At 68.7% G+C, this 57,671-nt stretch carries 42 protein-coding genes (1 of these 42 cut by a window edge); 26 read left to right on the top strand and 16 right to left on the bottom strand.

The genetic code is table 11. The features are described 5' to 3' along the window. The 6 genes from ASF28_RS15535 to ASF28_RS15510 form a co-directional block, all read left to right on the top strand. Window positions 1–778, top strand: partial view of an AAA family ATPase gene (locus tag ASF28_RS15535; protein ID WP_056094481.1) — the 3' portion only. It extends 74 nt beyond the left edge of the window; the window shows 778 of its 852 coding nt (coding positions 75–852); its start codon lies beyond the left edge, outside the window; the stop codon is at window positions 776–778. Between the two features lie 80 nt (window positions 779–858). Continuing rightward, window positions 859–1,839 (top strand): aldo/keto reductase, encoded by a 981-nt coding sequence (locus ASF28_RS15530; protein WP_056094478.1) that lies wholly within the window; start codon window positions 859–861, stop codon window positions 1,837–1,839. An 11-nt stretch (window positions 1,840–1,850) separates the two neighbouring features. After that, the gene (locus tag ASF28_RS15525) at window positions 1,851–2,375 is read left to right on the top strand and encodes a SixA phosphatase family protein (protein WP_056094476.1); all 525 of its coding nucleotides are present in this window, start codon (window positions 1,851–1,853) and stop codon (window positions 2,373–2,375) included. Between the two features lie 85 nt (window positions 2,376–2,460). Beyond that, complete coding sequence (locus ASF28_RS15520; RefSeq protein ID WP_056094473.1) at window positions 2,461–3,648, top strand: hypothetical protein; 1,188 nt, start codon at window positions 2,461–2,463, stop codon at window positions 3,646–3,648. Window positions 3,649–3,751: 103 nt separating this feature from the next. Continuing rightward, entirely contained in the window at window positions 3,752–5,191 is a 1,440-nt protein-coding gene (locus ASF28_RS15515) for a YcjX family protein (protein ID WP_056094470.1), read from the top strand. Window positions 5,192–5,198: 7 nt separating this feature from the next. Continuing rightward, window positions 5,199–6,257, top strand: a complete 1,059-nt coding sequence (locus ASF28_RS15510) for a YcjF family protein (RefSeq protein WP_056094467.1) — start codon at window positions 5,199–5,201, stop codon at window positions 6,255–6,257. Here ASF28_RS15510 and ASF28_RS15505 read toward each other — a convergent pair. The 5 genes from ASF28_RS15505 to ASF28_RS15485 all read right to left on the bottom strand — a co-directional run bounded on the left by ASF28_RS15505 (window position 6,241) and on the right by ASF28_RS15485 (window position 9,022). Then, the gene (locus ASF28_RS15505; RefSeq protein ID WP_056094464.1) at window positions 6,241–6,792 is read right to left on the bottom strand and encodes an RBBP9/YdeN family alpha/beta hydrolase; all 552 of its coding nucleotides are present in this window, start codon (window positions 6,790–6,792) and stop codon (window positions 6,241–6,243) included. The genes ASF28_RS15510 and ASF28_RS15505 overlap by 17 nt on opposite strands. Window positions 6,793–6,934: 142 nt before the next feature. Next, window positions 6,935–7,612, bottom strand: coding sequence for a DUF883 family protein (locus tag ASF28_RS15500; RefSeq protein WP_056094461.1), 678 nt, complete (start codon window positions 7,610–7,612; stop codon window positions 6,935–6,937). A 74-nt stretch (window positions 7,613–7,686) separates the two neighbouring features. Continuing rightward, the gene (locus tag ASF28_RS15495; protein ID WP_056094458.1) at window positions 7,687–8,082 is read right to left on the bottom strand and encodes a DUF3618 domain-containing protein; all 396 of its coding nucleotides are present in this window, start codon (window positions 8,080–8,082) and stop codon (window positions 7,687–7,689) included. After that, the gene (locus ASF28_RS15490; RefSeq protein ID WP_056094455.1) at window positions 8,079–8,474 is read right to left on the bottom strand and encodes a phage holin family protein; all 396 of its coding nucleotides are present in this window, start codon (window positions 8,472–8,474) and stop codon (window positions 8,079–8,081) included. Before ASF28_RS15490 ends, ASF28_RS15495 begins: the two co-directional genes overlap by 4 nt. Window positions 8,475–8,485: 11 nt before the next feature. Continuing rightward, on the bottom strand, window positions 8,486–9,022 hold the full coding sequence (locus ASF28_RS15485; protein ID WP_244475047.1) for an apolipoprotein A1/A4/E family protein: 537 nt from the start codon (window positions 9,020–9,022) through the stop codon (window positions 8,486–8,488). A 405-nt stretch (window positions 9,023–9,427) separates the two neighbouring features. Here ASF28_RS15485 and ASF28_RS15480 point away from each other — a divergent pair, with 405 nt between their 5' ends. The 7 genes from ASF28_RS15480 (at window position 9,428) to glgB (ending at window position 29,228) form a co-directional block, all read left to right on the top strand. Next, window positions 9,428–10,849, top strand: a complete 1,422-nt coding sequence (locus tag ASF28_RS15480) for an alpha,alpha-trehalose-phosphate synthase (UDP-forming) (RefSeq protein WP_056094453.1) — start codon at window positions 9,428–9,430, stop codon at window positions 10,847–10,849. A gap of 103 nt (window positions 10,850–10,952) precedes the next feature. Continuing rightward, window positions 10,953–13,052 carry a glycogen debranching protein GlgX gene (gene glgX / locus ASF28_RS15475; RefSeq protein WP_056094450.1) on the top strand — a complete coding sequence of 700 codons (2,100 nt, stop codon included), beginning with the start codon at window positions 10,953–10,955 and terminating at the stop codon, window positions 13,050–13,052. 183 nt (window positions 13,053–13,235) lie between these two features. After that, window positions 13,236–15,047, top strand: a complete 1,812-nt coding sequence (gene treZ, locus ASF28_RS15470; RefSeq protein WP_056094448.1) for a malto-oligosyltrehalose trehalohydrolase — start codon at window positions 13,236–13,238, stop codon at window positions 15,045–15,047. Next, window positions 15,047–19,954, top strand: coding sequence for a malto-oligosyltrehalose synthase (locus ASF28_RS15465; RefSeq protein WP_056094447.1), 4,908 nt, complete (start codon window positions 15,047–15,049; stop codon window positions 19,952–19,954). The genes treZ and ASF28_RS15465 overlap by 1 nt, the downstream gene beginning before the upstream one ends. 168 nt (window positions 19,955–20,122) lie before the next feature. After that, complete coding sequence (locus tag ASF28_RS15460; RefSeq protein ID WP_056094444.1) at window positions 20,123–23,506, top strand: maltotransferase domain-containing protein; 3,384 nt, start codon at window positions 20,123–20,125, stop codon at window positions 23,504–23,506. A gap of 169 nt (window positions 23,507–23,675) precedes the next feature. Further along, window positions 23,676–26,933, top strand: coding sequence for a maltose alpha-D-glucosyltransferase (treS, locus tag ASF28_RS15455; RefSeq protein WP_056094443.1), 3,258 nt, complete (start codon window positions 23,676–23,678; stop codon window positions 26,931–26,933). Further along, window positions 26,934–29,228 (top strand): 1,4-alpha-glucan branching protein GlgB, encoded by a 2,295-nt coding sequence (gene glgB, locus ASF28_RS15450; RefSeq protein ID WP_056094441.1) that lies wholly within the window; start codon window positions 26,934–26,936, stop codon window positions 29,226–29,228. It abuts the gene before it with no gap. A gap of 78 nt (window positions 29,229–29,306) precedes the next feature. Here glgB and ASF28_RS15445 read toward each other — a convergent pair whose 3' ends face one another. The 4 genes from ASF28_RS15445 to ASF28_RS15430 all read right to left on the bottom strand — a co-directional run bounded on the left by ASF28_RS15445 (window position 29,307) and on the right by ASF28_RS15430 (window position 33,540). After that, window positions 29,307–29,882 (bottom strand): hypothetical protein, encoded by a 576-nt coding sequence (locus tag ASF28_RS15445; RefSeq protein ID WP_157085614.1) that lies wholly within the window; start codon window positions 29,880–29,882, stop codon window positions 29,307–29,309. A gap of 113 nt (window positions 29,883–29,995) precedes the next feature. After that, window positions 29,996–31,030 (bottom strand): hypothetical protein, encoded by a 1,035-nt coding sequence (locus ASF28_RS15440; protein ID WP_157085613.1) that lies wholly within the window; start codon window positions 31,028–31,030, stop codon window positions 29,996–29,998. A 188-nt stretch (window positions 31,031–31,218) separates the two neighbouring features. Beyond that, window positions 31,219–32,250 (bottom strand): aspartate-semialdehyde dehydrogenase, encoded by a 1,032-nt coding sequence (locus ASF28_RS15435; protein ID WP_056094434.1) that lies wholly within the window; start codon window positions 32,248–32,250, stop codon window positions 31,219–31,221. 279 nt (window positions 32,251–32,529) lie between these two features. Then, window positions 32,530–33,540 carry an LLM class flavin-dependent oxidoreductase gene (locus tag ASF28_RS15430; protein ID WP_056095108.1) on the bottom strand — a complete coding sequence of 337 codons (1,011 nt, stop codon included), beginning with the start codon at window positions 33,538–33,540 and terminating at the stop codon, window positions 32,530–32,532. Window positions 33,541–33,786: 246 nt separating this feature from the next. Between ASF28_RS15430 and ASF28_RS15425 the strand changes: the two genes are divergently transcribed. The 4 genes from ASF28_RS15425 to ASF28_RS15410 all read left to right on the top strand — a co-directional run bounded on the left by ASF28_RS15425 (window position 33,787) and on the right by ASF28_RS15410 (window position 38,007). After that, window positions 33,787–34,638 (top strand): hypothetical protein, encoded by an 852-nt coding sequence (locus ASF28_RS15425; RefSeq protein WP_082476597.1) that lies wholly within the window; start codon window positions 33,787–33,789, stop codon window positions 34,636–34,638. Window positions 34,639–34,744: 106 nt separating this feature from the next. Beyond that, window positions 34,745–35,146 (top strand): hypothetical protein, encoded by a 402-nt coding sequence (locus ASF28_RS15420; protein WP_056094431.1) that lies wholly within the window; start codon window positions 34,745–34,747, stop codon window positions 35,144–35,146. Window positions 35,147–35,280: 134 nt separating this feature from the next. Further along, window positions 35,281–36,165 (top strand): TVP38/TMEM64 family protein, encoded by an 885-nt coding sequence (locus ASF28_RS15415; RefSeq protein WP_082476596.1) that lies wholly within the window; start codon window positions 35,281–35,283, stop codon window positions 36,163–36,165. A 387-nt stretch (window positions 36,166–36,552) separates the two neighbouring features. Next, entirely contained in the window at window positions 36,553–38,007 is a 1,455-nt protein-coding gene (locus ASF28_RS15410) for a sensor histidine kinase (RefSeq protein WP_157085612.1), read from the top strand. Between the two features lie 3 nt (window positions 38,008–38,010). Here the strand turns inward: ASF28_RS15410 and bioB are convergent, their stop codons facing one another. Together bioB and ASF28_RS15400 are read right to left on the bottom strand one after the other, a co-directional pair. After that, window positions 38,011–39,021: a biotin synthase BioB gene (gene bioB, locus ASF28_RS15405; RefSeq protein ID WP_157085611.1), complete on the bottom strand. Its 1,011-nt coding sequence runs from the start codon at window positions 39,019–39,021 to the stop codon at window positions 38,011–38,013. A gap of 61 nt (window positions 39,022–39,082) precedes the next feature. After that, window positions 39,083–39,967, bottom strand: coding sequence for a fumarylacetoacetate hydrolase family protein (locus ASF28_RS15400; protein WP_056094422.1), 885 nt, complete (start codon window positions 39,965–39,967; stop codon window positions 39,083–39,085). A gap of 379 nt (window positions 39,968–40,346) precedes the next feature. On the opposite strand from ASF28_RS15400, the gene ASF28_RS15395 reads away from it, so the two are divergent. Both ASF28_RS15395 and ASF28_RS15390 read left to right on the top strand, forming a co-directional pair. Continuing rightward, the gene (locus tag ASF28_RS15395; protein ID WP_056094420.1) at window positions 40,347–41,666 is read left to right on the top strand and encodes an OmpP1/FadL family transporter; all 1,320 of its coding nucleotides are present in this window, start codon (window positions 40,347–40,349) and stop codon (window positions 41,664–41,666) included. Between the two features lie 454 nt (window positions 41,667–42,120). Continuing rightward, a complete protein-coding gene (locus ASF28_RS15390) occupies window positions 42,121–43,350 on the top strand; it encodes a GGDEF domain-containing protein (RefSeq protein ID WP_056094417.1) in 1,230 nt (409 codons plus the stop codon). A 157-nt stretch (window positions 43,351–43,507) separates the two neighbouring features. On the opposite strand, the gene ASF28_RS15385 is transcribed toward ASF28_RS15390, so the two are convergent. After that, window positions 43,508–45,310, bottom strand: a complete 1,803-nt coding sequence (locus tag ASF28_RS15385) for a PHA/PHB synthase family protein (protein WP_056094414.1) — start codon at window positions 45,308–45,310, stop codon at window positions 43,508–43,510. Between the two features lie 283 nt (window positions 45,311–45,593). Between ASF28_RS15385 and ASF28_RS23735 the strand changes: the two genes are divergently transcribed. The 4 genes from ASF28_RS23735 to ASF28_RS15365 all read left to right on the top strand — a co-directional run bounded on the left by ASF28_RS23735 (window position 45,594) and on the right by ASF28_RS15365 (window position 48,000). Further along, window positions 45,594–45,794 (top strand): hypothetical protein, encoded by a 201-nt coding sequence (locus ASF28_RS23735; RefSeq protein ID WP_443189742.1) that lies wholly within the window; start codon window positions 45,594–45,596, stop codon window positions 45,792–45,794. Window positions 45,795–45,967: 173 nt separating this feature from the next. Further along, on the top strand, window positions 45,968–47,215 hold the full coding sequence (locus ASF28_RS15375) for an LL-diaminopimelate aminotransferase (protein WP_056095099.1): 1,248 nt from the start codon (window positions 45,968–45,970) through the stop codon (window positions 47,213–47,215). 139 nt (window positions 47,216–47,354) lie between these two features. Beyond that, window positions 47,355–47,567 (top strand): hypothetical protein, encoded by a 213-nt coding sequence (locus tag ASF28_RS15370; RefSeq protein ID WP_056094411.1) that lies wholly within the window; start codon window positions 47,355–47,357, stop codon window positions 47,565–47,567. Between the two features lie 115 nt (window positions 47,568–47,682). Beyond that, the gene (locus ASF28_RS15365) at window positions 47,683–48,000 is read left to right on the top strand and encodes a hypothetical protein (RefSeq protein WP_082476595.1); all 318 of its coding nucleotides are present in this window, start codon (window positions 47,683–47,685) and stop codon (window positions 47,998–48,000) included. On the opposite strand, the gene ASF28_RS21930 is transcribed toward ASF28_RS15365, so the two are convergent. Continuing rightward, the gene (locus ASF28_RS21930) at window positions 47,882–48,421 is read right to left on the bottom strand and encodes a ribosomal maturation YjgA family protein (protein ID WP_157085609.1); all 540 of its coding nucleotides are present in this window, start codon (window positions 48,419–48,421) and stop codon (window positions 47,882–47,884) included. The genes ASF28_RS15365 and ASF28_RS21930 overlap by 119 nt on opposite strands. A gap of 97 nt (window positions 48,422–48,518) precedes the next feature. On the opposite strand from ASF28_RS21930, the gene prfB reads away from it, so the two are divergent. Beyond that, window positions 48,519–49,647 (top strand): peptide chain release factor 2 gene (prfB, locus tag ASF28_RS15360; protein ID WP_157085608.1). Its coding sequence is split into 2 segments (ribosomal slippage): window positions 48,519–48,587 and window positions 48,589–49,647, totalling 1,128 coding nucleotides; the frame shifts between segments, so codons are not numbered across the junction. 12 nt (window positions 49,648–49,659) lie between these two features. On the opposite strand, the gene ASF28_RS15355 is transcribed toward prfB, so the two are convergent. Together ASF28_RS15355 and ASF28_RS15350 are read right to left on the bottom strand one after the other, a co-directional pair. Next, window positions 49,660–50,862: a M23 family metallopeptidase gene (locus ASF28_RS15355; RefSeq protein ID WP_056094404.1), complete on the bottom strand. Its 1,203-nt coding sequence runs from the start codon at window positions 50,860–50,862 to the stop codon at window positions 49,660–49,662. 100 nt (window positions 50,863–50,962) lie between these two features. Next, a complete protein-coding gene (locus ASF28_RS15350) occupies window positions 50,963–51,430 on the bottom strand; it encodes a peroxiredoxin (RefSeq protein ID WP_056094402.1) in 468 nt (155 codons plus the stop codon). Window positions 51,431–51,592: 162 nt separating this feature from the next. Here ASF28_RS15350 and ASF28_RS15345 point away from each other — a divergent pair, with 162 nt between their 5' ends. Continuing rightward, entirely contained in the window at window positions 51,593–55,021 is a 3,429-nt protein-coding gene (locus tag ASF28_RS15345) for a YhdP family protein (RefSeq protein WP_244475046.1), read from the top strand. 39 nt (window positions 55,022–55,060) lie between these two features. Here ASF28_RS15345 and tyrS read toward each other — a convergent pair whose 3' ends face one another. Further along, window positions 55,061–56,338, bottom strand: a complete 1,278-nt coding sequence (tyrS, locus tag ASF28_RS15340; RefSeq protein WP_056094397.1) for a tyrosine--tRNA ligase — start codon at window positions 56,336–56,338, stop codon at window positions 55,061–55,063. Between the two features lie 113 nt (window positions 56,339–56,451). Here tyrS and ASF28_RS15335 point away from each other — a divergent pair, with 113 nt between their 5' ends. After that, window positions 56,452–57,591, top strand: a complete 1,140-nt coding sequence (locus ASF28_RS15335) for an anhydro-N-acetylmuramic acid kinase (protein WP_200912683.1) — start codon at window positions 56,452–56,454, stop codon at window positions 57,589–57,591. Window positions 57,592–57,671 lie beyond the last annotated feature (80 nt).

The raw sequence follows: 57,671 nt of genomic DNA, 5'->3' as shown, positions 1-57,671 counted from the left end.
GGAGCGGCCGCTGCTGGTGAAGGGCGAACCCGGCACCGGCAAGACGGTGCTGGCGGAAGAGATCGCCAAGGGCCTCGGCGCGCCGCTGCTCACCTGGAACGTCAAATCGACCACCAAGGCGCAGCAGGGGCTCTACGAGTACGATGCCGTCTCGCGCCTGCGCGACAGCCAGCTCGGCGACCCGCGCGTGTCCGACATCGGCAACTACATCCGCCGCGGCAAGCTGTGGGAGGCGTTCACCCATGCGGAGCGGCCGGTGCTGCTCATCGACGAGATCGACAAGGCCGATATCGAGTTCCCCAACGACCTCCTGACCGAACTCGACCGCATGGAATTCCACGTCTACGAGACGGGGCAGACGATCCGGGCCGAGCGCCGGCCCATCGTCATCATCACCTCGAACAACGAGAAGGAGCTGCCCGACGCGTTCCTGCGCCGGTGCTTCTTCCACTACATCCAGTTCCCCGACGCCGAGACCCTGAAGGCCATCGTCGAGGTCCACTACCCCGGTATCAAGCACCGTCTGGTGGAAGAGGCCCTGCGGGTCTTCCTCGAGACCCGCGCCGTACCGGGCCTGAAGAAGAAGCCCTCCACCTCGGAACTGCTCGACTGGCTGAAGCTCCTGGTCTCGGAGGACGTGACCCCCGAGACCCTGCGCGAGCGCGACGGCCGCAAGCTGATCCCGCCGCTGCACGGAGCGCTTCTGAAGAACGAGCAGGACGTGAGCCTGTTCGAGAAACTCGCCTTCATGATGCGGCGCGAGGGGCGCGGCGGCTGAACAGCGCCCCTGGCGAAGCCGGCCGGCCGGACCAGATAGAGCCCATCGCCGCGTCCCATCCTCAGCAGCGGACCGTTCCCATGAAGATGAAGAAACTCGGCCGCACCGGCCTCGACGTCTCGCCGCTCTGCCTCGGCTGCATGACCTACGGCATCCCCGAGCGCGGTCCCCATCCCTGGACCATGACCGAAGAGGCGAGCCGGCCGCTCCTGCGCAAGGCCGTCGAGATGGGCATCAATTTCTTCGACACGGCGAACTACTATTCCGACGGCACCAGCGAGGAGATCGTCGGCCGGGCCCTGAAGGAGTTCGCACGGCGCGACGACCTCGTCATCGCCACGAAGTGCTATTACGGCTTGAGCGACCGCCCCAATGCCGGCGGCCTCTCGCGAAAGGCGATCTTTTCCGCCGTCGATGCCAGCCTGACGCGGCTCGGCACCGACTACGTCGATCTCCTCCAGATCCACCGCTGGGATTACGACACGCCCATCGAGGTCACCCTGGAGGCGCTCCACGACGTGGTGAAGGCCGGCAAGGCCCGCTACATCGGCGCGTCCTCGATGTACGCGTGGCAGTTCGCCAAGGCGTTGTTCCTCGCCGACCGCAACGGCTGGACCCGGTTCGCGACCATGCAGAACCACTACAACCTGCTCCACCGCGAGGAAGAGCGCGAGATGCTGCCGCTCTGCGCCGATCAGGACATTGCCGTGCTGCCGTGGAGTCCCCTGGCGCGCGGGCGCCTGACCCGGGACTGGGACGCGTCGAGTGCACGCCAGGAAACGGACCTCGTCGGCAAGCGTCTCTACGACGCCACGGAAGCCGCCGACCGGGCCGTGGTCGAGGCGGTTGCGTCCATCGCCGCGGCCCGCGGCGTGCCCCGCGCCCAGGTCGCCCTGGCCTGGGTCGCCCAGAAGTCGCCCGTGACGGTGCCCATCGTCGGCGCCTCGAAGCCCGGTCACCTCGACGACGCCGCGGCGGCCCTCGACCTTGCCTTGACGGCGGAGGAAATGGCGGCCCTCGAGCGGCCGTACGTTCCGCACGCCGTCGTCGGCTTCAACTGAAAGGTCACCGAATGCTCCGTGTCCTGCTCCTGCGCCACGCCAAATCCGATCGTCCGGCCGGGATCGCCGATCTCGACCGGCCCCTCAACCCGCGCGGCCGGCGGAACGCGCCGCTCATGGCCGCCTACCTCGCCACGGAAAATCTGCGGCCCGATCACGTCGCCGTCTCGCCGGCCAAACGGACGCGGGAAACCTGGGAGCCGATCCACGCTGCCCTGAGCGGGCCGGAAGCGACGTTCGTTCCCGAGATCTACGAGGCGCCCGACGCCGCCCTCCTGGAGGTGATCCGCGCAACGCCCGGTGCGGCGCGGTGCCTCCTCATGGTCGGCCACAATCCCGGCTTTCAGGACGTGGCGCTCCGCCTCGTCGAGTCCGGACCGCGCGCGGCGCGCGGCCGCCTCGCCGAGGGATTTCCAACGGGCGCACTCGCGGTGCTGGATTTCGACGTCGAGACCTGGGACGAGATCCGCGCGGGCTCCGGGCGCTTGGAGCGCTTCGTGGCGCCCCGCGACCTCGACGCCGAAGAGGCTGCCTGAGCGCAGGCGGACCACGTCCGACGGGAATTGAACCGTTGCCGGGCGCGGCCGTTTCCCTGTTCCCCGGTCAAGCTCTCCGAGTGTCGTGCTCCTCGCATCCCTACTGGTCCTGACGGCGCTGGTGCCGTCCCTCGCGGGCGGCGTCGAGACCGTGCGCCGCGCCGTGTCGGAACCCGCCCGGGACTGGTCCGCCCTCGGCACGCCTCTGGAGGCGCCCCACTTCCTGGCGGAAAGTCGTGCGGTCTCGAACTGGCGAACGGAGGCGGGGACGTCTCTGCGTCCGGCATCCCTCGCCCTGGCGGCGCGTTGGTCCACGACAGAGCCGGCCTTCGTCGCCCGCTGCGTCAAGCTCAACAATTACTGGTGCATCAAGAAGGCGCGCTGGTCCGGCGAGATCGGTGCCGATGCCGAGGGTCATACGGGCTTCGCCACGGCGGCCGACGGCGCTGACGCGGCCGCGGGGCTGCTCCGGCGCTACTATCGCGACTTCAACCGGCGCACGGCCCTCGCCATCGTCAGGCGCTGGGCGCCAGCCGAGTGCCGGGGAACCCCGCCGACCGCTACGCGGGTGCCGACCGCCCTCGCGCCGCGCGGCCTCGGCGGGACCCTGCGGGCGCGTTTTCTCGCCCGCAACACGCGGGCCGGGATGCCGCGCCGGGCGCTCGCGGCGAAGGGCGGTCCCCTGCGGGTCCAGCCGTGGTCGCCCCTGGCGCGGATGGGCAAGCGGGTGCCTCCGGGATCGGCTCCGAAGACCCTCGCCTCCGTCTCGGCCAAACCACCGGCGACGCCCCGCCACGGGCTCCTGGTGCGGCCCTCCGAACTCCTGGTGAAGCCCTCCGTGATCACGGCCAGACCCTCCGTGCTCCTCGTCGAGCCGAGCGTGGTGCTGGGCAACGCGACCCGGGCCGTCGAGACGGCGACGGCCGGGTTGCAGAAGCGGTTCGTGGCCGAGTCCGCCGCCCTGCCGCCCCTCGTCGCCGGCCTGCACCCCCTCGATCTCAGCGTACCGACGCCGTTCTGCGGCACCGACGAGACCCGCATCCGCAACTACGCCGCGCGCATCGCCAACAGTGTCGGCCTGAAGGTCGAGGACGACCTCAACCTGTTCGGGCCGGACGGACGTCCGTTGCCGGCCCTGCGCGCGGTGATGCTCGCCATGTCGAGCGTCGAACTCGGCGCCCTCCGTGCCGGCCCCGCCCTGGTCGACGCGGCCATCGGCCGCCTCGACGCCGGTACCCTGGCGGCGGTGGGGCCGCCGGCCCCGATCCCTTGAGCCGTGACCTTGCGGGCCGGCCGCACCGGCGCCACCTCAGCCGGGCCGCCGCACCTCGTCTCCCGTACTCCCCAAGTCTCCCCGTATCTTCGATGAGTCGTTCATGAACAGCTTTGCCGCGCGTGCGGGTTCCGCGGTCAAGGCTTTCGCCGAGGCATCGAGCGACCTCCTGATCCAGCCGACCCTGCGGCTGGGCGTCACCGGCCTCGCCCGCTCGGGCAAGACCGTGTTCACGACGGCCCTGATCCACCATCTCGTCGAGGCGCACGCCCTCCCGGCCTTCGCGCCGGCCCACGAGGGTCGTCTGCGCCGCGCCCGCCTCGTGCCCCAGCCCGACGACGACCTGCCGCGTTTCCCCTTCGAGGAACACGTCGCGGCCCTGACTCAGGAGCGCCTTTGGCCGCGCTCCACCGACCGGATCAGCCAGTTTCGCCTCGCCATCGAGTACGAGCGCAAGGGCGGCTGGCGCTCGGGGCCGGGCACCCTGATGCTCGACGTGGTCGATTATCCCGGCGAATGGCTCCTCGATCTCGCCCTCATCGACCAGAGCTACACGGCGTGGTCCCGGGCCACGATATCCGGCACGCGCCGCAGCGGCCGGGCCGCCATGGCGGCGCCCTGGCTCGCCACCCTGAAGAGTCTCGATCCGAAGGCGCCCCTGGACGAGATGGTGGCCGAACGCGCCAGCACCGCCTTCAAGGCCTACCTCTCGGCGCTGCGCGCCGGCCCGGAATCCGTGGCGACGACGCCGCCCGGCCGGTTCCTCATGCCGGGCGATCTCGCCGGCTCGCCGGCCCTGACCTTCGCGCCGCTGGACAATCTCACCGACCCCCTCGACCCCGGCAGCCTAGCCGGCCTGATGGAGCGGCGCTTCGAGGCCTACAAGGCCAAGGTGGTCGAGCCGTTCTTCCGCAACCACTTCCAGCGGGTCGATCGGCAGATCGTCCTGGTGGATGTCCTCGCCGCCGTCGATGCCGGCCCGGCAGCCCTGGCCGAACTGGAGGAAGCACTCGATTCCGTGCTGCTCAGCTTCCGCATCGGCCGCAACACCATCCTGTCGCGCCTGTTCGCGCCCCGTGCCGAGCGCATTCTGTTCGCCGCAACCAAGGCCGATCACCTCCACCAAACCAGCCACGACCGCCTCGACGCCCTCCTGCGCCTCCTGGTGTCGCGGGCCATGCGCCGCACGGAAGCCGCGGGGGCCCGGGTCGGCACCGTGGCGCTGGCCTCCGTGCGCGCCACCCGCGAGACCACGATCCACGACGGCGCGGAAATCCTGCGCGCCGTCTCGGGCACGCCGGAGGCCGGCGAGTCCGTGGGCGACGAGACCTTCGACGGCTCGAGCGAGGCGGCGATCTTCCCCGGCGAGCTCCCCGAACGGCCGGAAGCGGTGCTGGAAGGCGCGGTGCCGCCCGGTTCCCTGCGCTTCCCGCGCTTCCGCCCCCCTCTCGTCAAGCCCGACGCCCTCGGACGGCCCGGCCACCTGCCGCAGATCCGCCTCGACCGGGCGATGCAGTTCCTCCTTGGCGACAAGCTCAGTTGAGTCCCGCATGACCTCCACGCCCCCGCCGAACCGCCCCCGGGCCTTCCGCATCCCCGCCACCGAACCGGCCGGGGTGACCGAGGGCGTCGTGCCGCCGCCGATGTCTCCGAGTCAGGTCCGCATCGTCGAAGAACCCTTTGAAATCGTCGAGGCGGCCGACGGCACGCCGGTGCCGGTGGCGCCGAAATCTCGCGCGCCGTGGCTGTCGATGCTGCTCGTGGCCCTCGGCGGGCTCGTGTCCCTCGGCGTCGGCCTCTCCATTGAGCGGCTCATCGCGGATCTCTTCAGCGCCGCCCCGTGGCTCGGCGCCGTCGCCCTGGTGCTTCTGGGCGTCGCGGCCCTGGGCCTCCTCGGACTTGTCGTGCGCGAACTCTCCGGCATCTGGCGCGAGCGCCAGATCGAACGCCTGCGGGCCAGGGCCGTGGAGGCGCTGGGGAGCCGCGACCACAGCGCGGCCCAGACGGTGGTGAGGGATCTCAGCGCCCTCTATGCAGGGCGCGCTGCCCTGGCCGCCGGCCGGACCCGCCTCGACACCCTCGGCGACGCCATCCTCGATGTCGACGACCGCCTCGGCCTCGCCGAACACGAGCTCCTCGCCCCCCTCGACCGCCAGGCGCGCCAAGCCGTCGCGACGGCGGCGAAGCAAGTGTCGGGAGTCACGGCGCTCAGCCCCCGCGCCATCGTCGACGTGGCGTTCGTGATCTTCGCCGCCGTGCGGCTGCTCCGCCAGATCGCCACCATCTACGGCGGGCGCCCGGGCTTCCTCGGCTTCCTGCGCCTCGCCCGCTCGGCCCTCGCCCACCTCACGGTGACGGGCGGCATGGCGGTGGGCGAGAGCATGATCCAGCAGGCCCTGGGGCTCGGCCTCGCCGCGAAGGTGTCGGCCAAGCTCGGGGAGGGCGTCCTCAACGGTCTGATGACGGCGCGGTTCGGCCTCGCCGCCATGGCGGTGTGCCGCCCGCTGCCGTTCGTGCGCGAGGAGGCGCCGCGCCTGTCGGATGTGGCCGGTGCGCTGTTCCGATCCGCCGGGGATGCGGACGGAGCCGGAATTAAAGGTTCTTCATGAACCCCGCGAGGCGCATCAGACCCTCCGGCCACGGCCCGTGGCCCGAGGCGACGTTGATGTGGCCGGATTCCCCGGCATCGACCACCACGGCGCCCCAGGAAAACGCAAAATCCTCGGCCCGCTCGTAGGCGCAGTACGGATCGTTGCGGCTCGCCACCACAAGCGACGGGAACGGCAGGGGATCGCGCGGCACCGGCGCGAAGGCGGTGACGCTGGCCGGAAGGTTCGGCGTGGTCTCGACATCGGGAAATGCCACCAGGATCGCGCCGCGCACGACGCCCGGCGGGAAATCCGGGGCCGCCTGCATGGCGGCCACCACACCGAGGCTGTGCGCGATGAGGAGAACGGGACGCTCCGCTTCCGACACCGCCGCAACGATGCGGGCGCGCCAAGCAGGGGCGTCGGGATGGTGCCAGTCGTCCTGCTCGACGATGCGGCCCGTGGACAGGCGCTCGGCCCAGCGGGCCTGCCAATGGCCGTCTTCGGAGCCGGCATAGCCCGGCAGGATGAGGATGTCGCAATCGCCGATCTTCATGGGCGATGCGATAGCGCCTCGATCCTGACCGGTCGAGCCCATCCCGTCGCGCCCGGCGGCGATCGATCCATCCCTCGACGAAAGAAGGGGCGGCGCCCTTTCGGACACCGCCCCTCACCATCGACCAGATCGCGCCGTCGCGTCAGTGCGGACGGGTACCCGGCGTCTCGGCGTAGCCGGTACCGCCCTGGGGCGCCGTCGCGCGCTGGGCGGCGGCCTGGAGGTTTTCCGGGTCGAGGGCGCTCGCGACGAACTCGCGTCCGCGATGGGTCACGTCGCGGGCGTAGCGGAGCCCCTGGTCGCGAACCTCGTCGGCCCACGGACCCACGGTCTCGTCTTCCTGCCGGGTGCGGGGCAGGAGGGCGCCGATGAGAAGGCCAGCGGCGAGGCCGACGACGCCGACGAGGAGGGGGTTCTCGGTAACGAAATCCTCGACGGCCGAGCGGCCATCGCGAAGACGCTCCGACCCGCGCTCGCCGAGATCCTCGATCCGGCGCCGGCCGGTGTCGCGAACATCGTAGGCCCGCTCGCGCAGATCCTGGGCCGTACCGGCCAAGCGGTCACGCACGGTCTGGGCCGTCTCGGACACCCGGTCCCGGACGTCTCCGGCGATGCCGGCGGCGCGGTTCGTCAGGTCGTCGGCGGTCTCGAGGGCCATGTCGCGCAGGTTGGTCGCGCCGGACCGCACGTCATCGGCCGTCGATCCGACACGCGCGTCGAGGGTGCGATCGTCCTGGTGGCCGCGCGGCATGCCCGCCGCGAGGGCGATGTCGTCGGGCAGGGAACGGGATTCGTCACCGGGCTTCGGGGAGTGGGACATGGGTGGCTCCTGCAGAGAATAGGCCCTTGGCACGGGCCGAAGTGGGATCGGACTCGGACTGAATCAGAGCCGGGTCAGAGTTGAGTCTCTTGGCCGAGATCCTTGACGGGATGGCGCGTCGGCAGATCCGGGTCGTAGACGCGGTCGGCTCCCGTCTGCACCACCGGCAGGCTGTCCTTCGCCTGGCGAACCCGGCGCTCCGTGGCGACGGCGGCGGCCGCGTCGGACGACATCCGGTGCAGGAGCCAGCCGACCCCGGCGGCGATGATCATCACCGGCACCGGGTTGCGGCGGACGGCGGCCAACGCCCCATCGTAGACTCCGATCAGCGGTGTCCGGCGGGCGTTGCCGAGCATCTCGTCGACGATGCTCGACACCGAGAGCCGTTCCTGGATCTGGTCGATGGTCTGGTCGAGGCGGGCGCGGCTCGCCTCGATGTCCTTCTCGAGTTCGTTCAACGATCCGCTCATCCGGAGACCCTTTCAGACAGTGCGCGGGCATCCTGGCGAACCTGACGCGAAGTCCGCACGGGAGCGAGGGTCGACAGCGACATGGCGTTGCGGCCGACCAGCGCCAGAATCACCGCGACGACGAGGAGCACGCCGCCGACGATGAGAGCGGCGAGCGCTTCCGAGTGGACCACCGTGGCGAGCCATTTCACCAAGGCGTCCACGAGGACGAACAGGGCGACGACGCCGAACACGGCGGCGCCCACGAGGAGCCCGAGACCGACGAAGAGCGAGCGGACGTTGCTCGTCATCTCGTTGCGGAAGAGGGCGATCTCCTTGCGGGCGAGTTCGTTGGTCTCCCGCAGGGCATCGCCGATGAGGCCCTGGATGCTGGGATTGGGTCCGTTCGACATGGGCGCCGGCCTCAGACGCCGTGATCGCGGCGGAGACCGGGTGCCGGCACGTCGCGCAGGGAACCGCCCCGGACCGGAACCTCACGGGCGTCGAAGTCACGCACGGCCGAAACGCTCGACGACTTGATGAAACGGGCCACGACGAACCCGGTCACGAAGGTGGCGACAGCCACGGCGACAGGGGCCCGGCGGGCGAGGGCCTCGGCATCCTCGTAGAACTCGGAGAAGCTCTTGTTCTCGATCTGCGTCCCGAGGTGCTCGAGGCCTTCCGCCGCGCTGTCGAAGAAGGCACGGATGTTGGGCCGGTCCTCGAAGGTCTTGCTCGAGTCCCGAACCGTGCGCGCGAGGTCGTTGACCGACTGGGCGGCGTCGCCCTTGCGGCGGTCGACATACTCCTCGGCGTGCCCCCGGGCCGCGGATACGAAGCCCCGGCCGCGCTCCACCGCCTCGTCGGCGATGCCCTCGACGTCGCCGCGCAGGGCTTTCCAGTCGGCCGTCTCGCGATTCGCCGCAGCCTCCGCCCCCGGCGCTCCTGTGGGTTGATTCACGTTCACGGTGATACTCCTCGGCGCTGATCGGTTGCGCTGTTGCCGCAGTTCAACAGCGCCCGTGGAGACAGGGTTCCGCACGGGCGAAACGGTGCGCGTCAGTCTCTGTTCAGGTCACGGCCCCTAGGAGACAAAAGCTTGGCCGAGGAGCCTCGCCGTGACGACCGGTTGGGACGATGAACGTTGTCGCTCTTTGCTTCGGCGGGTGTCCGGATCACGGGTGTGGCGGACCCTGGGCGTGCGTATTTTGCCGTGAGGCGGGCACGGGCGCCCCTTGACCGGGATAGTCTTAACGCGCTTGGCTGCAACCAACGGATCGCGCTCGGCTTCCGCGCGTTCACCCACTGTATCAGTCTGAGCGCGCGCGATTCCCGCGCCGCGCCCTGAGGACCGGAGCCGGCTTACGTGGCACGTCTCGTCATCGTATCGAACCGCGTCGCAATCCCCGAGGATGGTGGCAAAGCCGTTGCGGCCGGCGGTCTCGCCGTCGCGGTCAAGGAGGCCTTCACGGCCTATGAGGGGTTGTGGTTCGGCTGGAGCGGCAACGTCGTGGAGAATCCCTCCACGGAGCCGACCCTCATCGATCGGGGCCGGGTCCAGTACGCCGTCGTCGATCTCTCGCCCCAGGACCACCGGGAATATTACAGCGGCTTCGCCAACCGTGCCCTGTGGCCGATCATGCATTACCGGCTCGGGCTCGGCGCCTTCTCGCGCTCGGATTACGCCGGCTATCAGCGCGTCAACCGGATCTTCGCCCGGGCCCTCGCCGACCTGATCCAGCCCGACGACATCATCTGGGTGCACGATTATCACCTGCTGCCGCTGGCCTCCGAGCTGCGCGGCCTCGGCATCGCCAACCCCATCGGCTATTTCCACCACATTCCGTGGCCGGCGGCGGACGTGTTCAACACCCTGCCGGCGAGCAACGACCTCCTGCGCGGCATCGCTGACTACGACCTCATCGGCCTCCAGACCGATCCGGACGTTCACAACCTCACCCGCAATCTCATCGACGAGCTGCGCGCCATTCCGCTGGGCGGCGGCTCCCTGATGGTGGACGGGCGCCGTACCCGCATCCGCAGCTTCCCCATCGGCATCGACGTGGCGGGCTTCAAGGAAGCGGCGGAGAATGCCGGTGCCAACCGGACCGTGCGCGAGACCATGGCGGGCCTGCGCACCCGCAAGCTCCTCATCGGCGTCGATCGCCTCGACTATTCCAAGGGCGTGCCCGAGCGCATGGAGGCGGTGGAGCGTTTCTTCGCCTCGAACCCGGACCAGCGCGGCAACGTCGTCTACATCCAGATCACGCCGAAATCCCGGACGGAGGTTCCCGAGTACGAGGAGCTCAGCCGCGAGGTGAACGAGACCGTGGGCGAGATCAACGGCAGCTTGGGCGAGCCGAACTGGACCCCGATCCAGTACGTCACCAAGGCCTATCCCCGGCCCGTCCTAGCTGGGCTCTACCGTGCCGCCCGCGTCGGCCTCGTGACGCCCATGCGCGACGGCATGAACCTTGTCGCAAAGGAATACGTCGTCGCCCAGTCCGACGAGGACCCCGGCGTCCTCGTCCTGTCGAAGTTCGCCGGCGCGGCGCGGCAGTTGCCGGAGGCGCTCCTGGTCAATCCCTACGACCGCTTCGAAGTGGCCGAGGCCATCCGCACGGCGCTCTACATGCCGCGGGGCGAACGCCTGGAACGCTGGAAGCCGATGCTCGAGCGCATGACGCGCGAAGACGTCGACTGGTGGGCGCGCAACTTCATGACGGAGCTGGAGAACTTCCGCACCGTCGAGCGCGAGCCGCCGCGAGCAGCGGCGGCTGCGGAATAGGTTTCCGCGGCGGCCGCGGCGGAATAAGCCTTGCAGGACTCCATGCCGGGCGGCCGTCGCCGGCGTGGCTCTCCCTATCGCGGACGTCTCTGTGACTGACAGCATGATCGGCCTCGACGACGGCGTACCCGCGCCGCTCGGGGCCCATTTCGACGGCCGGGGCGTCAACTTCGCCCTGTTCTCCCAGAACGCCACCGCCGTGGATCTCTGCCTGTTCGAGCCGGGCGAGCGCCACGAGACCCGCCGCATCCGCTTACCCTGCCGCACGGACGATGTCTGGCACGGCCACCTGCGCGGCGTGTTTCCCGGTCAGCTCTACGGCTACCGCGTCCACGGCCGGTGGGACCCGGCCCATGGTCACCGTTTCAACCCGGCCAAGCTCGTCCTCGACCCCTATGCCCGCGAGATCCAGGGCCGCATCCGCTGGCACGACGCCCTCTACGGTCACCGGCGCGGAATCCTGCGGGAGGATCAGATCGACCGGCGCGACAGCGCGGCCTACATGCCGCGCGGCGTGGTCACCGCGCCGGAGGTGCCCGATCTCGCGGTCAGTCCCGTGCACCGTCCCCTGTCGCAGACGGTGATCTACGAGGCGCACGTCAAGGCGCTGACCCAGCTCCACCCCGACGTCCCGGAGGCCGCGCGCGGCACCTACGCGGCCCTGGCCCATCCGGCCATCATCGAACATCTGCTGAAGCTCGGCGTCACCGCCCTCCAGCTCCTGCCGATCCAGGCCTTTGCCGACGACCGCTTCCTCGGGGACAAGGGGCTGGTCAACTTCTGGGGCTACTCGCCGCTGAACTACTTTGCCCTCGAACCGCGCTACCGGGGCCCGGCCGGGATCGGCGGCCTCAAGGCGGCGATCCGCGAATTGGCGGCGGCCGAGATCGAAGTGTTCCTGGATGTCGTCTACAACCACACGGCCGAGGCCGATCATTCCGGCCCGACCCTGTCGTTCCGGGGCATCGACAATGCGAGCTACTACAAGCTCGAACCGGATGATCCGCGCCGGGAGCTCGATTGCACCGGCTGCGGCAACACCCTCGACCTCGACCACCCGAGGGTGATGCAGCTCACCCTCGATTCCCTGCGCCACTGGGTGACGGCCTACGGGGTCGCCGGCTTCCGCTTCGACCTCGCCACCAGTCTCGGCCGCGTCCCCCACGACTTCTCGGCGAAGGCCGCTTTCTTCCAGGCCGTGGCGCAGGACCCCGTCCTGTCGCGGGTCAAGATGATCGCCGAGCCGTGGGACATCGGGCAGGGCGGTTATCAGCTCGGCGCCTATCCGCGTGGGTGGAGCGAGTGGAACGATCAGTTCCGCGACAGCGTGCGCGGGTTCTGGCGCGGCGACCGGGGCGTGCTGTCGAAGGTCACGCAGGGGCTCTCCGGCTCGCGCGAGATCTTCGCCGCCTCCGGCCGCACGCCACTGGCCAGCATCAACTACGCCGCCTCTCACGACGGGTTCACCCTGGCCGACGTCGTCGCCTACGAGGACAAGCACAACCTCGCCAACGGCGAGGACAACCGCGACGGCCATGGTCACAACCTCACGCGCAATTACGGCGTCGAGGGGCCGAGCGACGATCCCGCGATTCTCGGGATGCGCGCCCGCCAGAAGCGGAACATCCTGACCACGATCGTCCTGGCCCAGGGCGTGCCGATGCTGCTGATGGGCGACGAGCGCTCGCGCAGCCAGGGCGGCAACAACAACGCCTACAATCAGGACAACGCCACGAACTGGGTCGACTGGGAGACCGATCCCGATCCGGCGCTCGGCAGCTTCGTCGCCAACCTGACCCGCCTGCGCCGGGAACAGCCGGCCCTGCGCCGACGCGATTTCCTCGATGGCGGCGCCGTCGAGGACGGCCCGTTGCGCGACGTGCACTGGCTGTCGCCCTGCGGGGCGGAGATGGACGGGAACGCCTGGGCCGAGGAAACCCGCCAGGCCTTCGGCATGCAGATCGGCAACGATCTGCCCAACGCCGACCGACTCCTCATTCTCGTCAACGCCGCCGAAGACCCGTGCGACTTCACCTTCGCGCCCGTGATCGGAGGGCCGTGGAGCCTGGTGTTCGACACGACGCGATCGACGGGCACGGTTCCGGAGGGCCAGACCCTGTTCCCGGCCGGCGCCCGCCTGCGCCTCGACGCCCGCGCGCTCTACGTCCTGCGGACCCGGCCGGCGACCTACGGACGATCGTAGCACCGGCGTCGCGACCGGCCGGAGATCCCGCATCGCACAAATCTATCGAGCTGGGCGGTTGCCGACGCGGCGGGACGCCTTACCTCGAAACGATGGAACAAGAGCGCGGCCGACAGCCTTCTGAAGGGTCGGCCGGCTTCGCTCGCCGATCGCCCCTCAGGTAATGACGAAAGACGGACTGCGATGCGGCGAGCCCATGTGATGGCCTTCGGCGGCGAGGCGGGAAAAGACGGCGTGCGGTTCGCCCTGTGGGCTCCCACCGCGAAGTCCGTCACCCTCGTGGTCGATGGGACCGATCATGAGATCGCCGAGGCCGGCGAGGGCTGGCGGCGTGTGACCGTGCCGGGCGTCGAGGCGGGGGCGCGCTACGGCTACCGGATCGACGGCGACCTCGTGGTGCCCGACCCCGCCTCGCGTTTCCAGCCCGACGACGTGTCGGGCCTGAGCGAGGTGATCGATCCGCGCAGCTTCGACTGGAACGATTCCGCCTGGACCGGCCGCCCGTGGGAGGAAACGATCCTCTACGAATTGCATGTCGGCACCGCGACGCCGGAGGGCACCTACGCCGCCCTCGAAGGCAAGCTCGAGGAACTGCGCGACCTCGGCGTCACCGCCATCGAGCTGCTGCCGCTCGCCGACTTCAAGGGCACCCGCAACTGGGGCTACGACGGGGTACTACCCTACGCGCCGGACAGCGCCTACGGCCGCCCCGACGACCTCAAGCGCTTCGTCGACAAGGCGCATTCCCTCGGCCTGATGGTGTTCCTCGACGCCGTCTACAATCACTTCGGCCCCGCCGGAAACTATCTGCACGCTTACGCCAAGACGTTCTTCACCGAGCGCCACCAGACGCCGTGGGGCGCCGGCATCAACTTCGACGGCGAGACCAGCGGCCGTACCGTGCGGGACTTCTTCATCGAGAACGCCCTGTACTGGTTGGAGGAATACCACTTCGATGGCCTGCGCTTCGACGCCGTCCACGCCATCCTTGACGATTCCGAAAAGCACTTCATCGGTGAGCTCGCCGAGACGATCCGCGCCCGCCTGCCCGGCCGCCACATCCACCTCGTCCTCGAGAACGAGGCCAACGAGGCGAAGTGGCTGGAACGCAGGGACGACGGTCAGCCCGTCCAGCACACGGCGCAATGGGCCGACGACCTGCATCATTGCTGGCACGTGCTGCTGACCGGCGAAGAGGCCGGGTACTACGAGAGCTTCTCGGACAAGCCGGTGGCCCATCTGGCCCGGTGCTTGGCGGAAGGCTTCGCCTATCAGGGCGAGCCGTTCCCGACCCTCGACAACCATCCGCGCGGCGAGCCCTCGGGCCACCTGCCGCCCTCGGCCTTCGTCACCTTCCTGCAGAACCACGATCAGGTCGGCAACCGGGCGCTCGGCGAACGCCTGACCGCGCTCGCCGATCCGGCCAAGCTCGCCCTTGCCCGCGCCGGCCTCCTGCTCAGCCCGCAGATCCCCATGCTGTGGATGGGCGAGGAATGGTCGGCCACCGCACCGTTCCTGTTCTTCGTCGATTTCGCGCCCGACGCGGAGCTGAACAAGGCTGTGCGCGAAGGCCGCCGGCGCGAGTTCAAGAGCTTCGCGGCGTTCGCCGACGACACGTCGATGATTCCCGATCCGACGGAGGCGAAGACTTTCACGGATTCGCAGATCGACTGGGCGGAAGTTGAACGCGCCCCCCATCGCGGCGTGTGGGCCGACACCCGCAACCTCCTGCAGATCCGGCATCAGACCGTCGTACCCCTGACGAAGACGGCGTATCGGGGGGCGAAGGCTACCCTGCCACGTGCCGACGCCGTGGACTGCACCTGGCGCTACGAGGGTGGGTGGCTGCGCTTCGTCGCCAATTTCGGCGATGCGCCCCTGCAGACGCCGCGCGGCGGAGGCCAGATCGTTTGGTGCAACGGGGCCGACGTCGTGACCGGCGAGACCATCGAACTCCCGTCCTGGACGGGCATCTTCCTGACGGGTGTGAACTGATGAGCTGCGACCTCGAACGCCTCGCCGATCTTCTGGGCGTCGCCCCCGGCTATACCGACGCCTTCGGCCAAGCCGTGGAGACTGCCCTGGAGATCCGGCGCGGCATGATCGCCGCCCTCGGCTTCCCCGTCGGCGACGAAGCTGAGGTTGCCGCGAGTCTGAGCCTCGTGGCGAAGGTTCGCGAGGGACTGACCCCGTCGCTGCTGCCCGTCGAGGCGCGCCGCGCCGCGCGGGTGCCCCTGAGGGTGTCGGCGGCCGGGACCCTGGCGTGGCGTCTCGTCGATGAGCGCGGCCATACCCGCGAGGGCCGTCTCGCCGTTCCCGCCTCGGCGCAAGCCGGCTTCGAACTGCCGCCCCTGACGCCCGGCTATCATCGCCTGACGGCGACGCTAGGCGATCAGCGCGCCGAATCCTGGGTCATCGCAGCCCCCCAGCGCTGCTGGCGTCCGCGTGCCTATGCCGACGAGGGTGCGCGCGACTGGGGGCTCGCCGCCCAGCTCTACGGCCTGCGTTCGCCGGACAACCTCGGGATCGGCTCCTACGCCGATGCGGGCCGCGCCGCCCGCGACGCCGGCCTGCGCGGCGCTTCGTTCCTGGGCCTCAGCCCCGTGCACGCGCTGTTCGCCAGCGATCGCACCAAGATCTCCCCGTACTCGCCGTCCTCGCGCCTGTTCCTCGAGACCCTGTTCATCGAGCCGGGTGTCCTTCCGGGCTTCGTCGGGTCGAAGGCCGCGGACCTCCTCGCCTCCATGGGCGCACGGGTCGAGGCCCTGCGCGAGGCCAAGCTTGTCGACCACGCCGGGATCTGGGGCGTGCTCTCGCCGGTGCTCCGCGCCCTGTGGCAGGAATCCGCCGCCCGTGACGGTACCGATGCGCGCTTTGCCGCCTTCCGCATCGCAGGCGGCGCGGATCTGGAGGCGCACGGCACCTTCGAGGCGCTGGCCGAACATTTCCAGGGGCAGGGCGCCCTCTGGCTCGGCGACTGGCCGGAAGAGTACCGGCGCAACGGCACCGACGCCGTGCGGGCCTTCGCCGCCGAGCACGCGGCGACGGTGACCTACCACGTCTGGCTACAGTACCTCGCCGACCGGCAGCTGGAGGACGCGTCCGAGATCGCGCTGGGCACCGGCATGCGTCTCGGCCTCTATCGCGACCTTGCGGTCGGCGCCGATCGCGGCGGCTCCGAGATCTGGTCGCACCCCGAGCGGTTCGCCAACGGCGTCTCCATCGGCGCGCCGCCCGACCTGCTCGCGCCCAAGGGCCAGGACTGGGGTCTGCCGGCCTTCCACCCCCTGGAGATGGAGCGCGACGGCCTCGCCGCCTTCCGCGCCCTGGTCCAGGCGAACATGCGCCATGCGGGCGCCATCCGCATCGACCACGCTTTCCAGCTCGCCCGCCTGTTCCTGATCCCGCTGGGCGCCACGGCGCAGGCCGGCGCCTACGTCGCCATGCCGTTCGAGCCCATGCTGGCCGTGCTGCGCCTGGAGAGCCACCGCGCCAAGTGCCTCGTCATCGCCGAGGATCTCGGCACGGCGCCCGCGGGCTTCTCCGACGCCCTGATGCAGGCGGGTATCTTGAGCTACCGCATCCTCGCCTTCGAGCGCGAGGACGGCGCCCGCTTCAAGCCGCCGGCCGCCTATCCACGCGAGGCCCTCACGGCCATCACCACCCACGACCTGCCGACCTTCCTCGGCTGGTGGCGCGGGGTCGACACCGACACCCGTCAAGCGCTGGGCCTCTACGATTCCGAGCGGGCCGACACGGAGCGGCGCGAGCGCGTCGACGAGCGCACCCGCCTCACCGAGGCGTTGGCCGCCGAGCAGTTGCTGCCGAGCTACGATCCGCCTGAGGCCGCGCCTCTCGAAGCCGCCGCGCGCTACCTCGCCCGTGCGCCGTCGATGCTGACCGCGGTGCAGTACGAGGACGTGGTCTCCGAACTGTCCCAGGCCAACGTGCCGGGCTCGACGGAGGGCTACCCGAACTGGCGGCGCAAGCTCGACCGGACTCTGGAGGCCATCGCGGCCCCCGGCGGGCCGCTCGCCAAGCTCGCCGCCTCCCTGGCGGCCGAGGAGCGCGGGCCGCGCTCGGGCGCTGCACGCCTCGCTTCGCCGCCGCCGCGTGCCACCTACCGGCTGCAGTTCCACAAGGACTTCACCTTCGCGGACGCGGAAAAAATCGTCCCGTATCTAGCCAAGCTCGGCATCAGCCACGTCTACGCCTCGCCGATCCAGAAGGCGCGACCGGGCTCGACCCACGGCTACGACATCGTCGACCACGCCACCATCAACCCGGAGCTCGGCGGCGAGGAAGGCTTCGTGCGTTTCTCCGAGACCCTGCACGCGGCCGGGCTGAAGCTGCTGCTCGACATCGTACCCAACCACATGGGCGTCGGCGGCGCCGACAATCCGTGGTGGCTGTCGGTCCTCGAATGGGGCGGCCTGTCGCCCCACGCGGACGCCTTCGATATCGACTGGTCCAGGCTCGGCGCCAACAACAAGCTCGTGGTGCCGTTCCTCGGCGACCGCTACGGCGAGGCCCTGGAGAGGGGCACGCTAGAGCTGAAGTTCGATCCGCAGAAAGGCGCCTTCAGCGTCTGGCACTACGAGCACGAATTCCCGATCTGCCCGCAGCAATATCCGACCATCCTCAACCGCTCCCTCGCGGCGCTCGGCGACATCGAGGATGCGGCAGCTCTGGAAGTGCTCGGCATCTCCGAGCGCCTTCGCCTCATGGGCGAGGAGACCAATGACGAGCGTCGCCGGGCCTTCCCGGCCGAGGCCGAGGACCTGAAGGAGCGCCTCGTCGAGGCGGTCGCCGCCTCGCCCGCCATCGCGGAGGCCATCGGACGGACCCTGCGACTCCTGAATGGCGCCAAGGGACATCCCGACAGCTTCGGGCCCCTGCACCGCCTGCTGGAGCAGCAATCCTACCGGCTGGCCCATTGGCGGGTGGCGGCGAGCGATATCAACTACCGCCGGTTCTTCGACGTGAACGGCCTGGCAGGCCTGCGCGTCGAGAAGTCCGACGTGTTCCAGCGCTCGCACGAGACGGTGTTCCGCCACATCCGCGAGGGCCGCATCGACGGCCTTCGCATCGACCACATCGACGGTCTCGCCGATCCGCAGGGCTATGCCCGCGCGCTGCAAGCGGCCGTCGGCCCCGGCTTCTACGTGGTGGTTGAGAAGATCCTCGAGCCCGGCGAGCGCCTGCGGCCTTGGCCCGTCGCCGGCACCACCGGCTACGACGTGCTGAACCAGCTCGACGGCATCCTGGTCGACAAGGGCAAGCAGACAGCGATCCGCGACCTCTACGAGGCGCGCACGCATTTCGACGAGCCCTACAAGTTTCAGCTTCGCGCGGCGAAGGCCGAAATCCTGGAGATCAGCTTCGCCTCCGAGCTCGAGGTGATGACCTCGGACCTCAAGGCCGTGGCCGATGCCGACCGGCGCACCCGCGACTTCTCCGTCAACGCCATCCGCCGGGCGCTCATCGAGATCATCGCGCGCTTTCCCACCTACCGCAGCTACCTGCCGGGGGACATCGACGAGAGCGACGTCGAGGACGAGGATGTCCGCCTCATCGAGAATGCGGTGAAGAAGGCGAAGCGCTGGAGCGCCCTGCCGGACCGTTCGGTGCACGACTTCGCCGCCGACGCCATGCTGGGCCGCATCGACGTCACCGGACCGGGTCGCCCCGACCCGGCGGTGATCCTGCGCTTCCGCCGCCGCTTCCAGCAGCTCACCGGCCCGGTGATGGCCAAAAGCCTGGAGGACACCCTGTTCTACCGGTTCTCGGAACTGCTGGCGCTGAACGAAGTCGGCGGCGATCCGGGCGAGTACGGCATCGACGCCGCACACTTCCACGCCCTCCAGGCGGCCCGCGCCCGCGACTGGCCCAACGCCATGATCGCCACGGCGACGCACGACACCAAGCGCGGCGAGGATGCCCGCTCGCGCCTGCTCGCCCTCTCGGAGATGCCCGGTGACTGGGCCGAGGCCTGGACCGCATGGCAAGCGCTTGCCGGCCCGCACCTCACCACCATCGACGGCGAGGCCGTGCCGGATTCCAACGACCAGTGGATGTTCTTTCAGGCGATCCTGGGCGCGTGGCCCCTCGAACTGCTGGACCGGGACGAGCCCGCGGCCGTCGAGGACTTCCGCCACCGCCTCGACGCCTACTCCGAAAAGGCGCTGCGCGAATCGAAGCGCCGGTCGAGCTGGGTCAACGTCGACGAATCCTACGAGGGCGCCGTCCACGCGCTCTTCGCCAAGCTCATCGCCCCGGGCTCGGAGTTCCTGTCGCGGATGCGGCCCTTCGCCAAGCGCCTGGCCCATCTCGGTATGATCGCGGGTCTCGGCCGCACGGTGCTGAAGGCGACCCTGCCGGGCCTGCCCGACACCTATCAGGGCACGGAGTTCTGGGATTTCTCGTTCGTCGATCCCGACAATCGCCGCCCGGTGGACTATCCGGCGCTCGCCCGATCCCTTGAGGAGGGCGGCGCGGTCCCCGATCTCCTGGCGCATTGGAGCGACGGCCGGGTCAAACAGGCGACCCTGGCCCGCCTGCTGGCCGACCGGACCGAGCGGCCGGCCTTCTACGCCGAAGCCGACTATCAGGCCGTCGTTCCGGCCGGCGGAAAAGCCGATCATGTCATCGCCTTCACACGTTCGGATGCGACGAGCGGGGAAGGCGACCTCCTGGTCGCCGTACCGCGCCTCGTCTCTGGTCTCGTCGGGGACGGAGTGTGGTCGGGCGCGGCCTTCGCCGGGACCCACCTGCCGGTGCAGGCCGATAGCGCCTGGACCGACCTCGTCACGGGGGACACCGCCGAGGCGAAGGATGGACGGATCGAACTCGACCGCCTGTTCGCGCGTCTGCCCTACGCGGTCCTGAAACGGACCCGCTGATGGCCGTTCGACCCTCCCCCCTATGCGGGGAAGGGTGGTCGCGGAGCGACCGGGAGGGGGGCAGCGCCTTGTCCGGGAAGGTCGCCCCCTCTCCCGCCTGCTCCGCAGGCACCCTCTCCCGTTGAGGGGGAGGGATAGTGCGAGACACAAGAACCCAATGGAGCACGCATGAACGCACCGAGCCCCGCAACGAGTACCGCCCAGCGGACCGACGCCGGCGTGGTGCCGCTTCCCCAAGGCCTCGCGCCCCGCGCCGAGGGGCCGCGCATCTACAACTTGTTCCCGTTGCTCGTCGGCCGGGTCTCGTCCTGGACCGCCGAACTGCCGCGCATCGCGGCCCTCGGGTTCGACTGGGTCTACCTCAACCCGTTCCACCAGACTGGCGGCTCGCGCAGCCTCTACGCGGTGGCCGACACCGACCGCCTGGACGAGCGGTTCCGCGACCAAAACGGCACGTCCGACGACGAGCAGATCCGCCGGTTCTGCGCCGCCGCCCGCGCCCAGGGCTTGAGCGTCATGACCGACCTCGTGGTCAACCACACCGCCCGCGACGGCTCGCTCGCCCGCGACCGGCCCGACCTGTTTCTCGGCAACGCCGACGGCGAGATCGAGAGCCCCTACGCCGTCGATCCCGACGATCCGACGAAGCGCACGGTGTGGGGTGACCTCGCCGAACTCGACTATCACACGGAGAAGAGCCGCACGGAGCTGACCGCCCTGTGGTCGGGCTACGTCAACCGCCTGCAGGACCTCGGCGTTGCCGGGTTCCGCTGCGACGCCGCCTACAAGGTGCCGGCCCCCGTGTGGCGCGACCTCATCGGCGCGGCCAAGGCGGTGGAGCCCACATGCCTGTTCGCCGCCGAGACCCTCGGCTGCACCTTCGAGGAGGCGCAGGCCACGGCGGGCGCCGGGTTCGACTACCTGTTCAACAGCTTCGCCTGGTGGGACCTCAAGGCTCCCTGGGCCCTGGAGCAGTACGACCGTCTGCGCGTCGTCGCCCCCTCCATCGCATTCCCCGAGAACCACGACATGGCCCGCCTCGCGGCGGACTTGGACGGCGATGCCGAATCCATCGCACGCCACCTCAAGGCGCGCTACGCACTCGCGGCCTTCTTCTCCGCCGGCGTGCTCATGCCCATCGGGTACGAGTGGGGCTACGCCAGGAGCTTGCACGTGGTCGAGACCACGCCCGAGACCCGCGAATCCGACACCGGCATCGACATCTCGGCCTACGTCACCGCCATCAATAAGCTGCGCGCCGAACTCCCGGCGGCCAACGTCGAGGGCGCGCAGGCGCGCATCTCGGCACCCGACGCGGCGTTCGTCGCCCTCCTGCGCTTCGACACCGGCCACGGCGCCTCGGCCCGCAGCGCCGTGCTCGTGCTCCACAACCCCGGCACGGTCCCGGTGGCCGTGGACGCCGCTCCCCTCGTCGCCCGCACGGGCGGCATGCTCGGGACCTTCACCGACCGCACGCCGGACGTCGCCCCCATTGCGTTCACCCCCGGCATCAGCGTCGACCTGCAGCCGGGCGAGGTCCGCATCCTCAGTGCCTCCCGCGAAACGGTCACGAAGGAGCCGCCGCTCACCACGCCGACGGGCGAGGGCCGCGTCGTCATCGAGGCGGTGTCGCCCGAGATCGACGGCGGCCGCTCGGCGGTCAAGCGCGTGGTCGGCGAGAGCGTCCACGTCACGGCCGACATCTTCAGCGACGGCCACGAGATCATCGATGCCGAAATCCTGTCCCGCATCGTCGGCGAGGACATCTGGGCCTCCGACCCGATGGTGTTCATCGAGAACGACCGTTGGGGCGGACACTTCCCCCTGGAGCGCAACGCCCGCTACGAATTCACCATTCGGGCGTGGCGCGATGCGTTCTCGTCGTGGATGCGCGACACCCTGAAGAAGCGCGACGCCGGGGTCGACGTCCAACTGGAGACGGTGGAGGGCATCGCCTTCGTGGTCGATGCGACCGACGAGGCCGCGGGCGCCGACCGCGACCGGCTGAAGGCGCTCGCCACCGCCCTCGATGCCGAGATCACCGGCTCGGCGGCTCAGCTCAATCTCATGCTGATCCCTGAGAACGCGCGCCTCGTCCGCCGCTACGCGCCGCGGGTGAACCTGTCGCGCTACCCCGTGAACGTCCCGGTCATCGCCGACCGCCTCGCGGCCCGGTTCTCGGCCTGGTACGAGATCTTCCCGCGCTCGCAGTCCATGGACGTCAACCGCCACGGGACCTTCGACGACGTGATCCGGCGCCTGCCCGAGATCCGCGAACTCGGCTTCGACGTTCTGTACTTCACCCCGATCCACCCCATCGGCAAGACCAACCGCAAGGGCAAGAACAACACCCTCAAGGCGCTTGAAGGCGATGTCGGCTCGGTCTACGCCGTCGGCTCGGAGGACGGCGGCCACGAGGCGGTGCATCCCGACCTCGGCACCCTGGACGATTTCCGCCGGCTGGTGGCGGCGAGCCATGCCTACGGCATGGAGATCGCCCTCGACTTCGCCATCCAGTGCTCGCCCGACCACCCCTGGATCAAGGACCACCCGGAGTGGTTCGAGTGGCGGCCCGACGGCACCCTGAAATTCGCCGAGAACCCGCCGAAGAAGTACGAGGACATTTCCAACGTCCACTTCTACGGCGGGGCGCTTCCCTCCCTGTGGATCGAGCTGCGCGACATCGTGCTCGGCTGGGCCGCCCTCGGCGCCCGCATCTTCCGGGTCGACAACCCGCACACCAAGCCGATTCCGTTCTGGGAATGGATGATCGGGCAGGTCAACGGCCGCTACCCCGACGTGATCTTCCTAGCTGAGGCCTTCACCCGGCCGAAGATGATGAAGAAGCTCGCCAAGGCCGGCTACCAGCAGAGCTACACCTACTTCACCTGGCGCGACACCAAGGCCGACCTCATCGCCTACTCGACCGAACTGGCGGGAGAGATGGGCGAGTATTACCGCCCGAACTTCTTCGCGAACACGCCGGATATCAACCCGATCTACCTGCAGACCAGCGGGCGGGCGGGTTTCGTCGTGCGCGCCACCCTCGCCGCGACACTCTCCAGCGTCTGGGGCATCTACAACGGCTTCGAACTGTGCGAGGCCGCGCCCTATCCGGGCAAGGAAGAGTATCTGAATTCCGAGAAATACGAGCTGAAGGCCTGGGACTACGACCGGCCCGGCAACATCCGCGAGCACATCATCAAGCTTAACCGCATCCGCCAGGACAATCCGGCCCTGTGGGATTTCCGCAATGTGGTCTTCACGGGTGCGTACAACGACGAGATCATCGCCTACGCCAAGACCACGCCGGAAGGCGACAATTGCATCTTCACCATGGTCAACCTCGATCCGAAGAACCGCCAGGAATGCACCTACGAGGTGCCCCTGTGGCTCGTCGGCCAGCCCGACGACGGCGCGGTCGAGGTCGAGGACCTGCTGCTCGGCTACAAATTCGAATTGCGCGGCAAGTCCCACCGCATCGCCTTCGATCCGGCCGAACGCTCGGCCATCGTCTGGCGCCTGCGGGCCCCGCGCCGGGTTGCGCCTTGACCGGACCCATGTCAGCAGAAACCGCGACAATCGTGAGCGATCGTCGCGGTGTCGCCTCAGTGTCGGCGCCTATCCACCCGATGGACGCCGCACCCGGCGATCCCCGTACGGGCCCCGGTGCGCACACTCCGAATACGCCCTTGAACTCGATGCATGAGGCAACGACGCGATGATCGATCGCAGCGATCCGCAATGGTACCGTGACGCCATCATCTACCAAATCCACGTCAAGTCGTTCTTCGACTCGAACAACGACGGGATCGGCGATTTCGAGGGCCTGACGCAGAAGCTCGACTACGTCCGCGACCTCGGGGTCACGGCGATCTGGCTGATGCCGTTCTATCCGTCGCCCCTGCGCGACGATGGCTACGACATCGGCGACTACCGCGAGGTCAACGCCTCCTACGGCACCATGGAGGAGTTCCGGAAGTTCGTGGAGGCCGCGCACGAGCGTGGCCTGCGCGTCATCACCGAGCTCGTCATCAACCACACCTCGGATCAGCATCCCTGGTTCCAGCGCGCCCGCGAGGCACCGGCTGGATCGCCGGAACGCGACTTCTACGTCTGGTCGGACACCGACACGCCGTATGCCGACACGCGGATCATCTTCCTCGACACCGAGACCTCGAACTGGACCTGGGACCCCGTCGCCAAGCAGTATTTCTGGCACCGGTTCTACAGCCATCAGCCCGACCTCAACTTCGACAACCCGGCCGTGCTCGAGGCCGTCATCGAGGTGATGCGCTACTGGCTCGACATGGGCGTCGACGGCCTGCGCCTCGACGCGATCCCGTATCTGATCGAGCGCGACGGCACGAACTGCGAGAACCTGCCCGAGACCCACACGGTCATCAAGGCGATCCGCGCGGCCCTCGATGCGAGCTATCCCGACCGGATGCTGCTGGCGGAAGCCAATCAGTGGCCCGAGGAGACGGCGCAGTACTTCGGCGACGGCGACGAATGCCACATGGCGTTCCACTTCCCGCTGATGCCGCGCATGTACATGGCCATCGCCAGGGAAGACCGGCACCCGATCACCGACATCATGCGCCAGACCCCGGAGATCCCCGAGGGCTGCCAGTGGGCCATCTTCCTGCGCAACCACGACGAGCTGACCCTCGAAATGGTGACGGCGGAAGAGCGCGACTACCTGTGGTCGTTCTACGCCGCCGAGCGCCGCGCCCGCATCAATCTCGGCATCCGGCGCCGCCTCGCGCCGCTCCTGGAGAACGACCGGCGCAAGATCGAACTGATGAAGTCCCTCGTCCTGTCGATGCCCGGCACGCCGGTGCTCTACTACGGCGACGAGATCGGCATGGGCGACAACATCTACCTCGGTGACCGCGACGGCGTGCGCACCCCGATGCAGTGGTCCCCGGACCGCAACGGCGGCTTCTCCCGCGCCAATCCCGCCAAGCTGTTCCTGCCCTCGGTGCAGGACCCGATCTACGGTTTCGATGCCATCAACGTCGAGGCGCAGACCCAGTCGCAGACCAGCCTGCTGAACTGGACCCGGCGCATGATCGCCATCCGCAACAATTCCGTGGCCCTCGGCCGCGGCGGGATGCAGTTCCTGTATCCTTCGAACCGCAAGGTTCTCGCCTGGATTCGCGAGTTCGAGGGCGAGCGGGTGCTGTGCGTGGCGAACCTCTCGCGCGCGCCGCAGGCCGTGCAGCTCGATCTCTCGGAACTGCGCAACGCCGTTCCCATCGAGCTCACCGGCGGTTCGGAATTCCCGGCCATCGGCGAGCTGCCCTACCTGCTGACGCTGCCCTCCTACGGTTTCTACTGGTTCTCCCTCAGCGCGGCCAACACCGGCACCATCGGCCCGCAGCCGGAAACGCCGGAGCTGTTCACCCTGGTGTTGACCGGCGGCATCGAGACCCTGATGGCCGGGCGCGAGCGTACCGCCTTCGAGCGCACCGTGGCGCCGCGCTTCATCGCGACCCGCCGCTGGTTCGGCGCCAAGGGCTCGCGCATCAAATCGGTGAGCGTCACCGACAGCGCGACCCTCAAGGATGCGACGGGCGAGGCGCGCTTCCTTCTGCCGCGCGTCGCAGTCCACCTCGCTAACGGCGAGCGTCAGGATTACTTCGTGCCCGTCGCCGTCGACGAGGGCCGCGAGGACGAGACCCTGATGCCGTTCGCCGTGGCCCGGGTCCGGCGCGGTCCGCGCACGGGCCTGCTGTTCGGCGCCTCGGCCTCGCCGGCCTTTGCCGTCGCCATGGTGGAAGGCATGCGGGAAGGCCGCGAGCTGCCCACCGAGACGGGCAAGCTCGTGTTCTCGACGACGTCCGCCTTCGACCCGGCGATCACGTTCGAGGCAGGCGAGGTGCGCAACCTCAGCGCCGAGCAAAGCAACACCTCCATCGCCATCGGCTCGAAGATGATGCTGAAGCTGCTGCGGCGGCTCCAGACCGGGGTCCATCCCGAGATCGAGGTCGGGCGCTTCCTCACGGAAACCGCCTACTTCAACAACACGCCGGCCCTGCTCGGCGTCGTCGAGCATGTCGATCCCGACGGCGTGCGCACGGCCGTCGCCGTCCTGCAGAAGTTCGTGCCGAACCAGGGCGACGCCTGGACCCTCATGCTCGAGGGCCTGCGCCGCGACTTCGACACGGTGGTGCTCGCCCCCGAGAGCGAGGCGCCGACGCCCGAGGAGGCGTTCGAGTCCCACCTGCGCTGGGCGATCCTGCTCGGCCGCCGCACGGCCGAGATGCACAACGCCTTCGCGGTGGCGACGGACGACCCGGCCTTTGCGGCCGAGCCGTTCGAGCATGCCGACCTGCACGCGCTCGGCGACGACACCCGCCGCCAGGCCGAGCGCGCCTTCCGGGGCCTCGATGCGCTCGCCGGACGCACGGCCAACGCGGCGAGCACGGAGCTCGCCGGGCGCCGCCGGGAGGTCGAGGACGCCATCGAGGCGCTCACGGCCCGGCCCCCGCTCGGGGCCACGAAGACCCGTATCCACGGCGACTACCACCTCGGGCAGGTGCTGGCGGCGGAGGACGACCTCATCATCGTCGATTTCGAGGGCGAGCCCTCGCGGCCGGCCGACGAGCGCCGCCTCAAGGCGACGCCGCTCCGCGATGTCGCCGGGATGATGCGCTCGTTCGCCTACGGCGCCGAGACCGTGACCCGCGAGATCGCCGTACGCTTCGCCGATTCCGAGGAGCGGGCGCGCCGGGCCTCCATCGCCTGGCGTGGCATGATCGATGCGGCGTTCCTCGACGGCTATCGGCAGACGGTTTCGGCCAGCGGCGGCGGGGTAACGGATGCGGAGACCGAGAGCCGGCTGCTGAAGCTGTCGCTCCTGACCAAGGCCCTCTACGAGGTCGATTACGAGGCGAACAACCGTCCCGATTGGATCGAAATCCCCGCACGTGGGGTTCTGACCATTCTGGACGATATCAAGAAAGGCGTTTGAATGACGGGCATCGACGAGACGTTCGCGGGCCGCACCGGGCACGCATCGGCAACCTCGGGGGCCGCGAACGTACCGCCTGTTGCCACGGGCACGCGGGCGCCCGAGACGCGCGGCGTGCATCCCGATTCGGTGGCCGCCATCATGGCGGCCAACCACGGCGATCCGTTCTCGGTGCTGGGCCCCCACGAGGTCGGGCCGGGCGCCTGGGAAGTCCGGGCCGTGCTGCCGGAGGCGAAGGGCGCGACCCTCCTGACGGGGGGCAAGCGCATCCCGTTCGAGCGCAAGCACCCGGACGGCTTCTTCGTCGCGAAGGTCGAAGCCCAGGGTCGCCCGCTCTACGAACTCGCCGTGGAGGACTGGGACGGCACCGAGCGCAACCGCCACGACCCCTACGGCTTCGGCTCGTCCCTGGAGCAGCACGACATCGACGCCCTGCGCGAGGTCGGCAGCAACGTCACCTACCGCATCCTCGGCGCCCAGGCGCGCACGGTCGACGGCATCCAGGGCTTCCGCTTCGCCGTGTGGGCACCCAACGCCCGCCGCGTCAGCGTGGTCGGCGACTTCAACGCCTGGGACGGCCGGCGCCATCCCATGCGCCTGTGGCAGAACGGCGGGGTGTGGGAACTGTTCGTCCCCGGCCTGAAGGCGGGCGCGCACTACAAGTTCGAGCTGCTCGGCCCTGACGGGACCGTGCTGCCGCTGAAGGCCGACCCCGTCGCCTTCGCGGCGCAGAAGCCCCCCGAGACCGCCTCCGTCCTGCAGGGCACCAACGATCCCGCTTGGCACGACGAGAAGTGGATGGCGACGCGCGGGGAAAAGGACCCGCGCCATGTCCCCATCTCGATCTACGAGGTCCATCTCGGCTCGTGGGCGCGGGTGGCCGAGGAGGGCAACCGCTACCTCACCTACAAGGAACTCGGCGACCGCCTCATCCCCTACGTCAAGGAGATGGGCTTCACCCACATCGAGATGCTGCCGATCACGGAGTTTCCGTTCGACGGCTCATGGGGCTACCAGCCGGTGTCTCTGTTCGCCCCGACGAGCCGCTTCGGCACGCCCGACGACTTCGCCGCCTTCGTCGATGCCGCGCATGACGCCGGCATCGGTGTGATGCTCGACTGGGTGCCGGGCCACTTCCCCCTCGATGCCCACGGTCTCGGCCAGTTCGACGGCACGCACCTCTACGAGCATGCCGACCCGCGCCAGGGCTTCCATCAGGATTGGGGCACCTACATCTACAATTTCGGCCGGTCGGAGGTCTCGACCTTCCTCGCCGCCAACGCCCGGTTCTGGCTCGAGCACTACCACCTCGACGGCCTGCGCGTGGATGCCGTCGCGTCGATGCTCTACCTCGACTATTCGCGCCGGCAGGGCGAGTGGATCCCGAACCGCTATGGCGGCAACGAGAACCTCGACGCCATCGACTTCCTGCGCAAGACCAACGAGGCCACCTACGCCCACGCCCCCGGCACCCTGACGGTGGCGGAGGAATCCACCTCCTGGCCCGGCGTCTCCCACCCGACCTACACGGGCGGCCTCGGCTTCGGCTTCAAGTGGAACATGGGGTGGATGCACGACACCCTGAACTTCGTCTCCAAGGAGACGATCCACCGGCGCTACCACCACCACGACTTGACCTTCGGCCTGCTCTACGCCTTCTCGGAAAACTTCATCCTGCCCCTGTCCCACGACGAGGTGGTGCACGGGAAGGGCTCGCTGCTCGGCAAGATGACCGGCGACCGCTGGCAGAAGTTCGCCAACCTCCGAGCCTATTACGGCTTCATGTGGGGCCATCCGGGCAAGAAGCTGCTCTTCATGGGCTGCGAGTTCGGCCAGGAGAAGGAGTGGAACCACAACCAGTCCCTCGACTGGCACCTCCTCGACGACCCCCACCACCAGGGCGTCAAGGATCTGGTCCGCGACCTTAACCACCTCTACGCAGCCGTCCCGGCCCTCCACACCCGCGACACGGAAGCCGCCGGTTTCCAGTGGCTGGTGGCGGACGACCAGGACAACAGCGTCATCGCCTGGGCCCGCAAGGGCCGCGAGGCCGGCGAGGTCGCCGTGGTGGTGTCGAACTTCACGCCCGTCGTGCGCGAGAGCTACCGCATCGGCGTGCCGGAGGCGGGTTTCTACCGCGAGGCCATCAACTCGGACGCCGAGCGCTACGGCGGCTCCAACGTCGGCAACATGGGCGGGGTGCGTGCCGAAGCCATCGCCAGCCACGGCCAGAGCCATTCCATCAGCCTGACCATCCCGCCGCTGGCCACGACGATTTTCGTGCGCGCGGACTGATAACGGCCTGCATGGCGGACAAAAAAGCCGGCGGCGTCCTCGCGACGCCGCCGGCTTTTTCGTGGGTCGGATGCCGCATCAGCCCACTTCGAGGGGGAGGGGCTTCTTGACCCAGTGGGGTTCGAGGGGGCTGCCGACGATGTTCTCCGCCTCCCACCGGTGCAGGAGAGCTGCCAGCCCCGCCCGGTCGTCGGCCATCAGCGGCGCGTCGATCAGACAAAGGCGGTCATATTCCAATTGATGAAAGGGTTCGTCCATGATCCGGCCCGGGCGATAGTACTCCCTGGACTTCGTCCACATCGCCCGCGCCGCGTCGAGTTCCCCGAGGGCTATGTGGGCGAAGAGATACCAATGCGAATCGAGACGGATAAATGTTTCAGGGCGCGCGCGGGTGAAATTCAGGCACTTGTCGACTGTATCGAAGGGTCGAAGTCGGTCCAGGGCGTCCGCTTCGACCCGTGTGATGAAATCCGCCTGCATCGTCGGATCGGACCAGGACCAATACCAACCACCCTTGAAACCATCCGAACGACCGATGCGATCACCGCAACGTCCGTACGTCTCCCATGTCCGAACGCCGGGCATGAAGAATTCCGTCAGAAACCAATCCGCGACACACTGGTCGGCATCGCTCGTGCGATCGATTCGGATCACTCGCCCAACCGATCCCACCGGGCGAAACCAGAGAGTCTGGTTTCCGACGAGGACGAGGTCCGGATTCCTCTCCAGAAGTGGCTGAACCAAAGACTTGATCTGACGTTTTGTTGTCATATTTCAGGCCGGACTTGTATCATGATAATACCTTCCGATTCAGGAAAGCGAGTCTTTGCGATCCTAGTTAGCAAAAGAGCGCGAGTAGGGGTCAGCTCATCTCTGCCGGTCTTATAGTCATAGATGCACACCTTATTGTCCGGTGTTAGCTCGAAGAGATCCAAGCGAACCGAATCTTTCTTGCCATAATGAGCATCTATGCCGCTCCTATCGAGCGAAAGCTCTACATGAACACCCAGGTAATTCAAATTTTTGAATGTCCTGGCAATATCATAGTGAATAAGATTGCCAAGTCTTGTGTTGTCCAAATGCGGATTCAAAGCCCGCAATCGCTTCGCCGCCTCGTTCGTCACCGCCTGCACCTCGCGATTGAGGGGACACGCCTGATTGAGCGTCGTTTGGCTGACCGGTCCAACCCAGATCAACGGATATTTCTTGTCCACATCCGTCTCGAAGTCGTAGCGCAGGGCGGTCGTACCGGGCGCCTTCCCGAAACGCGGTTCCCGCGCCCGGAGGTAGATGAACAGGAACGCGGCTGCTTCCAGCGTCGCTGCGACGGCGGGGACAACGACGAACGGCAGGAAGACCGGTTGCACCGTCGCCTCGGGCGGCGCACTCGCTCCCAGGAACGTTCCGCGCGAGAGGACCTCGCCGGTCTGCCCGTCGCGAACGGTCTGGGTGTCGCCGGAATTCTCGAACAAGCGGCTGTCGCCGTCGGGCGTGATGACCCGGTGCTGTTCGTCCCCTTCATTGCGGCCGGAGCGAATGCGAAGGGTAAGGACTTCACCGCCGCCGTCCAGCAGCGTCCGCTGCTGCGTCTGCGAACTCGAATCGTTCCCGCCCCCGGCCGGACTCCATTGTCCGCCGCCGCCCTGGCCGGCCGGAACGCGGGGCTGATTCGGGTCGTACTTCCGCATCAGGTGGCGGACGCGGAGCAGCTTCGTCTCCGTGGTCAGGAGGGCGAGGCGAAGCCGCATCTCATCGCGACCGTCCGTCGTCCGGAGCCGGAAATCTCGGTTGCGCACTGGCATGGCGAACACCTTTGTTCATGAAATGTTCTACCGTAGGATGCGCACAATAGGAAATTATTCAAGTAAATTCGATTTCGGTCCATTGCCGGTCAAGAGGGCCTTCGAACGCAAAACGCCGCCCCGCGAACGGGACGGCGTCTCTGGCAAGATTCGAAGAACCCGGTCCGCGACGGACCGGGGAGGGCGCTTCAGGCGGCCTGATGGCGCGGCAGGAGCTTGCGGTTCACCAGCATCTCGGCGATCTGCACGGTGTTGAGGGCCGCACCCTTGCGCAGGTTGTCCGACACGCACCAGAACGCGAGGCCGTTCTCCACGGTGGCGTCCTCGCGGATGCGCGAGATGTAGGTGGCGTCCTCGCCCGCCGCCTCGTGCGGAGTCATGTAGCCGCCGGGCTCGCGCTTATCGACCACAAGGATGCCGGGCGCCGAGCGCAGGATCGCCCGGGCCTCGTCGGCCGACATCGGGCTCTCGAACTCGACGTTGACCGCCTCGGCGTGGCCGATGAACACCGGCACCCGCACGCAGGTGGCCGTGAGCTTGATCTTCGGGTCGAGCATCTTCTTCGTTTCGGCCATCATCTTCCACTCTTCCTTCGTGAAGCCGTCTTCCATGAAGACGTCGATCTGAGGGATGACGTTGAAGGCGATGCGCTTGGGGAACTTCTCCTGCACCATCTGGCCGGCGGTGAAGACCGAGCGGGTCTGCTGGAACAGCTCGTCCATGGCGTCCTTGCCGGCGCCCGAGACCGACTGGTAGGTCGAGACCACCACGCGGGTGATCTTCGCGACATCGTGGAGCGGCTTGAGGGCGACGACGAGCTGGGCCGTCGAGCAGTTCGGATTGGCGATGATGTTGAGCTTGGAGAAGCCCAGGATCGCGTCGGGGTTCACCTCCGGCACGATCAGGGGCACGTCCTGATGGTAGCGGAACGCCGACGAGTTATCGATGACGACGCAGCCGGTCTGGCCGATGCGCGGCGACCATTCCTTCGAGGTCTCGCCGCCCGCCGACATCAGGCAGATGTCCGTGTCGGAGAAGTCGTAGGAATCGAGCGCCTGCACCTTCAGGATCTTGTCGCCGAAGGAGACGTCCTGGCCCATGGAGCGGCGCGAGGCGATGGCCACGACCTCGTCGGCGGGAAACGCCCGCTCGGACAGGATGTCCAGCATCTCGCGGCCCACATTGCCCGTGGCACCGACGACGGCGACCTTGTAACCCATGATCCTCACCACTCCGCTCGAAGCGCCCGATCCCGGGACGGCGCTCGACTGAAGCCAAGCGGCAACGTTCGGGACTTGGGCACCGTCCTAAGGGCCTCCCCACCGTGCGCCGCACCACCCGGGACGGGCAGCGCGGCGGCCTGCCGGCCGTGGAGGTCGCACATCCCGGGACATCCGGCATGCCGTCCCATGCCGCGCTGCGGCATGAGTCGTGAAGCGCGGGAGCAAGACGCCTTGCTCCCGAACCTGTCAAGGGTTCACCGCATCCGGCAGGGGTGTTCAGGCGACGCGGGCGGACCGGTGTTCCAGGCCGTCCCGCACCTCGGCCAGGAGCGCGTAGGAGCGTTGGCGTGCCGCCGGATCGTGGATCGCCGACGCCACCATGAGCTCGTCCGCCCCGGTCTCGGCCACGAGGTCGGCGAGCCCGCGGGCGATGGTCTCGGGCGACCCGACGAGGGAGCGGGCCAGCATCCGGGAGGCCTGCGCCTTCTCAGCGGGCGACCAGTAGGTCTCGATGTCATCGAGGGGTGGCTGCAGCAGGCCTCGCGTCCCGCGCAGCAGGTGGGTGAACTGCTGCTGGGCCGAGGTGAACAGCCGGCGCGCCGCCGCATCGGTCTCGGCCGCCACCACGTTGACGCCGATCATCGCGTGCGGGGCCGCCAGCTGGGGGGAGGGGACGAAGTTCGCCCGGTAGGTCGCCAGCGCCGGCAGCAGGGCGTCGGGCGCGAAATGCGACGCGAAGGAATAGGGCAGGCCGAAGGCGGCGGCGAGCTGCGCCCCGAACAGGCTCGATCCGAGAACCCACAGGGGCACGTTCAGCCCCGTGCCGGGTACGGCCTGCACCGCCTGCCCCGGCTGGAGATCGCCGAACAGGCTCTGCAGCTCGCGGACGTCCTGCGGGAAGGTGTCGGCCGCCTCGTGGGACCGGCGCAGGGCCCGCGAGGTCCGCGGATCGGTGCCGGGCGCGCGGCCGAGGCCGAGGTCGATCCGGCCGGGATACAGGGCCTCCAGGGTGCCGAACTGCTCGGCGATCACCAGGGGCGAATGGTTCGGCAGCATGATGCCGCCGGCGCCGACCCGGATGGTGCGCGTGCCGGCCGCGAGATAGCCGACCACCACCGCGGTCGCCGCGCTGGCGATGCCGATCATGTTGTGGTGCTCGGCCACCCAGTAGCGCCGGTAGCCGAGTTCTTCCGTGTGGCGGGCGAGCGCGAGGGCATTGCGCAGGGCGTCGCCCGGAGTCGCCCCTTGCGGCACCGGCGCAAGGTCGAGGATGGAGAGCGGAATCATCGTGTGGCTGTCCTTCATCGATCCGGAAGACGGATCGCGTACCCCCGCCCATGAGATCGCGACGGGCGCGCGCGGACGCAAGCGCACCCTGTCATGCCGTCATGGCATGGGTCGGGCCCGCGACGCTTAAGCAGCGATTCACCGCGACTCGGAAAACCGCCGCCGCCGCGCGCGGCCGAAACCGGATCGTACCGGCCGGTCGGCGAGGATCGCCGCGACGGGCGGTCCGAAGCGGAGGCGGTACGGTTGCGGCAGATCACCACGAGCGATGACACGGCACGGGAGACAGGCCTGGCCGGTCCCCGGCGGCGCCCGGCGGCGGCCCTGCGGATTCTCCCGCGCCTCGCCTGTGCGGCTGCCCTCATCGCCGGGTTGAGCCTGCTCGCGCGCGAGACCCGCCCGCAGGCGGCCCGGCCCGAGGGCGATGCTGCGGCGGCGTCCGATGCGCCGGCGCCGTTCGTCCCGAGCGTGAGCCTCGCCGTCCGGCCGGCGATGCCGAGCGCCGTCGCGGCGCCGCGCTTCCGCCTCGACGATTCCGGGGCCGGAGAACCGGCCCGGACCGAGGCCGTGCGCCACGATCCCGTCAGCGGCCGGCGCGAGGAGACCCTCGCTCTCGGTGCCTTCCCGAACATCGAGTCGCCCTACCTGCGCCTCACCGTCGCCGAAGCCGGTCCGGGCGCCCCGGCCGGACGCCTGTTCGTGACCCTCGCCCGGCGCGCCGCCGACGGTCCCGGCCTCTCGGTGATCCGCACGGGCGAGCGCGGGCGCATCGAGACGAAGTTCGGTGCCGTCGAGACCCTCGAGGCGACGTTCAGCGGCCCCCTCGACCGGATCTGCACCGGCTTTGCCGGATCGGCCGGCGCACTCTTCCGGTTCGACGGCTGGCTCTGCGCCCCCCTCGGCCAGGCGCCGGAGCCCCGCGCCGTGGCTTGTGCCCTCAATGGCCTCCTCGCGGCCGCGCCGGACACGCCCGGCTTCTCCGGACGGCGCGATCCCGCCTGCCGTCCGCCGCCGGATACCCGGACGGGGTCCCTCGCCACGGGCGGCCCACGAAAAAATGAGGCCAGATTGCGGCGCAATGCGCAAGCGCGGCCTTAATCGTGGAACTAAAGCGCGGGTTCGAACGTCAACCCCGCATACGAATGGCCGAGTTTCTTAACGAGTTCGGCCTACACATTCGCTCCAGATTTACACAAGGTGCATCATGCGCTCTGCCACGATTGCCCTGATGGGCGCCCTGACCCTCGCCGGCGTCGGCCTCAACACCGCGGCCGAAGCGCAGGGACGCTATGCTCCCGCCGGCGTTCGCGTCAGCCAGCCGCTGCCGATCCGCATCCGCCCGCGCTCCTGGCTCGATGCCGGCAACGTGGTGGAGGCCAACAATGGCTCCGTGAGCAATCCGGCCACGAACCCGCAGCTCATCACGGCGAGCTACCTGAACTCCCCGCCTTACGGTCGCAACGACCGTTTCGGCACCGGTATCCTCGCCGATCCGATCACCAACGGCCCGTTCGTCGGCGCCCGGTCGAGCGCGATCCGCAACATCGACTTCTCGCCGCTCGATCCGATCCTGGATCCGACTTCGCCGCTGGCCGGCCGCTACTAAGCGAAGCGCTTGGATCTGATGAACAGGCGTCGTCCCCCGGGACGGCGCCTTTTTCGTATGTGCGAAGGCGGTTGAATTCGCGCCGGTGTGCGAAGACAAACGCGCTCCTTCGATGCCGAACGAACGGGCCCGGAATGATACGAGAGGACACGCCTGCGCAGATCTCACCCCCGGAGGTCTCGCTTCCCGAAGTCTCGCTTCCCGAGGTCTCGCCCCGGCCCGCCTGGCGCCGAATCCTCCGCTGGCTGCCGATTGCCGTCCTCGTCACGGCTTCCCTCGCGATCCTGGCCTCCGGCGTAGCGCAACTCCTCGATCTCGACCGCCTCCTCGCGTCCCGAGCGTGGCTGAGCGCCGCCGTCGCCGAGAATCCCGCCCGGACCATGGCTGTGACGGCCCTCGCCTATGTGGGTGCCGTGGTGGTCTCCGTGCCGGCGAGCCTGTTCCTCACGATGCTGTGCGGGTTTCTCTTCGGCATCGTGCCCGGCGCCCTCATCGCCGTCACCTCGGCGAGCACGGGCGCGGCCATCGTGTTCTCCATCGGCCGGGGCCCGGCATCGGATCTGCTGCGGCGCCGCGCCGGCCCCCGCCTCGCCGGCCTCGCCGCGGGGTTCCGGCAGGATGCCTTCGGCTACGTCGCCTTCCTGCGGCTGCTGCCGATCTTCCCGTTCTGGCTGACCAACCTCGCGCCGGCGGCCTTCGGCGTCCCGTTGCGGACCTTCCTCCTCGCGACGATCGTCGGCCTCAGCCCCGGCGCCCTGGTCTATGCCACCACGGGGGCCGCCATCGAGGACGTGGTCGCCACCCATGAGGCGGCCCGAGCGGCCTGCCACGCGGCGGGGGAGCTCGAATGCGCCCAAACCCTGAGCCTGAAGAGCCTGATCACCCCTAAGATGATCGCCGGCCTCGCCGCCCTTGCCGCCTTCGCCATGTTGTCCGTCGTCCTGCGACGCCGCCTCGGCCGCCGTTTCCCGACGGCACCCCATCCTGAGATATCCGAACGCCCTCCGCACTTACCCTGAGCCCGACGCGACCGCGGGCGTGCAGGGAGGCGGTTCGGTCGCCGACGACCGAACCGTCCCGTTCGAAGTTTTTTGCATATCGTATTTGGTCGACGAAGCACGCCTGCTCCGTCCCAGGCTGTACCGGCCAACGCGTGAAGTTCGGCCCGGCCATTTCACCGGGCAATGGCAGGACCATTGCCGTGGATGATCCTTGCAACCCATCCGTTTGAACGACGCTTTCATCATTGTTCATGATGCGCGCGTGCGTCTTGTCACGGGCAACCTGCCTTTTGGCGCATTCGAGGATGGTCGCCGGGCCAAGAGCCATCCATATCTGACGCGATCGTCCAGACCGGACTTGTTCACACGGGCCTGTAGAGGTCGAAACGCTTGCTGAAATCATCCATGAAATCGGAGGCTCTGCATCCGGAGACGACGTTCATCGCTGCGCAGGCACAGGCGCCACGGGCATCCCGGTTTCGCCTGGGTCTCTCGGGGCGGGTATTCCTGCTCACCATCGCCCTCGTGGGCCTGTGCGAGATCCTGATCTACGTGCCGACGGTAGCGAACTACCGGATGATGTGGCTTTCGGACCGGATCGCGGCCGCCCATGTGGCGGCCCTGGTGATCAACGCCGCGCCGGATCACACCGTCTCGCCCGAGCTCGCCGACCGGCTCCTGACCGGCGTCCGGGCGCAGGCGATCATCGCCGATGCCGACGGCAGTCGGAAGGTCATCGCCCGCGGGCCGCCGCCCGCCGTGTCCCGCGTGATCAACCTGCAATCCAGCGATCTCGCCCAGTCCATCGGCGGTGCGTGGGAGACCCTGTTCCGCCCCTCGGCGACCCCGATCCGGGTGATCGGACGATACCGCGAGGGCTTCGACCCCGTGGAGGTCATCGTCGACGAGGCGCCCCTGCGCCAGGCCGTGGCGGCGTTCTGCCTGCGCCTGCTCGGCACGTCCCTGACCATCGCCGCCGTCGTGGCCGGCCTGGTCTTCTTCGTGCTCCAGCGCGCCATCGTGCGGCCCGTGCGCCGGCTCGTCAGCAACATCACGGCCTTCGCCGACGATCCGCAGGAGACGGCCCGCGTCATCGTCCCATCGGGGCGCAACGACGAGGTCGGCGATGCCGAGGTCGCCCTGGCCAGGATGGAGATGTCGCTGGCGAGCGAGCTGCGGGCCAAGCGCCACCTCGCCGATCTTGGGCTGTCCGTGAGCAAGATCAACCACGAGATGCGCAACCTGCTGACCACGGCGCAGCTCCTCGGCGACCGCCTGGAGGGGGTGACCGACCCGGTGGTGCAGCGCGTGGCGCCGCGCCTGGTGGCGACCCTCGGCCGGGCGATCCGGTTCTGCGAGGAGACCCTGGCCTATGGACGGGCGACGGAGTGCCACCCGCAGCAGCGGCCGTTTCCCCTGGCTCCCCTGCTGGCCGACCAGGCCGACCTGTCCGGGCGCGGGCCGGATTGCGCGGTGGTCTTTCGGGAACGCTGCGCGCCCGACATCACCGTCCACGCCGATCCCGAGCAGCTCTCGCGGGCGCTCGCCAACCTTGTGCGCAATGCCGTTCAGGCCATGCAGGCCGAGGCGACGAACCGCGCGCCCGTGGTGAGCCTGGAGGCGAGCCGCGCGGGCGACAGCGTGACGATCCTGGTGACCGACAACGGTCCGGGCCTCCCGGCCCGCGCGCGCGCGCACCTGTTCGCGCCGTTCAAGGGCTCGACCCGGCCCGGCGGCACCGGCCTCGGCCTCGCCATCGCCGCCGAACTCATCGAACTCAACGGCGGCACGATCACCCTCGATCAGACCGAGGTGGGCGTCCGCTTCCGGATCACGCTGCCGGCGGAGAAGCGCGCCTGAGGCTCACTCGGCCGCCGCCAGGGTCAGGCCCGGGACCGTGATGCCGATGTCGCGCAGCAGTTCGGCGTCGGCGTCGGTTTCGTTGTTGGCGGTGGTCAGCAGGCGCTCGCCGTAGAAGATCGAATTGGCGCCGGCGAGGAAGCACAGGATCTGCGCCTCGCGGGTGAGGTCCTTGCGCCCGGCGCTGAGGCGCACGCGGGCGCGCGGCATCACGATGCGGGCGGTGGCGCACATGCGCACGAGGTCGAGGGGATCGACGGGCGGGCGCTCTTCCAGGGGCGTCCCGGCCACGGCCACGAGGGCGTTGATCGGCACGCTCTCCGGGTGGGGCGCGTGGTTGGCCAGAACCTGCAGCATGGTGGCGCGATCCTTCACGCCCTCGCCCATGCCGACGATGCCGCCGCAGCACAGGCCGATGCCGGCGTCGCGCACGTTCTGGAGGGTGTTCAGGCGATCCGCGTAGGTCCGCGTCGAGATGATATCGCCGTAAAACTCCGGCCCGGTGTCGAGGTTGTGGTTGTAGGAGGTGAGGCCGGCTTCCGCGAGGCGCGTCGCCTGCGAGGGGTTGAGCATGCCCAGCGTCACGCAGGCTTCCATGCCGAGGCTGCGCACGCCGCGCACCATGGCGAGCACCGCGTCGAAGTCCGGTCCGTCCTTGGGCTGGCGCCAGGCCGCGCCCATGCAGAAGCGGTGCGCGCCCGAGGCCTTGGCGGCGGCGGCTTCCTTCAGCACGGCGTCGACGGGCATCAGCCGCTCCCGCGGCACGCCCGCCTCCTTGTGGTGGGCCGATTGCGGGCAATAGGCGCAATCCTCGGGGCAGCCGCCGGTCTTGATGGACAGGAGCGCCGCCCGCTGGATGTCGGCCGGATCGTTGTGGGCGCGATGGACTTCCGCCGCCCGGTAGACGAGATCGAGGAGCGGCAGGTCGTGGATTGCCTGAATCTCCGCCACGGTCCAATCGTGCCGGATCGCGGAGGTCGCCAGGGTGGGGCGGGGAGCGGCTAGCTCGGTCATCGTCTCGATCATGGCACCAAAAGGCGAATCCCGGCCGGAAAATCAAGCCGGCGGGGCGGGATCAGTGGGTCGGCTCGCCCGCCGCCACCCTGGCGGTCCAGTCGTCGAAGGCCACCACCTCCTGGCGCTGGGTGCCGAGGCCGTCGATGCCCAGCGTGATCACGTCGCCGTTCTTGAGGAAGCGCGGCGGCTTAGCGCCCATGCCGACGCCCGGCGGCGTGCCGGTGGTGATGACGTCGCCCGGCATCAGCATCATGAAGTGCGACAGGTAGGCGACGATCTGGGCGACGCCGAAGATCATCGTCGCCGTCGAACCGGTCTGCATCCGCTCGCCGTTCACGTCGAGCCACAGGTGAAGATCGTCGAGGCGCGGGATCTCGTCCAGGGTGACGAGCCAGGGGCCGAGGGGCCCGAAGGTCGGGCAGCCCTTGCCCTTGGTCCAGGTGCCGCCGCGCTCGAGCTGGTATTCGCGCTCGGACAGGTCGTTGCAGAGGCAGAGGCCCGCCACGTAGGACAGCGCCTCGTTGGCGTGGACGTAGGAGGCGCGCGCGCCGACCACGATGGCGAGCTCCACCTCCCAGTCGGTCTTGGCCGAACCCTTGGGGAGGATCACCCGGTCGTTCGGCCCGACGATGCAGGACGGCGCCTTGTTAAACACGATGGGTTCGGCCGGGATGTCGGCGCCGATCTCGGCGGCGTGGTCGGCGTAGTTGAGGCCGATGGCGATGAAGTTGCCGGTGCCGCCGACGCAGGGGCCGAGGCGCGTGTCCGCCGGCAGCAGGGGCAGGCTTTCCGGGTCGATCATGCGAAGCCGGTCGAGCCCTTCCCGCGAGAGGGCGAGGCCGCTGAGATCGCGGAGATGTCCGGACAGGTCGCGCAGTCCACCCTTTGCGTCCACGAGTCCCGGCCGCTCGTCGCCGCTCGCACCGTGCCGCATGAGTTTCATCGCGCGCTCCTTCGCCTGACCCGAGCGACGGCATCGCCCGTCGCGGTCCCAACCGCAAGGGTGACGCAAACCGCCTCACATCGAAACCCCACGCAGGGGTGTCGCCCGAATGCGACACCCGCCGACGGAACGCGGACGCCGATCACTTTTCCGCGGGGGCGCGGAACAATCGTGGATAAGGTTTACATCTAAACCAAAATTCGAGGTCCGCGAACGGATACAGCGGACTCGAAAGATCTACTCGCCGAACACAGTTTAATTCTCTATACACAGTATATTTTACCTAGTTTTCCGCACATTGCGAAGTCGCCGCAAGTACGCCACTCTCCATGTCAAGGTGCCGACAGCGAGCATCGGACAAACGGGTGGGAGCAGCTCCATGGCAGGCAGAATTCGGTCCATCGCCCTCGCGGGCGTCGCGTCGGCGGTGGTTCTGGGCGGCATCGATGGCGCCTCCGCCGGCGCCTTCGGCATCCGCGAGCAGAGCACGCAGGCGCAGGGCGAGGCCTTCGCCGGGGCGGCGGCCGGTTCGGGCGGCGTCTCGTCCATGTTCTGGAACCCGGCCGCTGTGACCATGCGGCCCGGCTGGGTCACGGAGCAGAACCTCACCTTCATCGGCCTGTCCGGACGGATCACGCCCCAGGCCGGCACCAACCCCGCCTTCCTGCCGCTCGGTGGCAGCAACGACATCGGCCAGGGGGCGGTGGTGCCTTCGGGCGCCACCTCGTATCAGCTCAGCGACCGCGTCTGGATCGGCATCCAGACGGGCGCTCCGTTCGGCCTCGTGACCAAGCCGCGCAACGTCTGGGCCGGCGAGGTCTACGGCCGTTCGAACCGGATCTTTACCCTCGCCTTCAATCCGGTCATCGGCTTCAAGGTCAACGAGTGGCTGTCCGTCGCCGCCGGCCCGAACATCGAGTATTTCCGCCTCACCCTGCGCCAGGCCGTGCCGCTGCCCATCAACCCGGCGGCCCTGCCGAGCTCGTTCCTCAAGGGCGACTCGTGGGGCGTCGGCTTCACGGCGGGCGCCCTCGTCACCCCGTGGGAAGGCACCGCCTTCGGCATCGGCTACCGCTCCTCGGTCCACCACGACATCGAGGGCTCCATCGGCGTGCCGCTCCTGGCCCTGGCGCCCTTGGGCGGCCAGGTCACCGCCAACCTCAACACCCCGGAGAAGCTCAGCGTCGGCCTGACCCAGGCGGTCTCGCCCGTGGCCCGCGTCAGCCTCGGGTTCGAGTGGGACAACTGGACCCGGCTCGGCACCATCGGCATCGTCTCGAAGACCCGCGGCGTGCCGGTGAGCTTCCTGCCCCTGAACTACAAGGATGGGTTCACCTACTCCATTGGCGGCGAGTACGACTGGTCGCCAGCCCTGACGCTCCGCGCCGGCGTGGCCTACGAGGAATCGCCCATCGACTTCTCCAACCGCTCCGTACGCCTGCCGGACAACGACCGCGTCAACGTCTCCGTCGGCGCGAGCTACCGCTGGAGCGAGAAGCTGACCCTGAACGTCGCCTACTCGCACCTGTTCCTCGACAAGGCCCGCATCCTGTCGGGGGTGGGACGCGACTACAACGTCCAGAACATCGCCTTCGCGGGCGTGGCCGACGGCAGCGCCGACCTCGTATCGGTGGGCTTTCGCTACGTGTTCGGCGAACCCGCCGCTGCCGCGCCGGCGCCCGTCATACGAAAGTTCTGAGTGCGGGGCTTCCCCGCAAGCGGCGGGACGACCTCGGTCCCGCCGCTCGCTTGCCCGTGAGGCTTTCCGCCCCTCTTCGCCGGACGGAGCCAGCAGATCACCAGAGGCGTCGACCAGCGGTCCTGCCGTTGACCAATCCAATGAACACTCTTTTGCGCGATCAGCAAGAGATCGCGTTTGAAAGCATCGCCTCCTTCGAAAGTAGTACCAATCTAATCCACGAAGTCACACTCTCGATGGAGGGCTATGGCGAACATCCTAACTGACAGTCACACCTCGGCAGCCCTCTGAAGGACCATTCTGGCATTTTTATATTTATAATTACATAAACAACTATGTTTATCGATTATAGGTGATTTTTGAGTTTAATATCTCCGCATAATGCCATAGAGATTGAACAATAGGACTTTGTTTTTCAATATTGATCTGGGCCGCTCCATCGGGCGGATAGAGCGTGAACGTCGAAGAGCTGAATTCCTGGCTGGCACGCTACCAGTCGTTCGGTCTGGTCCGACTGCCACGCGAGTTGGAGGCTTCGTTCATCCGGGACGAGCGCGAGCCCCAGCGCCGGATCGGCTTGGTCGGGCTGATGCTCGGCACCGCGTTTTTCATACTGCTGATGGTCTTCGATTGGATCGTCGACCCCGGACTCTTTTGGATGAGTGTCGGCCTCCGCTTGGGCATCGCGATTCCGATCAACTGTCTCATGATCTGGATCATGCTACATCCGGGGCGTTCGCGTGCAGTTTATCAAGCGGCATCGACCTTGTCCGCATGCAATGCTTGCATCATGTTTTCGATCCTATTCGCACAATCCGACAAATTGGCGGCCCTGACTTACCTATCCGCCAATCTTATCGTGATGGGCTTTACGATCAACTTGCTGGGGCAGTCGACACTTGCCTCGGCAATCGTCTGTGCCGTGAGTGTCTCCTGCATGCTGGGCGCGGCGGCGCTGTCACCGATCTCCAACGGCACGGTCGTGATGACGTACGCACTCGTCGGCGCAATGGTGGCCTTCACGAGCATACTGGCAAACCATTGCCTCCAGAACGAACGCCGCCGCAACTATGTGACGACGCTTCGGGAGGAAATTCGTCTCGAACAGATCGCCCGTCAGCAGGCCGTTATGGAGAAGCTGGCCACGATCGATCCGCTGACCCAGATCGCGAACCGTCGCGGCTTCGATGCGCAACTCGATGACGCCCTGGCGCACGCGATCCACGGCACCCTGTCCGTGGCGATGATCGACATCGATTGCTTCAAGAAGTTCAACGACACGTACGGCCATCTCGAAGGCGACGATGTGCTGTGCTCGGTTGCGCTCTGCCTGTCGAGAACCTGCGAATCGCTCGCCCTGATCGGGCGCGTGGGCGGTGAGGAATTCGCGATCGCAGCCGTGGACATGCGGCCAGAGGACTTTCACCTCTTGGCGGAGCGGGTTTGCCGTGCCGTGGAAGCCTTGGCCATTCCGCATCGGAACCACGAATCCACGTCCGTCGTCACCGTCAGCATCGGATTGGCGAGCGGGTCCGCCGTGGATCGAATGAACGGCAAGATCCTGTTCCGGGCGGCCGATCAGGCGCTCTATCGAGCGAAGACATCCGGACGCAATCGTATCGTCGCATCGGAGGATACGGAACCCGACAGACCGACGTCGCCGATGTCGTCTTCCGAGTCTTGAGGCGTCCGGACACGACCCGTTCGCGCTCGCCGACGCAAACCGCGCCAGCGATTGGTCGAGAGCCGGACCGCATCCCCGAAAACCATCACCCGAATGATCCGCCCGTCGATGCGGTCCAACCGTTCCCGAGTCGATCGTTCAGGGTACGGGGCGTCGATCAGGCCTTCATCCGTACATACGTTCCCGGCGCCGGCCCGAGGGACGGCAGGCCGGCCTCGCCCGGCACGCGCGCCGGCACCCGGGTGGGGGCCTGATGCTCGAGCCACGAGAACCAGTACGGCCACCACGAACCCTTGGTCTCGGTGGCGGCCGAGATCCAGTCCTCCAGGGTCCCGCTCACGGGGCCGCCGGTCCAGAAGCCGTATTTCGGCTTGGCGGGCGGGTTGACCACGCCGGCGATGTGGCCCGAGCCGGCCAGGACGTAGTCGACGGGGCCACCGAACTTGGTCGAGCCCTCGAACACCGACACGGCAGGAGCGATGTGGTCCTCGCGAGTCGCGAGGTTGAAGACCGGCACTTCGACCTTCTTCAGGTCGAGGCGGACGTTGCCGAGCATCATCTTGCCCTGCGCCAGGGTGTTCTCGAGGTAGCAGTTGCGCAGGTAGAACGAGTGGTTGGCCGCCGGCATCCGGGTGGCGTCGGCGTTCCAATACAGGAGATCGAAGGGCATCGGCGTCTTGCCCTTGACGTAGTTGTTCACGACGTAGGACCAGATCAGGTCGTTGGGCCGCAGCATGTTGAACGCGGTCGCCATGCCGGTGCCCTCGAGGTAGCCGCGCTTCTTCATGCGGGCCTCGATGAGGCGGATCTGGGTCTCGTCGGCGAACACCTTCAAGTCGCCCGCATGGGTGAAATCGACCTGGGTGGTGAGGAAGGTGGCGCTCTTGATGCGCTTGTTGCCGGTGGCCGCCTGCATCGCCAGGGTGACGGCGAGCAGGGTGCCGCCGACGCAGTAGCCCGCCGCCGCCACCTCGCTCTCGCCCGTGGCGATGCCGATGGCGTCGATGGCGGCCTCGATGCCCTCGCGCATGTAGGCCTCGAAATCCTTGTCGGCGTGGCGCTCGTCGGGGTTCACCCACGAGATGCAGAACACCGTCAGCCCCTGCGCGACCATCCAGGCGATGAGGCTTTTGGCCGGATTGAGATCGAGGATATAGAACTTGTTGATCCACGGCGGCACGATGAGGAACGGGCGCTTGATCACCGTCTCGGTGGTGGGCGCGTACTGGATCAGCTCCATCAGGTCGTTGCGAAAAACCACCTCGCCGGGGGTCACCGCCACGTTGACGCCGACCTCGAAGCCCGCCGCCGGGTCGGTCTGGCGCACACGCAGCTGGCCCTTGCCGGCCTCGATGTCCTCGGCGAGCATCTTCATGCCGCGAACGAGGTTGGCGCCGTTCTCGTCCAGGGTGTGGCGGATGAGTTCGGGGTTGGTCATCACGAAGTTCGACGGCGACAGGGCGCCGACGATCTGGCGCAGGTAGAACTGCGCCTTGTGCCGGGTGTGCTCGTCGATCCCGTCGGCCTCGTCCACCAGCCCCTCGGCCCAGCGCGAGGTGATGAGGTAGCTCTGCTTGATGAAATCGAAGACCGGGTTCGTCGACCACTCGGCATGGGCGAAGCGCGTGTCCTTGGCCTCCGGCACGGCGACGGGCTGGGCCGCCTCACCCTGGAAGCGGTTCCAGGTCTGGCCCCACAGGCTGATGAAGGCTTCGCTCAGCTTGGCCTGGGCCTCGACGGTCTTCTGCGGGTCGACGAGCCAGCGCTCGGCCACGGTGCCCAGCGTCCGCACCACATCGTTGACCTCTTCGGGCGGCTCAGGGGGCGCCTTCAGGACATCGACGTCGGTCGCCGGCTTCATGTAGACGGCGGCGGCGCGCCCGAATTCCTCCATGAGCCGGCTGGCATTGCGCGACAGGGCGTCGATGTCGGGCAGCGGCGTCGTCCGTTCGGTCGTCACGCGTGCTTCTCTCCCTGGCCGGAGGCGCGTTCGCGAGAGACCGGCACCCGCGTGGGCGACGGCGGCTCGGGGCCTCGTTTCCGACAAATTAACGCGGCATCGCGAACTTACGCCAGACCGCATCGCATTTCATCGGCCCCCATCCGTCATGAACAGGCCCTCGATTCACGCCGTCGCGACCGCCGCCTGCCTCTCTGCCGTGGCGGGGCTCGCGGGTGCCTGCTCGAGCGACCTCAACCCCTTGAAAGCGGCCTACCAACCGGGACCGGCGGCGCCGGCCTTCGTGACCGAGTCACGCAAGGCGGGGGGTAATTTCCTGCCCGTGGGCGTCTCGGCGCCGGCCCGCCCGATCCGGGCGAAATCGGCCGAGGGCACCAAGGCCCTGGAAGCCGAACTCATGGGCGCGCGGGGCCGCAACGAGGCGCAGGGCCGTTCGGCCGAGAGCGCGGGCCGCGCCACCCGCCCGGCCTCCGCGACACCCTGAAGCATCCGCCAGGGCGGCCGGAAACGAACTTTCCTTGGGGTCGGCGCCAAAAAGATAACGGTCGGCGCTCCACGCGCGAAGTGATAGACCACGCCGGTATCTCCGGGTGATGACAGCCCCTTCCTTTTCGCGCGCCTCGGTCCCGATCCGCGCCCTTGGACACCGTGAAGGCCATGACCGACTTCCATCGCATCAAGCGCCTGCCGCCCTACGTCTTCGAGCAGGTGAACCGGATCAAGGCCCAGGCCCGCGCCAACGGCGCCGACATCATCGACCTCGGCATGGGCAATCCCGACCTCGACGCGCCGAAGCACGTCATCGCCAAGCTGGTGGAGACGGCCGGTCGGCCGCGCACGGACCGCTACTCATCGTCCAAGGGCATCGCCGGCCTGCGTCGGGCCCAGGCGAATTACTACAAGCGCCGCTTCGGCGTGAGCCTGAACCCCGACACCCAGGTGGTGGCGACCTTGGGCTCGAAGGAGGGCTTCGCCAACATGGCCCAGGCGATCACGGCTCCGGGCGACGTGGTGCTGGTGCCAAACCCCAGCTACCCGATCCACGCCTTCGGCTTCCTCATGGCGGGCGGCGTGATCCGCTCCGTGCCGGCCGAGCCGACCCCGGCGTTCTTCCCGGCCATCGAGAAGGCGATGCAGCACTCGATCCCCAAGCCCGTGGCGATCGTGGTCTGCTATCCGTCGAACCCGACGGCCTACGTGGCGAGCCTCGATTTTTACCGGGACCTCGTCGCCTTCGCCAAGCGCCACGAGATCATCATCCTGTCGGATCTCGCCTATGCCGAGGTCTATTTCGACGGCGAGCCGCCGCCCTCCGTGCTGCAGGTTCCGGGCGCCATCGACTGCACGGTGGAGTTCACTTCTCTGTCGAAGACCTTCTCCATGGCCGGCTGGCGCATGGGCTTCGCTGTGGGCAACGAGCGGCTCCTCGCCGCGCTCACCCGGGTGAAATCGTACCTGGACTACGGCGCTTTCACGCCGATCCAGGTGGCGGCGACCGCCGCCCTCAACGGGCCGGAGGATTGCATCGTCGAGATGCGGGGGATCTACCGGAAGCGCCGCGACGCCCTGATCGAATCCTTCGACAAGACCGGCTGGAAGATCCCGAGCCCCTCGGCCTCGATGTTCGCCTGGGTGCCGATCCCGGAGAAGTACCAGTCGCTGGGCAGCCTCGAATTCTCGAAGCTGCTGCTGGAGAAATCCGACGTGGCCGTCGCCCCCGGCATCGGGTTCGGCGAGCACGGCGACAACTTCGTCCGCATTGCCCTCGTCGAGAACGAGCAGCGCATCCGGCAGGCGGCGCGCAACATCCGGCGGTTCTTCGAGACATCGGACCGGACGCTCCACAACGTGGTGCCGCCCGCCGAGCCCTCGACCGGATCGGCGCCCCTCGCCAAGGCCGGCTGACCTCAGATCCGCCGCGCATTGTTGCGCGGCGGCGACAGGGCGCGGCAAAGCGGAAGGCGGGCCGTCGGCGCGGCTTGTCACCCGCGCCCGGCATCCGCAGGGTCGGGCGATGACGCGAGTTTCATTCGCAGAGGATCGCATGCGCCGATTGACCCTCCTTGCCGCGCTGGCGTTCGCCGCGTCGGCCGGCGCCTGCGCCCCGAAGCCCATCGTCGCCCGTGATCCGGTCCCCGCTCCGGCGCCGGGCCTCGGCTATGCCTGCGACTCGCGCCCGACGGTGCTCAACGCGTTCTACACCACCTGCACACCCGTCCAGCGCGAGCGCGACGTGGTGCTCCATTCCAAGGGCTGACCAGACCATCGGTTTCCCACAGGGCGACGCGCGAGCGCCACGGACACGCCGGCGGGTTTGCGCCATGGTCGGCCGGACCTCATCCCCTCGACCCCGCCCATCCCGGAGTTGCCCCGTGCCCTCGATCTTGCGAACCGTCCTCGCCGCCGGCCTCGTCGGCTTCGCGCTCACCGGCCAGGCTTTTGCCGAGGTGCGCTACCTCGCCGCCGACGGCCCCGTCGTGCTGCCCACCGATCTCGGCACGGGCCGGCCGCTTCCCGATGATCCGCGCGCCATCCCGGTGCCCAGCGTGATGAACGGCGGCGGCTTCGGTTTCACCGGGACCGAGTACTACAGCGACAGCCGCAGCGAAGGCCGCCTCGACGGCTCCACCCGCCCGCGCGAATACGTCCTGAATCCGGCCCGCATCGGCCCACAGGATTATCGGCGCTAGGAACGCGGGTCGCCTCTCGGGCGGGTTCGTGTCGCAGGCATGAATCCACGAGGACGGCGACACCGATGCCGGCGGCATAGGCCACGAGATTCCAGGCTGAAAAGATCCGCCCGAGGAGGAGCTGGCCCGCGAGGGTCAGCCGGAAGGCGTCGAGTGCCGGCGCATGGACGAGACGGAACAGCTCGACGGCGAGCGCCGTGACGGCGGCCAGCCCCAGAATGCGGCGACGGGGCCGCGGCCAGAGGGTCGCGACGAGGCCGTAGACCATCGCGCCCCAGAGGATCGACCCACCATACTTCACGAACCCCGGCGGCAATCCCACCGGCACCAGGCGCAGGGCCGTCCCGGCCCCCACGACGGTGAGCGTGGCGGCGAGGAGCGGCAGGCGTCGGAGAAAGGGTGAGGCGGGGTCGCGACTCATATCGGGGGCGCCATCGTGAAGGGCTCCGGCGTTTACACCACGCGGGCGGGTCGGTATCACCCGCGCTCACACCTCGCACACGAGTCCGAAACACCAGATGCGCGCCGAGATCGAACAACTCTCGGATGCCGCCAAGCAGTCGATCGGACTGCTGAGGAGGCATCTTTGACTGGGATACCGTCGAGAAACGCCTCGCGGAGCTGAACGCTGCGTCCGAGGACCCGGCCCTGTGGAACGACGCGGAGGCCGCGCAGACCGTCATGCGCGAGCGCACGCAGCTCGACGAGGCCGTCACCTCCATCAAGCGCCTGTCGCAGGATCTCGAGGATGCCGCGACCCTCATCGAGCTCGGCGAGATGGAGGGCGACCAGGACACCATCCTGGAGGGCGAGAACGGGGTCCGCGCCGTCGAGGCCGAGGCCGCGCGCCGCCAGATCGAGACCCTGCTGTCCGGCGAGGCCGACGGCTTCGACACCTATCTCGAAGTCCATTCGGGTGCGGGCGGCACGGAGAGCCAGGACTGGGCCAACATGCTCCAGCGCATGTACGGCCGCTGGGCCGAACGTCGGAAGTACAAGGTCGAGATCGTCGAGTGGTCGGACGGCGACGAGGCCGGGATCAAGGGCGCCACGCTCCTGATCAAGGGCCACAACGCCTATGGCTGGCTCAAGACCGAGTCGGGCGTGCACCGGCTGGTGCGCATCTCGCCCTACGATTCGAGCGCGCGCCGGCACACGAGCTTCGCCTCCGTGTGGGTCTACCCGGTGATCGACGACCGCATCGTCATCGAGATCAAGGAATCCGACTGCCGCATCGACACCTACCGCTCGTCGGGTGCCGGCGGTCAGCACGTGAACACCACGGACTCGGCCGTGCGCATCACCCACAACCCCACGGGGATCGTGGTGGCGTGCCAGCAGGAGCGCTCGCAGCACAAGAACCGGGCCACCGCCTGGAACATGCTGAGGGCCCGCATGTACGAGGCCGAGCTGAAGAAGCGCGAGGAGAAGGCCAACGCCGAGGCCGCCGCCAAGACGGATATCGGCTGGGGCCACCAGATCCGCTCCTACGTGCTCCAGCCGTATCAGTTGGTGAAGGATCTGCGCACGGGGACCCAGTCCACGGACCCCGACGCGGTGCTCGACGGCGCCCTCGATCCGTTCATGGAGGCGTCCCTGGCCCAGCGCGTCTACGGCGGCGCCGATGCCGTCGAGGACCTCGACTAGACGCCGGACGCGTCAAGGGTCGAGGGCATCGGCCACCCGCAAAAAGCGCTGCGGATCGACGGGCTCACCGTCGATCCGCGTCTCGTAATGGAGGTGGCTCCCCGTCGAGCGCCCCGTGGAGCCGACCCGTCCGACGACGGCGCCGGCCGCGACCCACTGCCCCGGGATCACCGCGTAGGCGGAGAGATGCGCGTAGCGCGTTGCCAGCCCGTGGCCGTGATCGATCTCCACCATGTGGCCGTAGCCGCCGTTGTAATCGGCCACCGTCACACGGCCGGCCGCCGTGGCGCGGGCCGGCTCACCGGTCTCGGCACGCAGGTCGAGCCCCGTATGCAGGGCGTAGCCCCGGGTGAACGGGTCGAGGCGCGCCCCGAAGGTGCTCGACACGGGGGCCGACCCGGCGATGGGCCGGCGCAGGGGCAGGGCCTCCGCGATGCGGCGCAGTCCCGCCGCTTCCGCGACGACGCGCTGCGCCTGCGCCACGGCGAGGCCGAACGGATCGTCGCTCAAGGGGACCAGGGGGCCGCCAAGGCCGGCCTCGCGGGTCTCGAACCGCGACGGGTCGAGGCCGATCCGAGCGACGAGGCCGCGCAGGCGCTGGACCGTGCGGCCGGCATTCGCACCGATTCCCGCGATGGCGCGGGACTGGGCCTCGGCGAGGCCGTCGAGGCGCCGTTCCAGGTGCGCCACGGTGATGCCGGTGCGGCGGGCGGATTCGCGAGCGCCGCGCAGGTCGAGGAAGTCCGTGCTCGGCTCCGGCGTCGGGAACGGTTTGGCCGCCGTGCCCGGGCGCCGCGCAGCGGGATCAAGGGGCGCTTCCTCTTCGACCGTCGTTTCGGGCAGGTGTCGGCCCGGCGCCTCGCCGGCCAGGGTCGAGAGCACGCCCTGGCGCGATTCGAGGGCGGCCTGTCGCCGGGACAGGTCCTTCAGCCGCGTGGCGAGGCCGTCGCGGGTCGTCACCTGCTCCAGGGTCGTCCGTTCGAGCTCGAGGCGCAGGGCCGCGATGCGCGACTCGTAGCCGTACTGCATCGTGCTCTGCTGGGAGACGAAGCGGGCGAGCACCTCGTCATGGAAGATGAGGTAGTAGGTGGCGCCCCCGGCCCAAGCCGTCGCGAGCGCCAGTGCCGCCCCGAGCCCTCGGACAAGACTGGTTCCCGAGCGCATCTTCGCGGGGCGCACCGTCTTGCCGGGTGGCTTACGGGAGATGTGAGGCATCGACGCGCACCTGATTCAACGCGCACCATCTGACCGGATCAGGGTTAACGAAGCCTCACTGCCGCGGGTCTGCGATTCACCATGCCCCCCGCGAGGCGGATCACGCCTGGGCTTGCGCCGCCGCCAGAACCTCTTCGGCATGGCCCAGGACCTTCACCTTGGGCCAGATCCGGACGATGCGACCCGTCCGGTCGAGGAGCATGGTGGTGCGCTCCACGCCCATGTACTTGCGTCCATACATGCTCTTCTCGACCCAGACGCCGTAGGCCTCGAGCATGGCCTTGGTCTCGTCGGAAGCCAGCGGAAAGCTGAGCTCGTATTTCGCCCGGAACTTGTCGTGGCTCCTGACCGAGTCGGGGGAGATGCCGATCACGATCGTGTCTGCGGCCGCGAAGGCCGCGCCCAGGGCGTTGAATCCCTGCGCTTCCAGGGTACAACCGCTCGTGTCGTCCTTCGGATAGAAGTAGAGCACGGTCTTGCGGCCCATGAGGTCCGCCAGGCGGACGGCGCCACCGCCGGCCCCCGGCAGGTCGAAATCGGGAGCCTGATCTCCGGTATCGAGGGACATGATGCCTTCCTTTCGGCCGATTAATGGTGTGCCTGGGGGAAACGCCATGGCCCGGGCCCAGCGCCCGAGACGCCTTTCCCCCACGGACCGCCGCTCGATAGCCCGAGGGTGCGGTCCGATCCAGCGGCTCAAGGATTGATGGTTCAGGACACGGGCACGGGTATGCGACCGGGCCGCGCGGTCGGGCGGCGGCGGCGGCGCTGGCTGTTCTGGCCGGCGTTCGTCCTCGTGCTCGGCCTCGGCGCCGGATTGACCGGCCTCTTCTGGCGCCTGTCGAACGGCCCCCTGCGCATCGACGGCATGTCGGAGCGCGTCGCGTCGGCCATCGCCGGGAGCATCGGTGCGGGCTGGCGCGTGTCTCTGCGCGACAGCGCCCTCGAACTCGACTCCGAAAATTCCCTGGCCCTCAGGGTGGCCGGCCTCGACATCTACAATTCCGAGGGCGCCCTCGTGGTACGGGCACCCCAGGCCGTGGTGAGCCTCGACACCTGGGGTCTCGCCCGGCTCTCGGTGCAGCCGAGGGCCATCGAGTTCCGCGATCTTCAGATGACCGCCCTGGTGCACCGCGACGGCAGCATCGCCTTCGCGGCCTCCGACTCGCAGCAGGCCGGAACCGTCCAGCCCCATACCTTGCCCAGCGTGGACGCGGTGCTGGGCAAGGTCTCGCCGATCTCGGCCACCGTGGCGTCGATCTTCGGCGTCGTGCTCGATTCCGCCGGCATCGTCGGGGCCCTCGACCGGGCGCGCATCACCAACGGCCGTCTCACCCTCATCGATGACGACGCCCGCCAGCGGGCGGTGTTCGAGCACGTCAACGGCCTGTTCCACCGTGACGCCGCCCGCAACGCCCGCGTGTTCGAACTGCGCATCGAGGGCCCGCACGGGGAATGGCGCTTCGGCGGCGACCTGCAGGAGGCCGGCGGTAGCCGCCGCACGGGGGTCATCACCCTCGACGACCTGCCGATCACCGACCTGCTGCTTCTGTCCGGCCAGTCGAAGCTGCCGGTGGAAACCGACCTGAAGCTCTCGGCCAGGGCCGACGTGGCCCTCGACGGCGGGCGGATCGAGACGATGGCGGCCACCATCCGCACCAGCGACGGCAACGTCCTCATCGAGGAGAAGGATTTCAACCCCGTCACCATCGAGAACCTGGAAGCCCGGGTGAGCTGGGACGAGACGGGCCGCGCCATGAAACTCGACGCCCTCGACTACCGCGGCGGCGGCAACTCCGCTCACCTCACCGGAGCATGGGCGGCGGGCGCGCCCGAATCCGATATCGCCTGGACCATGACCCTTGACGGTCGCGACGCGACCCTGCGGGGCGCCAACGGGCAGGACCAGCCCGTCTCCATCGATTCCCTCTCGGCCCACCTCACGGGCCGGGCCGGCGGCATCGCCATCGACGATTTCTCAGTCAAGGCCGGACCGGCGAGCGGGCGGATCACCGGCACCCTGGGCACCACCGCCGACGATGACGGCCTGACCCTTCACATCACCGCCGCGAACACCGACGGGCGCATGGCCCTGCGCCTCTGGCCCGAGCACGTGGCCCCGCCGGCACGCAACTACCTCGTCGATTACCTGCGCGGCGGCCGAGTCGATACCGTCGACATCACCGTCGACATGAGCGGCAGCGAACTCGCCGCCGCGACGCGCGGCGAGCCCATGCCCGACAACGCCGTGCGGATCGCGTTCGCCGTCTCCGACGCGACCCTTGCCGTCACGGCCGATGCGCCGCCCCTGACCCGGGGCCGCGTCACGGGGGTCATCACCGGTCTCACCACCACCATCCGGGGCGTCACGGCCGACCTGCGCATGCCGGACAACCGCATCCTGTCGATCACGGACGGATCCTTCGTGATTCCCCGGATCACCCCGGACGCGGTGGTGGCCCAGATCGGCATGCGCCTCGGCGGCGGGGCCGACGCCCTGGTGTCCCTGATGCAGACGAAGATGTTCAAGAGCCTCACCGGCGTCGATATCGATCCGGCGAGCGTGAAGGGCACGGCCGACCTGCGCATCGACTTCCCGCTCAACCTGAAGCACATCCCGGACCTGCCCGATCTGCCGGTGACCATCGCGGGAACGCTGGCCGACATCGGCGTCGACAAGGCTTTCGGCAAGGAACGCCTCGATGCCGGGCGGTTCACGGTGTCCTATGATCGAGGTGCCTTCGCCCTCAAGGGCGACGCGCGGGTCCAGGGCTCGCCCCTCACCGTGGACCTGCGCCAGCCCAAGCCCGGCGCCCCCGGCGAGGTTCTGGTCAACCTCAGCCTCGACGAGGCCCTGCGCGCCAAGAAGGGTCTACCGGTCAGCCCACAAATCACCGGGTCGATCCCCGTGAAGATCGCCGTACCCATCGGGCGCGCCGGGTCGGGCAAGCCGCCGATCCGGATCGAGGCGGATCTCGCCCGCGCCGGCATCGACGGCGTCGTGCCGGGCTTCGCCAAGCCCGCAGGCAAGCCGGGACGCCTCGCCTTCACCCTGACGGAGAGTGCCGGGGGCGGGTCGTACGAGTTGCGGGACATCGTCCTCGACGCCGCCCCCGCCCAGGCACGCGGCACCGCAACCCTCGGCGCCGACGGCCTGGTCGAGCGGGCCGACCTGTCGAGCCTCAAGCTCTCGCCCGGCGACGACATGCGCCTTCAACTCGAACGCTCGGGGAACAGCTACCGCATCACCGTGAAGGGCGCCGTCGCCGATGCCCGGCCGGTCCTGCGCGGCCTGACCGGCCCGGAGGGCAAGGGCAGGAGCGACCCGACCCCGAAGGACATCGACGCCGACCTCTCGCTCGCCATCCTCACGGGCTTCAACGGCGAGGCCCTGACCAACGCGACCGTCAAGCTCGTCCTGAAAGGCAAGGACGTGCGCTCCGGCCGTATCCAGGGCCGCTTCGGGGCCGCCCCGTTCAGCGCCCAGATCGGCCGCTCGGAGCAGGGCCCGATGCTCACGCTGGACACCCAGGACGCCGGCGCGACCCTGCGCTTTGCCGACATCTACAAGCGCATGTACGGCGGCAAGCTCGTCATGAGTACCGCCCTCAACGACGGGCCGCAGGCGGGCGTCGTGCAGATCCGCAACTTCGTCCTGCGCAACGAGCCGGCCCTGTCGAGCATCATGGCGCAGGGGCCGGCGAGCAGCGAGATCGTCGATGCGCGCGGCCGCAAGCAGATCGTGCAGAACGCCGGCAACGACGTGACCTTCGACCGCCTGCGCGCCAACTTCGTCCGCACCGGTGCCCGGGTCGATTTCACCGACGCGGCGATCTCCAACGCCGCCATGGGCTTCACCCTGAACGGCTACCTCGACACGGCCAAGGAGCGCACGGACATCAACGGCACCTTCGTGCCGCTCTACGGCCTCAACAACGTCGTCTCGCAGCTGCCGATCCTCGGCCAGCTCCTCGGCGGGGGCCACAACGAGGGCCTGTTCGCCCTCAACTTCCGCGTCGCCGGGCGCCTCTCGAAGCCCGATGTCAGCGTCAATCCGCTCTCCGCCCTGGCGCCCGGCATCCTGCGCAAGCTGTTCAGCGCCGGCGGCGGCAACGACGGGATCGCCGGGGCCGCGCCCATGGGCGAGACCGAACGGTAGCAAGCAGCCCGACGGGCGTCGGGCCAGGGCGAGCGCGTCCTAACGGACCTTCAGCAGCACGTGCTTCTTGCGGCCGAAGGAGAGCTTGATCACCCCGTCCGCCGTCACGTCGCCCGTGCGCAGGACCGCCCGCTCGTCGGTGAGCGCCACGTCGTTGACCCGCAGGCCGCCGCCCTTGATCTGGCGGCGGGCCTCGCTCGTGGACGGCACCAGCTTGGCGTATTCGGGGCCGAAGGCCGAGAGTACGCCGAGCCCGGCATCGAGGAGGGCGGCCGAGACGATCACGGTCGGCAGGTCCTGCGCCACGCTGCCTTCGACGAACGTCTTGCGGGCCGTCTCGGAGGCCGTGTCCGCCGCCTCGCGCCCGTGCATCAGGGCGGTGGCCTCGCTCGCCAGCACCTTCTTGGCCTCGTTGATCTCGGCGCCCTGGAGCGCAGACAGGCGGGCGATCTCACCCATGGGCAGGAGGGTGAACAGCTTAAGGAATCGGCCGATATCGGCATCCTCGGTGTTGCGCCAGAACTGCCAGTAATCATACGGCGACAGCATGCCGGCATCGAGCCACACGGCCCCGGCGGCGGTCTTGCCCATCTTGGCTCCGGACGCCGTGGTGAGCAGCGGGCAGGTGAGGCCGTAGAGCTGCGGCGTGCCCATGCGGCGGCCGAGATCGATGCCGTTGACGATGTTGCCCCACTGGTCCGAGCCGCCCATCTGCATGGTGCAGCCGTAGCGGCGGTTGAGCTCGACGAAGTCGTAGGATTGCAGGATCATGTAGTTGAATTCCAGGAACGACAGCTCCTGGTCGCGCTCCAGCCGCATGCGGACGCTGTCCATGGACATCATCCGGTTGACGGAGAAATGCCGGCCGATGTCGCGCAGCATCTCGATGTAGTTGAGCTTGGTCAGCCATTCGGCATTGTCGACCATGGTCGCGGCGTTGCCGCCGCCCTCGAAGCGGAGGAACCGGGCGAAGGTCTTCTGGATGCCGACCTTGTTCTCCTCGATCTGTTCGAGGGTGAGGATCTTGCGGCTCTCGTCGCGCCCCGAGGGATCGCCGACCCGGGTGGTGCCGCCGCCCATGAGGGTGATGGGCGTGCCGCCCGTGGCCTGGAGCCAGTGCAGCATCATGATCGACAGGAGGTGGCCGACATGGAGCGAGGCCGCCGTGCAGTCGTAGCCCACATAGGTGGTGAGCCGGCCTTCGAGCGCCGCCGCGTCGATGCCGGCGAGGTCCGAGCCCTGGTGGATGAAGCCACGCTCGGACAGCACCCGGAGGAAATCGGATTTCGGAGCGAAGGCGTCGGGCGCGGAGGACATGGACGGTTCCGGTGTCGGAGGATCACGGATGGGGGACACGGCGCAGATCGGCGTGATAGCACCGCGCGTCATTGCGCCGGCTCTTAGCAGGGCTGACCGAGGAAGGCACGACCATGACCATGATGCGCGCCATCGGCCTGATGAGCGGAACGTCCCTCGACGGCGTCGACGTCGCCCTCATCGAGACGGACGGGCACGACGTCCGGGTGGTGCAGAGCCACAACGGCTACCTCGAACCCCTCGGCCCCACGGGCTATCGCGGCTACTCCGACGAGGATCGCGATCTGCTTCGCCGCGCGCTGGCCGATTCGGAAGCCGTCACCGCGCGGGAGGACCGGCCGGGATGTCTTCCGGAAGCGGAAGCCTTCGTCACCGCCGCCCATGCGGAAGCGGTGGAGAGTTTTCTCGCCGACAACGGCCTGACGCCGGCCGATATCGACGTGATCGGCTTTCACGGCCAGACCGTGGTGCATCGGCCCGACCAGCGCATGAGCGTGCAGATCGGCGACGGCGCCGCCTTGAGCCGACGCCTCGGCATCCCCGTGGTGTCGGACCTGCGCCACGCCGACATCGCGGCGGGTGGCCAGGGCGCGCCCCTCGTACCCGTGTTCCATCAGGCGCTCGCCCGCGCCTCGGGCTTCGAGGGTGCCCTCGGCATCCTCAACATCGGCGGCGTCGCCAACGCGACGCTCATCGCCTCGAACGGCGAGGTCATCGCCTTCGACACCGGGCCGGGCAATGCCCTCATCGACGACTGGATGCGCGAGCGCACGGGCCGGCCCCTCGACGACGGCGGCCGCACCGCCGCGCGCGGGCGCCCGGACGAACCGCTGCTGGCCTGGCTCCTCATCCACCCGTTCTTCGCGCGCCGGCCGCCGAAATCCCTCGACCGGAACTGGTTCTCCCACAAGCTCGCGGGCCAGCTCTCCACGGAGGACGGCGCGGCGACGCTCACCGCCTTCACGGCCCGCGCCGTGGCCCGGGCCCTCGACCACGCGCCCGAAATTCCGACCCGCTGGATCGTGGCCGGGGGCGGCGCGCGCAACGGCGAACTTGTGCGCCTGCTGAACTACCACCTACGCGCCGAGATTACGACGGCGGACGCCATCGGCTGGTCCTCGGCCTATCTAGAGGCCCAGGCCTTCGCGCATCTCGCCGTGCGTTCCCTGAAGGGCCTGCCGATCACCTTCCCGTCGACCACCGGGGTCCGCGAGGCGATGACGGGCGGCGTGCTGGCACGGCCGGGCGACTGAAGCCCCGCACACCGATTCGTGACCGGACACGGGGGCGTCGGCGCGCGTTCTCCCCCGGAATTGCTCCGGACGGATGAACC

The sequence above is a fragment of the Methylobacterium sp. Leaf99 genome (genome assembly GCF_001422375.1).
Taxonomy (GTDB): domain Bacteria; phylum Pseudomonadota; class Alphaproteobacteria; order Rhizobiales; family Beijerinckiaceae; genus Methylobacterium.
The sequence above is the reverse complement of the archived record's forward strand: the minus strand, read 5'-3'. Positions and strand labels throughout refer to the sequence as shown.

Coding starts and splice junctions, on each gene's coding strand:
- ASF28_RS15510 (WP_056094467.1), top strand. CDS start 5,199: ATGACCTCCACGCCCCCGCCGAACCGCCCCCGGGCCTTCCGCATCCCC.
- ASF28_RS15490 (WP_056094455.1), bottom strand. CDS start 8,474: ATGTCGAACGGACCCAATCCCAGCATCCAGGGCCTCATCGGCGATGCC.
- glgB (WP_056094441.1), top strand. CDS start 26,934: ATGACGGGCATCGACGAGACGTTCGCGGGCCGCACCGGGCACGCATCG.
- ASF28_RS15500 (WP_056094461.1), bottom strand. CDS start 7,612: ATGTCCCACTCCCCGAAGCCCGGTGACGAATCCCGTTCCCTGCCCGAC.
- ASF28_RS15410 (WP_157085612.1), top strand. CDS start 36,553: ATGAAATCGGAGGCTCTGCATCCGGAGACGACGTTCATCGCTGCGCAG.
- ASF28_RS15460 (WP_056094444.1), top strand. CDS start 20,123: ATGAACGCACCGAGCCCCGCAACGAGTACCGCCCAGCGGACCGACGCC.
- ASF28_RS15415 (WP_082476596.1), top strand. CDS start 35,281: ATGATACGAGAGGACACGCCTGCGCAGATCTCACCCCCGGAGGTCTCG.
- treZ (WP_056094448.1), top strand. CDS start 13,236: ATGCGGCGAGCCCATGTGATGGCCTTCGGCGGCGAGGCGGGAAAAGAC.
- ASF28_RS15355 (WP_056094404.1), bottom strand. CDS start 50,862: ATGCCTCACATCTCCCGTAAGCCACCCGGCAAGACGGTGCGCCCCGCG.
- ASF28_RS15515 (WP_056094470.1), top strand. CDS start 3,752: ATGAACAGCTTTGCCGCGCGTGCGGGTTCCGCGGTCAAGGCTTTCGCC.
- ASF28_RS15400 (WP_056094422.1), bottom strand. CDS start 39,967: ATGAAACTCATGCGGCACGGTGCGAGCGGCGACGAGCGGCCGGGACTC.
- ASF28_RS15505 (WP_056094464.1), bottom strand. CDS start 6,792: ATGAAGATCGGCGATTGCGACATCCTCATCCTGCCGGGCTATGCCGGC.
- ASF28_RS15530 (WP_056094478.1), top strand. CDS start 859: ATGAAGATGAAGAAACTCGGCCGCACCGGCCTCGACGTCTCGCCGCTC.
- ASF28_RS15335 (WP_200912683.1), top strand. CDS start 56,452: ATGACCATGATGCGCGCCATCGGCCTGATGAGCGGAACGTCCCTCGAC.
- treS (WP_056094443.1), top strand. CDS start 23,676: ATGATCGATCGCAGCGATCCGCAATGGTACCGTGACGCCATCATCTAC.
- ASF28_RS15435 (WP_056094434.1), bottom strand. CDS start 32,250: ATGGGTTACAAGGTCGCCGTCGTCGGTGCCACGGGCAATGTGGGCCGC.
- ASF28_RS15440 (WP_157085613.1), bottom strand. CDS start 31,030: ATGCCAGTGCGCAACCGAGATTTCCGGCTCCGGACGACGGACGGTCGC.
- glgX (WP_056094450.1), top strand. CDS start 10,953: ATGATCGGCCTCGACGACGGCGTACCCGCGCCGCTCGGGGCCCATTTC.
- ASF28_RS15395 (WP_056094420.1), top strand. CDS start 40,347: ATGGCAGGCAGAATTCGGTCCATCGCCCTCGCGGGCGTCGCGTCGGCG.
- ASF28_RS15420 (WP_056094431.1), top strand. CDS start 34,745: ATGCGCTCTGCCACGATTGCCCTGATGGGCGCCCTGACCCTCGCCGGC.
- ASF28_RS15350 (WP_056094402.1), bottom strand. CDS start 51,430: ATGTCCCTCGATACCGGAGATCAGGCTCCCGATTTCGACCTGCCGGGG.
- ASF28_RS21930 (WP_157085609.1), bottom strand. CDS start 48,421: ATGAGTCGCGACCCCGCCTCACCCTTTCTCCGACGCCTGCCGCTCCTC.
- ASF28_RS15465 (WP_056094447.1), top strand. CDS start 15,047: ATGAGCTGCGACCTCGAACGCCTCGCCGATCTTCTGGGCGTCGCCCCC.
- ASF28_RS15495 (WP_056094458.1), bottom strand. CDS start 8,082: ATGAGCGGATCGTTGAACGAACTCGAGAAGGACATCGAGGCGAGCCGC.
- tyrS (WP_056094397.1), bottom strand. CDS start 56,338: ATGTCCTCCGCGCCCGACGCCTTCGCTCCGAAATCCGATTTCCTCCGG.
- ASF28_RS15525 (WP_056094476.1), top strand. CDS start 1,851: ATGCTCCGTGTCCTGCTCCTGCGCCACGCCAAATCCGATCGTCCGGCC.
- ASF28_RS15370 (WP_056094411.1), top strand. CDS start 47,355: ATGCGCCGATTGACCCTCCTTGCCGCGCTGGCGTTCGCCGCGTCGGCC.
- ASF28_RS15345 (WP_244475046.1), top strand. CDS start 51,593: ATGCGACCGGGCCGCGCGGTCGGGCGGCGGCGGCGGCGCTGGCTGTTC.
- bioB (WP_157085611.1), bottom strand. CDS start 39,021: ATGACCGAGCTAGCCGCTCCCCGCCCCACCCTGGCGACCTCCGCGATC.
- ASF28_RS15375 (WP_056095099.1), top strand. CDS start 45,968: ATGACCGACTTCCATCGCATCAAGCGCCTGCCGCCCTACGTCTTCGAG.
- ASF28_RS15430 (WP_056095108.1), bottom strand. CDS start 33,540: ATGATTCCGCTCTCCATCCTCGACCTTGCGCCGGTGCCGCAAGGGGCG.